The organism is Acidovorax sp. GBBC 1281, from assembly GCF_028473645.1.
Classification (GTDB): Bacteria; Pseudomonadota; Gammaproteobacteria; order Burkholderiales; family Burkholderiaceae_C; genus Paracidovorax.
The window spans coordinates 4,670,504-4,726,552 of the sequence record NZ_CP097269.1 but is presented as its reverse complement, the minus strand read 5'-3'; the positions used below and the strand labels follow the sequence as shown (position 1 = coordinate 4,726,552).

Sequence of the window (56,049 nt, the reverse complement as noted above, 5' to 3'; positions counted from 1 at the left end):
TCATCGCACGTCCTTCGGGCGATTTAGCTCATTCCGCATTTCGCCCTTCAATTTTTGCAGCGTCCCATCTCTTTAATTCAACGGCTCTGGCGAGCATTTCCAATGTAAGTGGAACTTTCATTACCTCTTTTCTTAGCTTCGCCCGAAAACCAGGCAAGGGCAATAACAGCATTTTGAGTGGATTCAAGCCCTCTCCATTAAAGTATCTTTGGAATTCGAATGCCTCGTAATCTACTTCGAATTTATCAAAGAACTTTTCCATGAAATCAACTGCGTCGTCTCCTGTAATTTGCAGATCGTCCTCAATTGTTGTGAGTTGATTTATGGTTTTGCTCGGGAAAATTCCAGATTCGTTTCTGGCGAAATCCTCTATTTCTTCGATAAGATGTCTTTTCATTAAAAAATCCTGTCATCTTCTTTTGCGATTGCATTGTATGCACGCACGGATTCAGTGGAGATTCTGTAGGCGTCATAAGCGAGCATAACAACCCCAATCACTGGAATGGATCGTCCTACAAATGTGCCTATATTCTTAACAAACAACACCTTTAACTGGAGCATACTCTTCCAAGTGATTGTGGGAAGGATTTTGTATTTCAGTTCAAAAGGAAGAGCTTTTCTTGATACGACAGAGGCAATAGATGTTCCTTTGGTAGTGCCACCAAATTTTCCCCGAGTGGGAAGCATAGGGTAGCCTGCAATAATTGCTCCCAACGCCGTAATGTCTTCTACGCCGAAGTGCCGTGCTGCGGTGTCTACAAAGACTAGAAAGAATAGTTCTTGAGTTTCCAGTTGTTCATGAATGCCAAAAGTATAGGTGTTGCTCAATCTAACCTCCGTTGTTATGGACGGTTTTTTCACATCTAAAAATTAGTTCTACTCAGCACCATATCAAATGCTGGTAGAGGAATTTCTCAGAGTTTTCAGTTGATCTATACGATCACTTGATTCATTTCAAAGAAATGAGGATACATTCTCGCGCGCAATCGCGTTGATCATTTCTTCATAAACTTTTATCACTTTTTCGTAAGCACCGGGCTTCTCTTTCAACATGCTTTTTACGTAGTCCATCCTGCTGTCTGAACATTCGACGCCAGAAGCGCAGCGGCTGGCTACGTCAAATTCGGTCGAATTGCAATTCAAGCCCAAGCCACAGGGAAGAAGGTATATGGCAAGGCCCACATCGGTATCAGAGGCAAGTGGATAGAAATGATCGTTGAATTTGTATCCGCGTACTCCTGTATCGGGGTCAACCTGCAGCGCTATCCGCGGACCTATATCTTCGATAACCATGGGGTCTTGGGTTGCCAGCAGTTGGGTTAATGCTGATTTTCGATTTTGCTGCTGCTCTTCCTTATTGTTTGCGGGGCTGTTGATCTTTTCTAGGAAATTTCTTTCCGCGATGAGCAAAGGATCTTTCTTTTGTACGCCCTCTGATTTGACTTCGGCGATTCTGCTGTCAGATAATTCGCTCGTGATGAAGTTTGCGCACTGGGCGCGCAAAATATCAGCCGATTTGGAGATGGAGGTGTAATCTGAATTGGTTTTATCGGCGCTGTATGGCGTTTGTACTTGCTTGAAGTATTTTCCGTCGGCAACAACGCTTTTGCATTGAGATAAGGCGTGGACTGCGTAATAAGTACCACCCAATTCCGGATGTTTCATTGCGTATATTACAAATTCGCGAAGGTCTTTTGAATCGTTATACCGGCTCAAAATCTGAGCAGATAAAGCCACATTTTTCGAGGGAATTTCACTAGGCTTCTGTCGAGATTCGTCAACGGTCGCCGTAATTTCCAACTGCGAACTTGCAGTGTCATGTGCGCCGTTTGCTACGTGAGCGGGCGTGGATTCTGGAACTTCATTGGTGACCTTCAAAGTGACAACCACTGCAATGATTCCTATCACTGAAATTGCAGCAAGCCTTTTCATGTTTTTGCGCATACTTTTTCAACCCTCGTTGCATTTGCGATGGCTCGGCTTATTGGTATTGATAGAGTCGGGGTATGGAGTGTCTATCAGCTTGATTGATGAGTATTTGTAGCCCGGATTAATGGCCCAGGTTTCTCTGCTGCCGTCCGCATAAGAAACGGTAAATCCGTTGTAGGTAACGCCATTCATTGAAATTTTGAAATCCCTGGCGAAATCTCGATAAGAGTCCATCGTTCCAAGGTTTGTCATGTAATTGAACACCTCTTGGGCGGCAAGCCAGCGATTGGTCACGTCCGAGTTCCTTGTCGTGCTTTTAGCGCCTGAACTGACCCGCGCCACACAGACGCTGGTTCCGCTTTCAATGGCAGACATCTGCGCCATGATGTCAATGCTGTCACCCAAAACAACCGTTCCATAAAAACCTGGGCTGCCGAAAAACCCTGTAACGGGATCTGGACTAGCTATCACGGTTACATCCGGTAGAACCGGTTCCTGAGTGAGTCCAACGGGCGCATGCGTCAGCCCTAAAAAAGCAATCAACGGATGGCATAGGTATTTGATTTTCATTTTCCTCCCTCGGTAAATTAGCTGTTAGGAACTTTCCGAAGGGCGGAATTATTTGTATTGATGTGATTCTCGTCAATCGCTTTTGTGTAACAACCTCGTACGTAACATCTCTGGCATGTGGCAGCCCTGACATAGCTTCCATCAGGATTGATATCCACTGCTTCTCGTAGGAGGCCGTGGCGCTCCACGATTTGCACACAAACGCTCGATAGACGGTCAAGGTTGGGGGGCCAGACTGCGCTGCAGATGCTGAAGGCCAAGCCCGTTGCGGGATGCCACTGCATGCACGCCAACCCTCTGGAGCCTTTTCCGACATGAGCCAAGACAACGCCCAACTGCTGGCCGACGAAGCAAAGTACTGCTCGTTCGGCGATACCGTCCACTACGTCAATCCGCCCAAGATCTTCGACAGTTGCGATGGCAGCTACATGTACGACGGCGAAGGCACCCCGTATCTCGACCTGCAGATGTGGTACTCGGCCGTGAACTTCGGCTACAAGAACAAGCGGCTGGAAGAGGTCATGATCCGCCAGCTGCAGACGCTGCCGCAGGTCGCCAGCCAGTACCTGCACCCCACGAAGATCGAGCTGGCGAAGTTCATCGCCCAGGACGCCGAAGCCAAGTGGGGCAATGCGGGCCGCGTGCATTTCAACGTGGGTGGCGCGCAGGCCATCGAGGATTCGCTCAAGGTGGTGCGCAACGCCACCGGCGGCAAAAGCCTGATGTTCGCCTTCGAAGGCGGCTACCACGGCCGCACGCTGGGCGCCTCCAGCATCACCTCCAGCTACCGCTACCGCCGCCGCTTCGGCCACTTCGGCGACCGCGCGCAGTTCCTGCCGTTTCCCTACCCGTTCCGCCGCCCCAAGGGCATGACGGCCGAGGAATACTCCGAATCGCTGGTGCGGGAGTTCGCCCGCAAGTTCGAGAACGAATACCACGCCGTGTGGGACCCCAAGACGCGCCAGTGCGAATACGCGGCCTTCTATGTCGAGCCCATCCAGGGCACGGGCGGCTACGTGGTGCCCCCGGCCAATTTCTTCAAGGGCCTCAAGAAGGTGCTGGACGAGCACGGCGTGCTGCTGGTGGTGGACGAGATCCAGATGGGTTTCTGGCGCACCGGCAAGCTGTGGTCGGTCGAGAACTTCGGCGTGAAGCCCGACGTGCTGGTGTTCGCCAAGGCGCTGACCAACGGGCTGAACGCGCTCTCCGGCCTGTGGGCGCGCGAGGAACTGATCAACCCCACGATCTTCCCGCCGGGCTCGACGCACTCCACCTTCGCATCCAACCCGCTGGGCACGGCGCTCGGCCTGGAGGTGATGAAGATGACGCACGAGATGGACTTCGGCGCCCAGGTGCGCGACAGCGGCGCCTACTTCCTGGAAGGACTCAAGGACCTGCAAAAGCGCCACAAGGAGATCGGCGACGTCGACGGCCTGGGGCTGGCGCTGCGGGCCGAGATCTGCACCGAGGACGGCTTCACGCCCAACCGCGCGCTGCTGGACAAGATGGTGGACATCGGCCTGGAAGGCAATCTCGAATACAAGGGCCAGAAGCGCGGCCTGGTGCTGGACGTGGGCGGCTACTACAAGAACGTCATCACGCTGGCGCCTTCGCTCATGATCACGCGCCCCGAGATCGACGAGGCCCTGGTGCTGCTGGAGCAGCTCCTGACGCGCGCCAAGCGCAGCTGATGCCCTGGCGCAACGCGCTCGAGCCGCAGGCGCTGGCCGGGCACTTCGCCGCGCACCCGCCGCAGGGCTTCACGGTGCTGCAGGGCCTGTCGGCGCCAGCCTTCGCGGCGCCGCTGGACCTGCTCACCACGGCGGACGATGCGCTCAAGGCCCGGGTGCGTGCGCTGCCGCTGTTCGCGCGCTGGTCCCGCTGGCTGCGGGTGGCCACGGGGTTCGTGGGCACCACGGTGACCGAATACGCACCGCTGCCCGCGGATGGCACCGCGCCCGAGGCCCTGGCGCAGGCCGTGCGCGCGGGGCCGGGGCGGCGCTTCGCGCTGTCCATCATCAAGGACCTTCCGCAGCAGTCGCCCCTGCTGTCCGACGCCGACAACGCCTACGCGGCCGCCCTGGCACACGCCTGCGAGCGCCAAGGCTTCGTGCTGGTTGAAGGGCAGGCGCTGGCCTATGTGCCCATCGACTTCGCGAGCATCGCCGACTACCTGGGCCGCCTGTCCGCCAGCCGGCGCCAGAACCTGCGCCGCAAGCTGCGCAGCCGCGCGGGGCTGGCGGTGCGCCACATCGCCACGGGCGAGGCCTTTGCCGACGACGCGGTGGTGGATACCTACTACGCGCTGTACGAGGCCGTGTACGCGCAGAGCGAGGTGCACTTCGACCGGCTCACGCGCGGTTTCTTCGCCGCCGTGCTGCGCGATGCATCCAGCGGCGGCATCGCCTTCGAATACCGCCACGCCGCCACGGGCGAGCTGCTGGGCTGGAACCTGTGCTACGTGCATGGCGGCCGCCTGGTGGACAAGTACATCGGGCTGGCCTATCCGGCCGCGCGCGAGGCCAACCTGTACTTCGTGAGCTGGATGGAAAACCTCGAATACGCGCTGGCGCACGGCCTCACGCACTATGTCGCCGGCTGGACGGACCCGGAGGTCAAGCGCAGCCTGGGCGCGCGTTTTACCTTCACGCGCCACGCGGTGTACGTGCGCCAGCCCGTGCTGCGCGCCCTGGCGCGGCGGTTTGCCGGGCGCTTCGAGAGCGACCGGCAGTGGCGCGACCGCGCGGAGGCCGCATGAGACCGGCCGACTGGCCACCGGTCGTGCTCGACCTCGACGGCGCCGTCGGGGCGCTGCCGGACGAGCGGCGCATCGATCTGGCGCAGGACTGGCACGAGGCGCTGCGGTTCGGCTGCGGCCTGGCCCGCATCCGGGCCTTCGGCGGCCTGCTCGATGCCCGGCTGCCGGCCTTCGACCGCCACGGCCCGGTCTTCATGGGCAGTGGCGATTTCCACCACCTGAGCTGGCCGCTGATCGCCCGCTGCATCGCCGCGCGCGGGCACACCGCCGCGCGGCCCCTGCGCGTGGTGGTGCTGGACAACCACCCGGACAACATGCGCTTTCCCTTCGGCGTGCACTGCGGCTCGTGGGTGCGCCGCGTGGCGATGCTGCCGCAGGTGTCGCACGTGCACGTGGTCGGCATCACCTCGGGCGACATCGGGCTGCGCCACGCGTGGGAGAACTACCTCGCGCCGTTGCGGGCCGGCCGGCTCACCTACTGGAGTGTGGGGGTGGATACGCGCTGGGCGCGCTGGCTGGGCCTGCAGGCGCGGTTTCGCAGCCTGCCCGATGCCGACGCGCTCGCCGCCACGCTGTACCGCGTGCTCTCGGCCCACCGCCAGCCCACCTACCTCAGCATCGACAAGGACGCGTTCTCGCCCTCGGTCGTGCGCACCAACTGGGACCAGGGCGTCCTGGGCGCGCACCACGGCGCCGCCCTGATCTCCGCGCTGCGCGGGCAGCTCGTAGGCAGCGACGTGACGGGCGAAGTGTCCGTGCACCGCTATCGCACGGCGTGGAAGCGGTGGCTCAGTGCGGGCGACGGGCAGGACACAGCCCAGGCCGACGCGGCGCTGCCGCAGTGGCAGGCGCAGCAGGCGGCGTTCAATCGGGTTCTGCTGGGCCAGCTGGCGATGGCGGCGGATTGAACGGCGCGCGGGCTAAGTCCGCACCGCCTGCGCCAGCGTGGCGCAGATCCGCTCGAAGCCCGCGTCGTCTAGCCATGGGCTGTTGCTGATGGACAGCACCTGCGTGGCGAATCGCCGGGCTTGGGGCAGCCCTGCCGCGCGGTCCTCCGCCGAAACGAGGTGGGCGTATCGCCCGTAGTCGGGCAGCACGTGCACGAAAGGCACGCCCACGCCCAGGCCGGCGCCCCACAGGGCCGCCAGGGCGGCCTCGCGGGCTGCGGCGTGGGGCAGCAGCACCAGCAGGGTGGGCCAGGTGCCCTGCGCACCGCCGGCGGCCACGCTGTCCTCCAGCACCTGCAGCCCTGCGATGCCGCGCAGCCGTGCGACCCGCGCTGCGGCGCGCGCCTGCGCCGCGGCCAGCCAGTCGGGCAGCCGCGCGAGTGCCCGCACGCCCACCGCCTGCCGCCAGCGGCCCACGCGGTGCAGCGGAATGCGCGGCGAGAAATCGTCCCCCGCGGCGCCCACGCGGTCGCCCCGGGCGAGCGCCCGCCGCAGTGGCGCGCCGTAGGCCATCGGCAGGGTGGCCGGGCGGTAGAGCGCGGCGTAGGCCAGCAGTTCGGCGCTGCGGCGCAGTTCCCAGAAGATGCGGCGCGGCACGGTGCTGCGGCTGGCGTGCAGGCATGCGGTGCGCAGTTGCGGGTCGGCTGCGATGAGCGCGCCACCCTCGAAAAGGGTCAGTCCCTTGCCCACCGCCAGGCTGAAAAAAGCGAGGTCGCTGCCGGCCCCCACGCTCGCGCCGGCCGCGCGCGCACCCAGGGCCTGCGCCGCGTCCTCGATGACCCAGGCACCCGCGGCCCGCGCCAGACTGCGCACGTTGGCCGTGTCCACCACGCGGCCGGCCAGGTGCGTGGGCAGCACCGCCAGCGTGCGGTGGCCGCACAGCGGATCGAGCTCCGCGAGGTCCAGGTCGAGCGTGCCGGGGCCGAGGTCGCACAGCCGCAGCTTCAGGCCGCAGTGCGCCACCGCCATGGCCACCAGCGGGCAGGTATAGGCCGGCACCACGACTTCGTCGCGGTCGGGCGCGAGCGTGCGCAGTGCCGTGAGGACGACCACCAGCGCGGCGGTGCCGGAGCACTCCACCTGCACGGCGGGCACGCCCAGAAAGCGCGCGAGCGCGCCGCCCAGGTCGGCATCGCCACCGGGCAGCAGGTCGGCCATCCGCAGCGGCAGGCCCGCGGTGGGCGGGGCTTCACGCGCCATCGTTTGCTGGGACGTGCTCGGCCCCGGGCTCGGCATCGGCCTCGCTGCGTGCCAGGCAGGCGATGCCGCCCAGGATGAGCGCCGCGCCCGCCACCTGCGGCCAGCCGATGGGCTCGTTGAACCACACGGCCGAGATCGTCAGCACCGAGACGACTTCCAGGTGCGATGCGGCGAACGCCGGGCCGATCGGGGCATGCTCCAGCAGCGTCATCCAGGTGAAGAACGCGCCCAGGTAGCCGATGAAGGCCCCGTAGATCCACGGGTGCCCGAAGACCCGCACCAGCCAGTCGGCGGACAGCTCCAGCGGCAGCGCGTGCTCGCCCGCGAGCTTGAAGCTGATCTGTGCCAGCGTGTCGAACGCCACCAGCGCGAGGAACCCGATGGCATAGAAGCGCTTCATCCGTGCAAACCCACGACGGCCACGCCGGCCGACACCAGGAGGATGCCGGCCACGCGCATGCGCGACAGCTTCTCGCGGAACAGGAACCGGCCAGCCACCATGACGGCCACGATGTTGATGGAGCCCAGCAGCACGCCGTCCGACAGCGGCACGAGCGAGAGGAAAGCCAGCCACACCAGGAACTCGGCGACGTAGCAGCCCACGCCGATCCACAGCCACGGCCGTCGCGCCATGAACGCCCAGCGGGCCAGGCCGCTGCCGGCGCGCGGGTCGGCCGTGGCCGCCGCCTTGAACGCCAGCTGCCCGCCCGTGTCCACCAGCATGTTCAGCGCCCAGAGCGCTGCCACCAGCGGCGTGATGCCGCTCTCGGCCCCGGCCGGGTTCACGGCGTGCCCCCGCGGGCGACGTGCTCCGCGAACGCGACGGTGCGCGCCACGACGGCACGGCGCTCCCGGTCAATGGTGATCATGTGGTAGCTGTCGTCCAGCAGCACCAGTTCCACCGGCGCATACCGGACGCCCTGCACGATGGCCTGGGCGTTGGCGGCCGAGGCGATGTCGTCGTGGCGCGCATGCAGCACGAGGCAGGGCGAGCGCACGGCGTCCAGGCGCCGGCGCACGTGGGCCGCCAGCGCGCGCATCTCGATCACCGACCACCATGGGTTGCCCGGCAGGCCGGCCGCCGCGCTGTCGCCCGATTGCATCTGCGCCACCACGCGCTCGCGCAGCGCCGCGTCCTTGATGCCGTAGGGCGGCTGCTCCATGAAGACGCGGTGCCGCCCGATGCCGAGCATGCGAAACAGCGGCAGCAGGAACGACAGCCGCGTGTACGCGGGCATGCTCCAGCCGTCGTAGCGGAAGGTGGGCGACAGCGCCACCACGCCGGCCACCTGGGCCGGGCGATCGGCGGCCAGCGCCAGCGCCAGCACGGCGCCCATCGAGAGGCCGCACGCCACGAGCCGGCCGCCGGTCGCCATCGCCAGCCGGTCGGCGCCGCGCTGCACGCTGGCGTGCCAGTCCTGCCAGCGCGTGGCGACCAGGTCGTCCTGCGTGCCGCAGTGGCCGGCCAGCTGCACGGCCAGTACGGTGAAACCGGAGCGGTGCAGGCCCTTGGCCAGCAGGCGCATTTCGTTGGGCGTGCCGGTCAGCCCGTGGATCAGCAGCACGCCGGTGCCGGCATTCGGGCCGTGCCCGCGCAGCAGGTACTCGTGCTGCGTTCCGGCATCGCCGGGGCGGGCCGCAGCGTCGCCCAGGGGGAGGGCGGTTTCGCGGGACATCACGGCGGCGTTCATGCCGCCAGTTCCAGTGCCACGGGCTGCGGCAGCAGGGCCAGCGCCTGCGAGAAATCGGTGAACGCCGCATGGGCGATGCCGTGGTCCACGCAGTGCTGGATCAGCTTGTACTTGGCCAGCACGAAGTCGGCTCGGCCGGACACGCAGAAGTCCGAGGTGCTGTCGCCCACGTACAGCACGCGGCCATGCCGCTCGCGCTGCTCGGCCAGGCGTTCGCATTTGCAGTTGCCGCTGGCGCGCGCGCAGGCAGCGCTGGCCCAGGGCGATTGCAGCTGCCAGCTGCGCGGGCCGGTCTGCACCAGCCGGTTGGCGATCACCGGCAGGTCGCTCAGGCCATGGCGTTCCAGCACGGCATGGATGGCGTAGTCGATGCCGTCGCTCACCACCTGCACCGGCATGCCCCGCTCGCGGGCCGCGCGCACGAAGGCGCCGAAGTGCGGGTCCACCGCGATGGTGGCCAGGTGCGCGTCCAGCTCGGCGCGGTCCATGTCGAGCAGGGCCACCTGGCCCTTCATGCATTCGCGCGAGCCGATCTCGCCGCGCTCCCAGGCGGCCTCCAACTCCTCCCAGCCGTCGCGGCCGAAGCGCTGCAGCAGCGAGTCGGTCACGTCTTCGGTGCTGATGGTGCCGTCGAAGTCGCATTGCACCATCCAGCCCGAGCCGGTCGCGGGCTGGGAGACATGGCGTGCATCGACCAGGGCGATGCGGTGGGTTCTGGCGTCATTCATGGAAGCTCACTCTCACGTTCTGTCCGACCCGCGCGGTGGGCGCCTGATCGAACTCCAACACACATTCGACGATGCGCACGGGGCCGCGCTGGACGTCGTCCTGCAGCCGCCCGGTGCCAAGCACGGGGCTGATGCGCACCACATGCGCCGGCGGCATCGCCGCGGCGGCGGTGTCGCCATCGGTGGTAACGGTGGCGCGCTGGCCCACGTGCACCTGGGCCGCGTAGCTTTCGTTCAGCTCGGCCCGCACCACGAGCGGACGGCGCGGCAGCAGCGTGATGGCCGCTGCGCTGCCCGACGCCGGCGCACGCTGGCCGGCCTGCGTGCCCACGCGGACCACGGTGCCGTCTTCTGGCGCGTGCAGCTCCAGCCGTGCGCGCTGCGCCTGCACCTGGGCCAGGCGGCTGCGCGCCACTTCGGCCTCGGCCTGCGAGACGGCGAGATCGGCTTCGGCATCGCGCACGGCCTGCAGGGCTTCGTCGGTGCGCTGGGGTTCGGCGGCGCCCGCAGTCACTGCCTCGGACAGCCGAGCCGCCGTGCGGCGCAGGGCCGGCAGGCGCTGGGCGCGTGCCTGGTGGCGGGCCTGGGCCAGGTGCAGCTCGGACTGGGCGACCGCGGCTTCGCTGCCCGCGGCATCGCCCGCCAGGCGCAGCAGCAACTGGCCGCGCTGCACGGTCTGCCCTTCCTGCACGGCGACGGCCTGCACCAGCCCTTCCTGCGCGGGCGACAGTTCGAGCAGGCCGCCCGGCACTTCGATCTTGCCGCGCGCGACGGCCACCTGGGCCGGGGGCGGGGGCTCGGCCGCGACGGCCGAGGGCAGGGGCTTTTCGTTGCAGGCGACCAGCAGCACGGCCGTGGCGAGGAGCGCCGGGATCAGGCCGAGCAGCGACGGGGGCGTAAGGGGCAGGCGGGTCATGGGGTGTTCGTGGTCAGTGGCGCGTCGGGCTGGCGCCAGTCGCTGCGGATGGCGCCGTCCTCCATGCCCAGCACCCGGTCGGCATGGCGCACCAGCCGAGGGTCGTGGCTCACGCACAGCACCGTGGTGCCGTGCGCATGCGCGATGCGGTGAAGGATGTCGATGACGCGCTGGCCGCTGTCGGCATCCAGCGCGCTGGTGGGTTCGTCGGCGAACAGCAGTTGCGGTTCCTTGGCGATGGCCCGCGCGATGGCCACGCGCTGCTTTTCTCCACCGGACAGCTGCGCGGGCCGCATGCTGGCGCGGTGCGACAGGTCCACCTCGTCCAGGGCGCGGCGGGCGCGCTTTTCGCTCTCGCGGTCGCTCAGGCCCAGGTAGCCCAGCGGCAGCTGCACCTGTTCCAGCGCCGTCAGGGCGGGAAACAGGTTGAAGCCCTGGAACACGAACCCCGTGTGGTGCAGCCGAAAGCGCTCGAGCGCGCGCACGCTGAGCGCGCCCAGGTTCTCGCCCAGGGCGATGGAATGGCCCGCGTCCGCCCGCTGCAGGCCGGACAGCAGCGACAGCAGCGTGCTCTTGCCGCAACCGGAGGGGCCGGAGATGAGCGTGAGCTCGGCCGGGTAGATGGACAGTGTGAGGCCTTCGATGACCTGCACGCGCACGACGCCCGACACGAACGACTTGTGCACCTGCACCGCCTGGAGGCTGGGCGTGAGGCGGGGGGCTTCGGGAGCGGTGCCGTGGTTCATCGCAGGAGCAGGGCCGGGTCGGCCCGCAGCAGGCCACGGATGGCGAAAAAGCCCGAGAACAGGGCCACGATCCCGACCAGCACCGCGCAGGCGGCGGCTACGCGCGGCGTCATGGCGACCGGCACGCCATAGGCGGCGGCCACCCCCAGCAGCGCGGCGCTGGTGGCTCCGGCGACCAGCAGGCCCAGCCCGCCGATCCAGCAGGCCTGCTCGATCACGAGCCGGCCCAAAGCGCCGCGGCTGGCGCCCAGGGCGTTGAGCACGGCGTATTCGCGCGCCGTGCCGGCCACCACGCCCATGAGCGACTGGCTGGTGACCACGGTGCCGACCAGGCACACGACGATCACCATGAACAGCACGGCCACGCCGGCGCCGGTGTCGAACATCCAGTACAGCTGCGACCGGCGCGAGAACTGACGGGCCGTCCACACCTCAAACGGGCCGAAACCCGGGCCGCCCTGCGACAGCCGGGCCTGGGCGGCCGCGGCGTCCGCAGGGCTGCGGGTCCGGGCCACCACGTAGGTGCTGCCGGAGCCGGCTTCGGCACCGGCGATCTCGCGCGCGGTGTCCAGCGAGGCCAGCACGTTCACGCCACCCAGGCCGCGCAGGCCGTCCACGGCCGCGGCCACGCGCACCGGGTGGCTGTTGATCCACGCGGTCTGGCCGACCCGCACGCCCAGCGTGTCCAGATCGGCCCGGTCCACGATCACCGCGCCCGGCTCGCGCAGCGCATCGCGCTGCCATGGAGCGATGAGGCGGGCGAACAGCATGCCGTCGGGCGCGCTGCGGATGCCCGAGACATAGACCGAGATGCCGCCCGCGCCCGCCTGGGCACTGCGCCAGTCGCCATCGACCCAGAGGTAGGGCTCGACGGCGATCACGGCGGGGTCCATGCGCATCCGGCTTTCCACGTCGCGGCCGATGGCGCGGCCGAAGTTCACGCTCTGCGTGCCCGGGTATCCGGCCCAGAGATCGGCCGTCGAGGCCCGCACATAGACGGCGGCGCTGCCGAAGATGCCGAGCACCAGCGCGGCCTGCACCATCAGCAGCAGTCCGGAGAACCCCACGGCGAACACCGCCGGCACGAAGCGGCGCCATTCGTGCACCAGGGTCTTGCGGGCCAGTGGAATCATGGCGCGGTCCCGGCGATGCGCGTGGCCTCGGGCGCGGCCGCCCCGGCCGTGGGCTCGGCCGGCGGCAGTGGCGCACCGCCCAGGGCTTTGTAGAGGGCCACGAAGGCGAGGGCGCGGGCGTCCTGCGCCGTATCCCATTCCGCGGCGGCCTGCAGTTCGGCGCGCCGCTGCGGCAGGGCGTCGTATTCGCTGGCCAGCCCGAGGCGGATCTGCGCCTGCCCGGCCGCCGTGCGCTGGCGCAGCAGGCCCAGGGCCTGGGCGAGCGCGTCCGCGCGGGCCTGCTGTGCCCCCAGGGCCGCGAGAGCGCCCTCCACCTCGGCCACGCCGTTGTTCACGGCCTTGCGGTAGCCGACGAGCGCGGCGTTCACTGCTTCCTGCCGGGCCTGCACCTGCATCTGCCGGCGGCCCCAGTCGAACAGCGGAATGTCGATGACGGGCCCGAGCGCGGGGGCGTTTTCGCTGCGCGTGCGGAAATGCTGGGTGATGTTGTACGAATAGAGCAGCGAACCCATGAGCGAGATGCGCGGGTACAGCTCGGAGCGCGCCAGCCCCAACGCCGCGGCCGCCTTGTTCACCTCGGCCTCGGCGGCGTGCACGTCGGGGCGGGTGCGCAGCAGACCGGCGGGCAGTTCGGTCAGGGCGAACGGCGCCAGCGCGGGAGGCGCGCTGCCGGGCACCTCGGCGCTCCAGGCCGGATCGGGGGTGGTGCGGCCGAGCAGCACGGCCAGGGCCTGCGCGGCACGGACACTGGCTTCGGTCAGGGGCGCCTGCGCGGCGCGGGCCTGTGCCGCCCGCACGCGGGCCTGCACGATCTCGTCCGCCGGTCCCAGCCGGGTGCGCAGCCGCACCTCGGCCAAGGCGGCGCTGCGCTCGTCCAGGGCGGCCATCTGCGCCAGCCGCTGCGCCTGGCGGCGGGCGGCGCGCAGATCGAGGTAGTTGCGCACCACATCGGCCACGACCGCCACGCGAACGCCCTGGGCATCGGCCCCGGCCGCATCCAGCTCGGCTTCGCCGGCCTGGCGCGTGCTTTCGCCGGCGCCGAAGAGGCCCAGTTCCCACACCATGTCCAGGCTGGCGTGAAAGTAGGTGTCGGTGGCCGAAATGTCCTGCAGCGAACGGGCGCTGGCGCCCAGCGACGGCCGGAACTGCAGGGCCGCGCGGCCCGATTGCAGCCGGGCCTCGCGCAGCCGGCTGGCGGCCTGCGCCAAATCGAGGTTGCTGGCCAGCGCTTCCTGCACGAGGGCGTCCAGCGCAGGGTCGTTGAAGGCTTTCCACCAGGACCGCAGGTCGGCTGCCGGCGCACCGGCGGGCGCCGGCTGGCTCCAGGCCGCTGGCACCGGGGCCACGCCCTGCACCGAGGGGGCGTCGGCCCCACCGAGCGCGGCGCACCCGGCCACCAGGACGGACAGCGCGGCGCACGGCAGGAGGCGAAGGGATCGGTTCACGCGGACAGGACCTGGAGAGGGAAGGGCATTCGGGGAGGGTTTTCAGCGGGCATTGGGCCCGCCAAAATTCGCGCAGCCGTGAATACCGTGTGGAGAAAACGTGGAGACGCGCCGGGGCCCGGTGCGGAGGGCGGCCCATGGATAATCGGCCGGCGGTGTGCCGCCCTCGGACCCTCCCCGGGCCCCGTGGCCGCCGCCCTAGCTCCTGCTGCCATGAACAGTCCTGCCCCCCTGCCTGGTCCGCTTGTCCTCGTGGTCGAGGACGAACCCGGGATCGCCAGCATCCTCACGGCCTACCTGCAGCGCGACGGCCTGCGGGCGCAGCAGGCCGGCAACGGTCTGGACGCCCTGCGGCTGTTTCGCCAGCTGCGGCCCGACATGGTGCTGCTGGACATCCACCTGCCCGGCATGGACGGGCTGGACGTGCTGCGCGCCATCCGCGAAGAGGGTCAGACCCCGGTCATCATGGTCACCGCGCTGGCGGACGATATCGACAAGCTGCTCGGCCTGCGCCTGGGGGCTGACGACTACGTGGTCAAGCCCTTCAGCCCGCCCGAGGTGGTGGCCCGCGTGCGCGCCGTGCTGCGCCGCACGCGGTCGCAGGAAGCGCCCGCCACCACGCCGATCCGCGTGGGCCGGATCGAGATCGACCAGCAGGCCCATGCCGCCCTGGCCTACGGCGAGGACGGGCGCGCCGTGCCGCTGCCGCTCACGTTGACCGAGTTCCGGCTGCTGGCCTGCCTGGCGGCGCAGCCCAAGCGCTGCTTCTCGCGCGGCCACCTGATCGAGCATTGCCTGCCCGAGAGCGACGCGCTCGACCGGGTGATCGACTCCCACCTGTCCAAGCTGCGGCGCAAGCTGCAGCAGGCCGGGCAGGGCGAGCTGATCGAGACGGTGCGCGGCATCGGCTATCGCCTGTGGCCCGGCGAGTCCGCCGAGGGCTGACCCGAGCCGCCGCGCCATGCAAGGCTCCATCCTCGATCGCATCTGGGTCCGTTTCGGACTGTACATCGCCGGGACGCTGCTCGCCACCATGGGCCTGTTGGCGGCCAGCGTGGTCGTGTTCTCCGAAATGCAGTACCGCGATTTCTACCGCAACCTGCCTGCCACCGTGCAGCACGAACTGGACGAGCTCAACGACCACGACCAGGAGGACAGCCCCCAGGCGATGGCGATCTACGGGCAGTACTGGCGCGGCGACCGGCTGTTCGGCGAGAAGTGGTCGCTGGTCGTCGGGCTGGTGGTGTGCCTGCCTTTCGGGTTGGCGGTGGGGTTCTGGGTGTCGCGCCTGGTCACGCAACCCGTGGCCTCGATGGCCGAGGCCGCCACGCGCGTGGCGATGGGCGACTTCACCGTGCGGGCGCAGCCGGGCCGCTACAAGGGCGAGATGGCCGAGATGGTGGGCCACTTCAACCAGATGACCGATGCGCTGGAGGACATGGCGCGCGAGCGCCGCGCCACCGCCGCCTCCATCTCGCACGAGTTGCGCACGCCGCTGACCGTGCTGCGCGCGCGCCTGCACGCGATCTGCGACGGCGTCATCGAGGCCGACGCCGCCGAGTCGCGCGCGCTGCTGGAGCAGGTCGAGTACCTCGGGCGCCTGGTCGGCGATCTGCACACCCTGTCGATGGCCGAGGCCGGCCAGCTATCGCTCAAGATGGCGCCGCAGGACCTGGCGGAACTGGTGCGCGAAGCGCTGGCCGGCCACGCCAGCCGCATCGCCGAACACGGCGTGGCGCTCGATTTGCAGGTGCCGCAGGCCCCGAGCACGGCGCTGGTGAATGCCGACCCCGACCGCCTGCGGCAGGTGCTGTTCAACCTGGTCGAAAACGCGCTGCGCCACGCGGGCGACGGCGGCTGGCTGGGCGTGGCGGTCGAGGTGACGGCTGCCGGCGTGGCGCTGCGCGTGAGCGATGCCGGGGCCGGGCTGCCTACCGAGATGCTGTCGCGGCCGTTTCGACGCTTTCCGCACGCGCCCGGACATGGGGGCGAAGGCTCGGGCCTGGGGCTGTCCATCGTCCATGCCCTGGTGGTCCGCCAGGGTGGCACGGTCGAGGTGGAAAACCGCCCGGAAGGGGGCTCGTGCTTCACCGTGCGGTTTCCGACGGTGGCGCCCCAGGCGTTGGCCTGAAGGGCCGCCTCCCCGCGTGCGCTGCGCCCGGGCGGTGCGGGAATCTGTCCTACGGACCCCGCTGCCAACGGCCCACAGCAGGGGGAGGGGGCCATTTCTAGGATCGGGGCTTGTCGCGAGGACGGGCCTGACGCCCGCTCCTGCGGACTTCCAATGACCGATCCTGACTGGCCCATGAACGCTTTTCTCAAGACCTTTTCCGCTGCGGCCTGCACCGCCTTGCTGCTCACCGCCTGTGGCGGCGGCAACGACGACGATCCCACCCCGAGCGACCAACCCGGCGTGCTGACGGTGAGCAATGCCACGGTCTCGGGCCTGAACGGCGTGTACGGCGACGGCACCATCAACCTGACCGACGTGGACAAGAAGAACCCGGTGGGTTCGTCGCCCGAAGTCTGCACCTTCCGTTTCGATGGCGCCAAGAAGGTCGGCTCCAGCGACCTGGCCTCCGGCGACGTGCGCTACCAGCCCAATGCCGGCAACCTGTACATCGCCTTCCTCACGTTCTCGCAGCGCGAATTCAGCGCCACCGACTGGAGCGACACCACCGTGTCGCGCGATTCCAACCAGGTGCGCCTCCTGAGCAAGACGCTCACGGCCACCGATGGCTCGGGCGACCGCATCACCGTCTCGGGCATCGTGCCCATGCGCGGCAACCGTCCGTCCGGCTGCTGATCCGAAATACCAACCCGCAACCCCCTCGCCCCATTATTTGGGGTTTACCCTGTCCATCCTCCCGGGTGGGCAGGGTTTTTTCATGGGCCGGTGCGATGGGACAATGGCGCCCATGACCGCTGCCCACTCCCCCGACACCCTTACGATCACCCGCCCGGACGACTGGCACCTGCACGTGCGCGACGGCGAAGCGCTGCTCACCGTCGTGCCGCACACGGCCGCCCAGTTCGGGCGCGCCGTCATCATGCCCAACCTGCGCCCGCCCGTGACCACGGCGGCCCTGGCCACGGCGTACAAGGAGCGCATCCAGGCGGCGGTGCCGCCCGGCGTCGCCTTCGAGCCGCTGATGACGCTGTACCTCACCGACAACCTGGCGCCCGAGGAGATCGTGCGCGCCAAGGCGGCGGGCGTGGTCGCCCTCAAGCTCTATCCCGCCGGCGCCACCACCAACAGCGATGCCGGCGTGACCGATCTGCGCAAGACCTACCGCACGCTGGAGGCCATGCAGAAGGCCGGCCTGCTGCTGCTGGTGCACGGCGAGGTGACCAGCAGCGACATCGACCTGTTCGACCGCGAGGCCGTGTTCATCGAGCAGCAGTTCATTCCGCTGCGCCGCGACTTTCCGGAACTGAAGATCGTCTTCGAGCACATCACCACCCGGGATGCGGCGCAGTACGTGCAGCAGGCCGACCGTTTCACCGCGGCCACCATCACCGCGCACCACCTGCTCTACAACCGCAACGCGATCTTCACCGGCGGCATCCGCCCCCATTACTACTGCCTGCCCGTGCTCAAGCGCGAAACGCACCGCGTGGCGCTGGTGGAGGCGGCCACCAGCGGCAGCGATAAATTCTTCCTGGGCACCGACAGCGCGCCGCACCCGGCCCACCTCAAGGAGCATGCGAGCGGTTGCGCCGGCTGCTACACCGCCCATGCGGCGATCGAGATGTATGCCGAGGCGTTCGACCATGCCGGTGCGCTGCACCAGCTCGAAGGCTTCGCCAGCTTCCACGGCCCCGCGTTCTACGGCCTGCCGCGCAACCAGGGCACGATCACCCTGCGCCGCGAATCGTGGACGCCGCCGGGCAGCTTCGCCTTCGGCGAGGCCGAACTCAAGCCGCTGCGCTCGGGCGAGGCGCTGCCGTGGCGGGTGGTGGGGTGAACGCCACCGCGCACCCGGCGTGCCTGCCCGCCTTGGCGGCCGTGCTCCGACAGTCCCTGCGAGGCCACCCATGACCGCTTTCTTCATCGACGCCGACAACCTGTGCGCGCCCGCCTGGGTGGAGGAGGCCTTTCGCACCTTGGAGCAGCACGAGGGCAGCGTGTCCCTGCGCCGCGCGTACGGCAGTGCCGACAAGCTCAAGGGGCTCGGGGAGGTGCTGCGCACCCGCATGATCGGGCCCTACATGAACCTGTCGCTGACCAAGAACACGACGGACGTGGCCCTGGCGGTCGATGTGATGGAGCTGTCCTATGCGCCTTCGCGCCCGTCCACCATCGCGATCGGTTCGGGCGACGCCGACTTCGTGCCGCTGGTGCTGCGGCTGCGCGAGCGCGGGTTCCGGGTGGTGTGCCTTTCCGATCGCGGCAAGATGGCGCCCGAGGCCGTCAATGCCTACGACCAGGTGTTCCTGGTCGGGCCGGAGGGCGATCAGGTGACCGAGGTCCCCGCCACGATGCCGGAGGCCGCGCCACCGGCCCCCCGAAGCCCCGCGGCCAAGAAAGCGCCCGCGCGCAAAACCACCCCGCGCAAGGCCGCTGCGCCCAAGCCGGCGGTGCAGGCCGCACCGGCCAAGAAGGCGCCTGCGAAGAAATCCGCCGCCAAGAAGGCGGCTTCCACCACGGCGGCCAAGGCGGCGGCTAACGCTGGGGCGGATGGCCGTCGGGCGGGCTCGGGCGCCGGCGAGGCCGTGAGCGTCCGCCACATCCTGGACCACGCCCCCGCCCTGAAAGCCGGGCAGTGGCAGCCGCTGGGCGACATCGTGAAACTGCTGCACGACGCGAAGCTGCTGGGCAAGAACACGGCATCGACCAAGCTGTTCAAGAAATTCCCCGACCATTTCGAGCTGAAGCCCCAGACGCAGCCCAACGCGGTCCGTTACCTCCCCGAGGCGCGCTGAACCCGTGGACCCCGGCGCGTTCGGCGTGGCGCCGCCCTGGCTGCAGCCGTTTGAAGACCTGGGCCCCGGGGTCCGGGCGGCATGGCAGGCCGGCACGCCCCTGCCGGACGCCCTGAACCGGATGCCGGGCGCCGCCGTGCGCTTCGTGCCGCACTCGGCCCTGCCGGCGGGCCGGGCCTACGAGGCGTTCATCTTCGACACCGGCACCGTCCCCACCCGCGACAACCTGCACGATTTTTTCAACGGCCTGGTCTGGCTGCGCTATCCGCAGGCCAAGCACCGGCTGAATGCCCTGCAGGCCGAGGCCATCGCCCAGACCGGTGTGGGCGCGGTGCGCGGGCCGCTGCGCGACGCGATCACGCTGTTCGATGAAAACGGCGCCGTGCTGTTCGCCCCCGCGCCGCTTTGGCAGGCGCTGGCGGCGCGCGACTGGCGGCGGTTGTTCGTCGACCTGCGGCCGCTGTGGCGGCAGGCGCAGCTGGTGTTGTTCGGCCATGCCTTGCTGGAAAAACTCGAGGCGCCAAGAAAACCGATCACGGCGCATGTGTATCAAGCGCAGGTTGCTATCGATTCGGTAGCGGATGTGGATGCCTGGCTGGCCGGCGCGCTCGATGCGGCGCACCTGGCCACCAAGCCTTTTCTGCCGCTGCCGGTGCTCGGCGTGCCCGGCTGGTGGCCCGGGAACGAGAACTTTTGCTTCTATGATGACTCCCTCGTATTCCGCAGCGCGCGCCCCGCATAACAAACTACACCAGGGCCATCGCAACGCTGCGAACACGGCTTGAACGCCTGCGCACCATCCCCATTTTCCGGTTTGTGACAGCGCGTTCCTGCCGCTGGTCACACCCCCGTATCCCTCCGTGGAGAACCCTTCGATGAAACGAATCGCGCTTTTCTTGTTGACCAACGTCGCCGTCGTGGTGGTGCTGGGCATCGTCGCCAGCCTGCTGGGCGTCAACCGCTTCCTGACCGCCAATGGCCTGAACCTGGGGGCACTGCTGGGCTTTGCCTTCATCATGGGCTTCGGCGGCGCCATCATCTCGCTGCTGATCAGCAAGCCCGTCGCCAAGTGGAGCGCGGGCGTGCAGATCATCGACGGCACCGGGTCGGCCGATGAGGCCTGGATCGTCGAGACCGTGCGCAAGTTCGCCGACAAGGCCGGCATCGGCATGCCCGAGGTCGGCATCTTCCCCGGCGACCCCAACGCGTTCGCCACCGGCGCCTTCAAGAACAACGCCCTCGTGGCGGTGTCCACCGGGCTGCTGCAGGGCATGACGCGCGAGGAGGTCGAGGCGGTGATCGGCCACGAGGTGGCCCACATCGCCAATGGCGACATGGTGACCATGACGCTGATCCAGGGCGTGATGAACACCTTCGTGGTGTTCCTGTCCCGCGTGATCGGCTATGCGGTGGACAGCTTCCTGCGCAAGAACGACGAGAACAGCTCTGGCCCCGGCATCGGCTACTACGCCACGACCATCGTGCTCGACATCCTGCTGGGCTTCCTGGCGTCGATGATCGTGGCCTGGTTCAGCCGCCAGCGCGAATTCCGTGCCGACGCCGGCGCGGCGCAGCTGATGGGCCGCAAGCAGCCCATGATCAACGCGCTGGCCCGCCTGGGCGGCGCCCACCCGGCCGAACTGCCCAAGAACATGGCCGCCCTGGGCATCGCCGGCGGCATCGGCAAGCTGTTCAGTACCCACCCGCCGATCGAAGAGCGCATTGCCGCGCTACAGACGAACGCCTGAAGGGGCTTTGAATTGATGAGCGGGCGGCCTTCCATGCCGCCTGCCCCGCGAAAGAGCGACCGGAGCGATCCGTCCGCTCTTTTTTTGCGCTTGTATCAAGTTGTCAGAATGGGTGCCGATACTTACCATGGACCCCACCCCATGCGCCTGGCGCACCGCCGGCCGCTCTTTTTCGCCTGCGGCCCTTCTCACCGGTATCTGACATGACCCTGCACAACGCCCGCCTTTCCCTGCGCCTTGCCCTGGCTTTCGGGGTCATCTGCCTGGTCATGTCCCTCGCCGCTGCCGTGGGCATCTGGCGGCTCATGGAACTGCAGGACATCGCCGATGGCCTGGGCGGACCGGCGGCGGAGCGGGCCTTGCTGGCACGCGAACTGCACGCGATCGTGGTGCTGAGTTCCTCGCGCGCCGAAACTCTGCTGGAAATCGACAACCCCGCCTATGCCGCGCGCATCGACACGGACCGCAAGGCCACTTCCGCCCGTTCGACCGAGGTGCGAAAGCGGCTCGAAGAGCTGGCGACGGACAGCGAATCCAAGCGCATCTTCGAGGCCATCGACACCGCGGGCAATGCTTTTCGGGGCGCGCGCGACGATCTGGTCAAGCGGCGCAAAGCCGGCGAAACCCTGCCGCCCGATGCAGTGGGCAAACTGCTGCGCCCTGCGGCCGACCGCTATGCCGCGGCGGTGAACGACATGGCCGATTACCAGCGCAAGCAGGTCGAGGAAGACCGGGCCGCCGCCGCCGCCAGCGAACGCCAGGGCATCGCGCTGCTGGTGGGCGGCTCGGTGCTGGGGCTGCTGCTGGCGCTGGTGTGCGCCGTGGTGCTGTCGCGCTCCATCCTGCGGCCGCTGTCCCATGCGTCCACGGTGGCGGACCGCATCGCCGAAGGCGACCTGACCTCCACCGTGCCGGCCATCGGCGCCGGCAACCGCGACGAGGTGCGGGCCATGCTGGCGCGCCTGGACGGCATGCAGGCGCGCCTGACCGGCCTGGTGATCGGCATGCGGCAGGCCAGCACGTCGGTGGCCGGCGCCAGCGCCGAGATCGCGGCCGGCAATTCGGACCTGTCGGCGCGCACCGAGCAGACGGCCTCCAACCTGGAGGAAATCGCGGCCAGCATGGAAGAGTTGCTGTCCACCGTGCGCCACAGCGCGGATGCGGCCCAGCAGGCCAACCACCTGGCGGTGTCGGCCAGCGACGTGGCACGGCGCGGGCGCGACGCGGTGGAGCGCGTGGTAGGCACCATGGACGGCATCGCCCAGTCCTCGCGCCGCATCGCCGACATCACCAGCGTGATCGACGGCATCGCCTTCCAGACCAACATCCTGGCGCTCAACGCCGCCGTGGAAGCGGCCCGCGCCGGCGAGCAGGGCCGGGGTTTCGCCGTGGTGGCCAGCGAAGTGCGCAGCCTCGCGCAGCGCTCGGCCACGGCCGCCAAGGAGATCGGCGGGCTCATCGGCGACAGCGTGCGCCAGGTGGCGGAAGGTTCGCAACTGGTGCATGCGGCCGGCGGCACCATGGGCGAGATCGTCGACTCGGTGCAGCAGGTGGCGACCATCATCGGCGAGATCGGCACCGCCACGCGCGAACAGAGCACGGGCCTGGGGCAGGTGGGCGAGGCGGTGAACCAGCTCGACCAGATGACGCAGCAGAACGCCGCGCTGGTGGAGGAATCCTCCGCCGCCGCCCAGGGGCTGCGCGTGCAGGCCGAGCAATTGGCCCAGCTGGTGGAGGCCTTCCGGCTGCCAGCGGGTTCGGCGCTCGCGGTGCGCTGACCGCCCGAGCCGCGGTGCGCCGGGCGGGGGCGGCCTCGGCGGCAGGCCCACGCTTTACCGGGGATTTACGCCAGCGCGTCAACAGCGCCCGCTGGCGCAGGCGTTGAGCACGCATCAGTCACTTTCCCGGACCGGTGCCCATGATGTTTTCCTCCCCTGTCGTCACTTCTTCCTCCAGGCCCGCATTCGCCGGCCTGGCGGCGGCCCTGGTGGCCGCCACGGTTCTTTCGGGCTGCGTCGTCGCCCCGCCGCCCCGTCCACGCACCGTGGTGGTGGAGCCACCGCCCGCGCGTGCCGTGATGGTCGATCCCGCCCCCGTGGTGGTCGTCGCGCCCACTGCACCGCCCGCACCCTATGTCGAGACGATCACCGTGGCGCCTTCGCCCGTGCATGTGTGGGTCGGTGGATTCTGGGAGTGGGGCGGCGGCCGCTACGTCTGGCGGCCGGGCCACTGGACCACGCCGCCGCGCCCCGGCGCGGTGTGGGTGCCCCACCACTGGGAGCCGGGCCCGGGCGGCTGGCACATGCGGCCCGGGCACTGGGCGCCCCGCTGAGGCCAGTGCCGCATGTGCGCTGAAGGCGCTGGGCGACGGGCCGGGGATGCGCGTCAGGCGAGCAGCGCGCGCGCCACGGCCTCGCCCACCTTGATGCCGTCCACCCCGGCCGAAAGAATCCCGCCCGCGTAGCTGGCGCCTTCGCCGGCCGGGTACAGGCCGGCGGTGTTCAGGCTCTGGAAGGCCTCGTTGCGCCCGATCTTGAGGGGCGACGATGTGCGCGTCTCCACCCCGGTCAGCACCGCGTCGTGCATGTCGAAGCCCTTGATCTTCTTGCCGAAGGCCGGCAGCGCCTCGCGCAGGGCCTCGGTGGCATAGCCGGGCAGGGCGGCATCGAGGTCCGTCAGCGTGACGCCGGGCTTGTATGAGGGCTCCACGGAGCCCAGCGCCTGCGAAGACCGCCGTGCCAGGAAATCGCCCACCAGCTGCGCGGGCGCGTTGTAGTTGCTGCCGCCCAGCACGTAGGCGTTCGACTCCAGCTGCCGCTGCAGCACGATGCCCGCCAGCGGGTGCGGCGTGGCACCGGCCGCCAGCGCCTGCACGCCATAGGTGCCGCCCAGCGCGGCCTCGAACGCCGCGGCGTCGTGCGGATAGTCGTTGGGATCGATGGCGACGACCATGCCGGCGTTGGCGTTGCGCTCGTTGCGCGAGTACTGGCTCATGCCGTTGGTGACCACGCGGTGCGGCTCGCTGGTGGCGGCCACGACCGTGCCGCCCGGGCACATGCAGAAGCTGTACACCGCGCGGCCGTTGCCCGCGTGGTGCACCAGCTTGTAGTCGGCCGCGCCCAGCAGCGGGTGCCCGGCGTGCCGGCCCCAGCGCGCGCGGTCGATGAGCCCTTGCGGATGCTCGATGCGAAAGCCCACCGAGAAGGGCTTGGCTTCCATGTGCACGCCGCGCTCGTACAGCATGGCGAAGGTGTCGCGCGAGCTGTGGCCCAGGGCCATCACCACGTGGTCGGCGCGCAGCGCATGGGTCTGTCCCGTGGCCTGGTCGAGCACCTGCAGGCCGCGCAGGTGGCGCTGGCCGGCGGCGTCCTGCTCGACCACCACGTCGGTCACGCGCTGCTCGAACCGCACCTCGCCGCCCAGCGCGATGATCTGCTCGCGCAGCGTCTCCACCACCTTGACGAGCTTGAACGTGCCGATGTGCGGATGCGCCACCGAGAGGATCTCGGGCGGCGCGCCCGCCTGCACGAATTCCTCCATGACCTTGCGGCCCAGGTGGCGCGGGTCCTTGATCTGGCTGTAGAGCTTGCCGTCGCTGAACGTGCCGGCACCGCCCTCGCCGAACTGCACGTTCGACTCCGCCTGCAGCTCACGCCGCCGCCACAGGCCCCAGGTGTCCTGCGTGCGCTCGCGCACCGCGCGGCCGCGTTCCAGCACGATGGGCCGGAAACCCATCTGCGCCAGCACCAGTGCCGCGAAGATGCCGCAGGGCCCGAAGCCCACCACCACGGGCCGGTGCGCCAGCCCGGCCGGCGCCCGGCCCACCGGCCGCCAGACCATGTCGGGCGTGGGCTGGATGTGGGGCTGACCGGCGTGGCCCGCCAGCAGCGCGGCCTCCTGCGACGGATCGGCCAGGGTGATGTCGATGATGTACACCGCCAGCAGCTCGGCCTTGCGCGCGTCGAAACTGCGCTTGAAGACGTGGACATGGGCGATGCCTTCGGGCGGCAGCGCCAGGATGCGGCAGGCGGCGGCGCGCAGGGCGGGCTCGGGGGATTCGGCTGCGCTGAGCGGCAGCTTGATTTCGGACAGGCGGATCATGGCTTGCGGGCCCGTGTCGATCGGGCGAAGGGCAATGTCGTGGGGACCGGCATGATAAAGGAGGCCCGCGATGCCGGGCAGACCGGGTGTGGCACGCCCGTCCGATGTGTCGGATGGTCGCTATTTAATTGATAGCAATATGCCCTAGTGTTTATTGTGCTGGAGGCCGTTTTGATGCGAAGTCTCTGCCGCAGCGCCTGGCGGTTCCGCCTGGGGCCGGCGGCGGCCCAGCAACTCCACCCCGCCGAACGCCAGTGCAGCCAGCCCCAGGGGCAGGAAGAAGTACAGCGTGCGGTAGGCCAGCACCGAGGCCAGTGCCTGCGGCGCGGGCAGGTAGGCGGACAGCACCGCCACGCCCACGGCCTCCAGCACGCCCAGCCCGGCGGGGATGCGCGAGATGAGCCCAGCCACCGCGCCCAGCAGCACCGTTGCCAGCGCAGCTGCATACGGTGCGCGCTGCCCGGTCAGCACCCACAGCGCCGCGCCCATCACCATCCAGTTGGCGGCCGACAGCGCCACCTGCAGCATGCCCACGGGCCAGCGCGGCATGGCGATGCGATGCCCGCGCAGGTACACGGGCCGGCCATGGCGCAGTGCGCAGGCGGCGACGTAGAGCAGGCTCGCCGTCGTCAAGGCCGCACCCATCCAGCGCAGGTGCTGGGGGCCGACGTGCCAGTTTTCGGGCAACTGCGGCGACCACAGCCAGAACACCGCGCCCGCCAGGAAGAAATAGCCCAGCCAGTTGGTCAGGATGCTCATCCCGATCACCTGCCCGATGGCCGCCACCGACACGCCCTGCTGCGAGTACAAGCGGTAGCGCACCGTCACCCCGCCGATGATCGATCCCAGGTTCAGCGTGAACGGATAGGCGATGAGCGTGATGCCCACCGTGCGCCCGGCCGACAGCCCGTGCCGCGTGTAATGGCGCCCGAACAGGTCGAAGGTGCTGTACAGCAGGTGGCTGGCCAGCGCCAGCGCGCCGCCCAGCAGCAGCACCGGCACCGGAAAGGCCAGGAACGACGCCCAGACCGCGGGCCAATCCACCGTGCGCGCCTGGCGCACCAGCAGCGAGACGACGAAGAGGACGAAGGCGCCGCTGGCGAGGGTCACGGCCCAGGGCCACCAGCGGTGGGCGGTCAGGCGCTTCCAGCGGCTGGCGGGGCGCGCCGGCAGCGCAGCGCCGTCCCTGGGAGCCCCGGCCTGGGGCCGGGCGGGGTCCTGCCCGGGCGCGGCCGGGTCCAGGGAGGACAGGGCCGGGGAGGGCGCCGCTGCCGCCATGGCTCAGGTGGCCGAAGGCCGGTGGGTGGGGTCGGGGGCAGGACCGTCCTGGGCGCCAACCAGCGAGATTTCGGGCTCGTGGCGCGGCAGCCAGCCCGCCCAGGAGGGGAACCAGCGCATGACGTGGAACAGGAAATAGCTGCGCAGCAGGCGCAGGCCATCCCAGCGCGAGGGTGGCGTGGCCTCGACCTGGCGGCAGCTGTGCTGCATCAGGTGGTCCAGCCGTTCGTGCAGCGTCGCGTTGAAATCCTTGTCGCGGATCACCACGTTCGCCTCGAGGTTGAGCGAGAGGCTCAAGGGGTCGAGGTTGCTGGAGCCCACGGTGGACCATTCGCCGTCCACCAGCGCGACCTTGCCGTGCAGCGGCCGGTCGCAGTATTCGTAGATGCGCACGCCGGCGCGCAGCAGGTGGTCGTAGAGCATGCTGGCCGCCGTGCGCACGATGGGCATGTCGGGCTGGCCCTGCAGGATGAGCCGCACGTCCACCCCGCGCCGCGCCGCGCGGCGCATTTCGCGGATGAAGCGGTAGCCGGGAAAGAAGTAGGCATTGGCGATCACCACGCGCTCGCGCGCGGCGCGCAGGGCCACGCGGTAGTGGCGCTCGATGTCGTTGGTGTGGTTGTGGTTGTCGCGCGTGACGAAGATCGCGTCCGCCGTGCCCGCATGGGGCAGCGGCGGCACGGCGTTCGCCCCCTGGCGGCGGCGCCGTGTCCGGGGCGGCATGACGGCATCGCGCGCGAAACCCAGCATGTGGGCGACGATGGGGCCGCGCACCTCGACCGAGTAGTCTTGCTTGGCCTCGGGGCCGTAGTCGGCCACGTGGTCGGCCGAGTAGTTGATGCCGCCGATGAAGCCGATCTCGCCGTCCACCACCACGATCTTGCGGTGCATGCGCCGCAGCACGTTCAGCCGCTGGCCGAACAGCCGGCGGCCCGGGTCGAAAATGCGAAAGCGCACGCCGGCGTTCACCAGTTCGCCGATGAAGTCTTCCGGCAGATCGGGCGAGCCGAAGCCGTCCACCAGCACATGCACCTCGGCGCCGTTGCGCGCGGCCTGCAGCAGAGCGGCATGCAGCCCCCTGCCGATCTTGTCGTCGAAGAGGATGAAGGTTTCAAGGATCACCTCGCTCCGCGCCTGTGATATAGCCTCGAACACGCGGGGGAAGAACGCCTCGCCGTTCTCCAGCAGCGTGAAATGGTTGCCGGGCACCCAGCGCGAGGGGCGGGGGCGGCGCATCACAGCGAAATCTCCGCGGCCAGGGGGGCGTGGTCCGACAGCTTGTGCCAGGGCTTGCGCGGCAGCACCACCGGCGCGTGCACCGAGGCATTGCGCACGTAGATGCGGTCCAGTGCCAGCAGCGGCATGGAGGCCGGGAAGGTGCGCACCGCCTTGCCCCGCGCATGCATGAACACTTCGTGCAGGCCGGCGCCGGCACGCAGCACGTCGTGCGCACGGCCGCGCCAGTCGTTGAAGTCGCCCGCCACGACCACCGGGTCTTCGGGCGGAAACGTGGCCACCAGCTCGCACACGCGCTTGAGCTGGCGCTGGCGGTGCGCCTCCTGCAGGCCCAGGTGCACGCAGATGGCATGCACCTGCCGGGCGTGGCCCGGGGGCTGCAGCACGCAGTGCAGCATGCCGCGCCGCTCGGGCCCGCTCACGGAGATGTCGTGGTTTTCGTAGTGGACGATGGGGAACTTGGACAGCAACGCGTTGCCGTGGTGGCCGTTGTCGTACACCGCATTGCGGCCATAGGCGTATTGGCCCCAGATGGTGTCGGCCAGGAATTCGTAATGCGGCTCCTGCGGAAAATTGGCCACGCGCCCGGCGTGCCGCTGGTGGGTGCCCAGCACTTCCTGCAGGAAGACCAGGTCGGCCGATACGCCGCGCACGGCTTCGCGCAGCTCGTGCAGCATGAAGCGGCGGTTGAAGGTGGTGAAGCCCTTGTGCACGTTCACGGTCAGCACCTTGAAGGCAACGGGAGAGGCGGTGGATGGTTCCATGGGGCAATCAGTGAGCGCGGGGGAGGGGCGGGAACCGGGCCGAAAAGCCCGGTTTCAGGCGGGCCCCGCATGGGCTTTGATTGTTTCGATGGCGGTCCGGCTGGGCTGTAGGACGGCTGGCCGAACGCTTGTGACCCGATGGCGGCGGGGCCTGAGGGCCGCTTGCAGCCCGGCTCCCGCGGCCGGGACGGGTGCCGCCCCAGCCCGGAAAAGGCCCCACCCATGGGCTGCGGGTGGGCGCACTTCGCACGCTGCCCTGGTCCGGGGCAGCGCGCGTATCAGAAAGCGCCTCAGGAGGGCAGGAATCCCTCGACCGACAGATAGCGCTCGCCCGTGTCGTAGTTGAAGCCCAGCACCTTGGCGCCCGCGGGCAGCTCGGGCAGCTTCTGTGCGATGGCGGCCAGCGTGGCGCCGGAGGAAATGCCCACCAGCAGGCCTTCCTCGCGCGCGGCGCGGCGGGCGTATTCGCGCGCGGGCTCGGCATCGACCTGGATCACGCCGTCGAGCAGGCTGGTGTCGAGGTTCTTGGGCACGAAGCCCGCGCCGATGCCCTGGATCGGGTGCGGCGCCGGCTGGCCGCCGGAGATCACGGGCGAGGCCACGGGCTCCACCGCGAAGATCTTGAGGGCCGGAAACTTCGCCTTCAGCACGCGGCCCACACCCGTCAGGTGGCCGCCCGTGCCCACGCCGGTGATCAGCGCGTCCAGGCCATCGGGGAAGTCCGCCAGCACTTCCCGCGCCGTGGTGCGCACGTGCACGTCGATGTTGGCGGGGTTTTCGAACTGCTGCGGCACCCAGGCGCCGGGGGTCTGCGCGCGCAGCTCCTCGGCGCGGGCGATGGCGCCCTTCATGCCCTTTTCGCGCGGGGTGAGGTCGAACTGCGCAGCGTAGGCCAGCATGAGGCGGCGCCGCTCGACGCTCATGCTGTCGGGCATCACCAGGATGAGCCGGTAGCCCTTCACCGCCGCCACCAGGGCCAGTCCGATGCCCGTGTTGCCCGAGGTGGGCTCGATGATCGTGCCGCCGGGCTGCAGCGCGCCGCTGCGTTCCGCGTCTTCCACCATCGACAGGGCGATGCGGTCCTTGATCGAACCGCCGGGGTTGCTGCGCTCGGACTTGACCCAGACGTTGGCACCCGCGCCGAACAGGCGGTTGATGCGCACATGGGGCGTGTTGCCGATGGTTTGCAGGATGTTCTCGACTTTCATGGCGTCTCCAGGTTGGACAGGTACGGGACAGGCAAAAAAACATTTTGGCCCATGCCTACGACACTCCGCGCATATGGTTATGCCGGCGATGCGGCTTTCTCGATGTCGATGCGCGTGGCACCCGCGCAGGGCGCCATGGCGATGCGCACCGGCAGGCACTGCGCGATGACCTGCGCATTCGTGCTGGCATGCGGGGTGATCGCCTCGGCCGTGTAGCTCGCCCGCTGGCCGCTGCGCCAGACGGCGAGGGCCAGCGGCAGCATCCACTGGTCCGCCAGATGCGGACCGACAGCGCCGCGACTGCGCTCGAACGAGCGCACTTCGCCGGCCAGCTGGCGCGCCACCTGTTCGGCCGGCATGCCGCGCTCACCCAGCGCGCAGAACACCTCGGTCACCTCGGCGTGCTCCAGCACCGCCAGCAGGGCGTTGCCCGGGCCTTCGTTCTGCCGTGCGGGCGGGATGCGCCACGGGTCGTCGCCTTCGCTCCAGTCCAGTTGCTGGCGCAGCGCCGCCAGCTCGCGCACCGCGATGCCGCGGGCCAGCCCCGGCACCAGGGCCTCGGCCCAGGCGCTGCGGCGCGCGCCGCGGTCCAGCAGATCGAACGGCGCCAGCGGGCCTGACGCGGGCGCGATGACTGCATGCACCTCGCCGCCGCCTGCGGGATAAAAGCCCCGGCGCCGCAGCGTGAGCTCCAGCCCCACGCCAAGGCGCCGCACCAGCGGCGCAAAGGCCCGCTGCAGGAAGTCGAACGGGGGCGCCATGGGGTTGTGCGTGCCGCCCGAAAGCTGCACCCGGCTGGGCGCGCCAGCCAGCATCAGCGCGGGCAGCACGGTCTGCAGCACCAGCAGGCAACTGCCGGCCCCGGCGATCGCGAAGGCGTAGTCGCCCGCCTGCACCGGGCCGGGCATGAACTGCAGCGCCTGCGATCCCAGCTCGGCGCCTTCCGCCTGCCCGCCGCAGACCTGCACCGCCGCCTGCACGCAGGCCAGGTGCTGACGCATCAGTCCTGGCTTGGGCCGGCCCGCGCGGATGTGGTCTATGCGCAGCGGCCGGCCGGTCACCAGGGACAGCGCCAGGCCGGTGCGCAGGATCTGCCCGCCGCCCTCGCCGTGGGAGCCGTCGAGGGTCAGCATGGCGCGGGCCAAGTCTTGTGTTTCCGTGTACTGCATGAAATGCTTTGCGCATGCGCGTTGTGCGCCGATGTCTGTCAAAGGACTGATGTTCGCGATTGGTTAGATGCGGCTGGGGTGGCGTGCCGTTGGATGGCCTGCCTCATGCGCCGAGCGCGGCCCCGGGTCCAGCCATCTTCTTGATGGCATAGCTGGTCCAGCGTTGCCAGAAAGCAAGAGTCCGCCACCTGGATGGCCAGGCGGCAGTCATGGACGAAGTGGCCCGTGGAAGGCCTTCTTTGCAGCGCGCCCAGCAGGCTCGCCTGGACTGCCTTGCGTTCTGAAGCGATCAAGGCGGCTTGTTTGAGCCGGTGCGCCACGGCGTCACGAAGGTAGCCGGAGCGAAAAAACCGGGGACTCAGTTCCAGGTACAGCAATGCCACGCGCCTCCAGTAGCCACTGCTCTGCACGATGCTGGCTTGTGCCTGCGCACTCCAAAGCTCCCAAAGCGGGCTTTGGTAACTGCGAAATTCCTCCCAGGCCTTGATTCTTGCGTTTCGTTCGGATGGGGTGGATGACCGATGCACAGACACCTTCTGGCAATTGGCGTACAGGCGGTTCATGTCTCTCTCGGCGGTTCTGATCGTCCGTGCATCAATCACTGCATTCCCCCCTCATTGCGCTATCCCTTCACGCACACCACTTGCTTGAGCGTGTACACCACTTCCACCAGGTCTTCCTGCGCCGCCATCACGGCGTCGATGTCCTTGTAGGCCATCGGGATCTCGTCGATCACATCGGCGTCCTTGCGGCATTCCACCCCTTCCGTGGCGGCAATTTGGTCAGCGATGGTGTAGAGCTTCTTGGCCTTGGTGCGGCTCATCTTGCGGCCCGCGCCGTGGCTGCAGCTCATGAAGCTCTCCGGGTTGCCCTTGCCGCGCACGATGAAGCTCTTGGCGCCCATGCTGCCGGGAATGATGCCCAGCTCGCCGGCCTTGGCGCTCACGGCGCCCTTGCGGGTGACGAACACGTCTTCGCCGAAGTGCGTCTCGCGGCTCACATAGTTGTGGTGGCAGTTCACCGCTTCCACATGGGCCTCGAAGGGCTTGGCGATCACCTTGCGGGCGGCCGCGATCACGCGCTGCATCATCACCTCGCGGTTGGCGCGCGCGAACTTCTGCGCCCAGCCCACGGCGCGCACGTAGTCGCCGAAATACCGGGCGCCTTCCTCGAAATACGCCAGGTCCTGGTCGGGCAGGTTGCGCTGGTGCAGCTCGGCATCCTTCTTGGCCAGCTCGATGAAGTGCGTGCCGATGGCGTTGCCCACTCCGCGCGAGCCTGAATGCAGCATGAACCACACGCCACCGTGTTCGTCCAGGCACACCTCGATGAAGTGGTTGCCGGTACCCAGCGTTCCCAGGTGCTTGTGGTGGTTGGTGCTGGCAAAGCGCGGATAGTCCTCGCAGATCGCGTCGAACTCGCCCTTCAGGGCGGCCCAGGCCGCATCGCTCTCATCGGGTGGCGTTTCCCACGAGCCCTTGTCGCGGCCCATGCGGCGCGGGTTGCTGCCGTGCGGCACGGCCTTTTCGATCGCGGAGCGCAGCGGGCCCAGGTTGTCCGGCAGGTCGTTGGCGTGCAGCGTGGTCTTGCACGCCATCATTCCGCAGCCGATGTCCACGCCAACGGCCGCCGGGATGATGGCCTTGAAGGTGGGAATCACCGATCCCACCGTGGCGCCGATGCCGTAGTGCACATCGGGCATGGCGGCCACGTGCTTGAACACGATGGGCAGGCGCGCCGCGTTCTCCAGTTGCTTCTGGGCCTCGTCCTCCACGGGCACGCCCTGGGTCCACATCTTGATGGGGACACCGTTTTCCACATTGCGTTGCAGGTAGTTCATTGCGTTCTTCTTTCTTGTCGTTTGTCTGTCTGTCTTATTTTCGGGTGCTCATTCACTGACCCAGTCGAACACCGCTTCCACGATCTGTCGCGGGCCCGTGCAGTTGCCACAGGTGCAGTGCGCGGGTTGTGCCATGGCGCTGGTGTCCAGCGCCAGGATCTTCTGTGCAAAGCGCTGGCGGTTGCCGGGCTCAAGCATCCAGGCTTTCATCGCCTCGCAGAATTCCGGTTGGTCTTCGGCAAAGGCGTTCTGGATTTCGTTCTTTCCCCAGAAGTCCCAGTAGCTCGCCTCGGCGTACCGCAGCACGGCGCTTTGGCGCTCGTCGTTCAGCCAGTGCGTCAGCAGCGGTTGCACGTTCACGCCGCTCTTGTGGAACATCAACAGGATGTCGAAGGCGTTCGCGCCATTGAACGGGCTGGGCTCGCGCCCGGCGTGCCCCAAGCCTTCGTGGAAGAAGGCCAGTGCGTAAGCGTCCACGGCGGCTCGCTCCTGGGGCGACAGGGCATCGGCCGGGCAGTTGCCCAGGCGGTCCAGGTACAGCTCGGTCGAGTGGTGCAGCTCCTCGCCCAGGGCCATCAGTTCCAGCATGCGGGGCAGGAAGTAGAGCAACTCCTCGGCTGGCTGCTCGCTGCCCTTGGCGGAGCTGTTGTATTCGTAGAAGTGGCGGGTCGTTATGCGGCGCAGCGGCAGGCGCCGCATCTCGCGTTCCATGGCCTCGTCCATGCAGCAGGCCGTGCACACATCCAGCATCTGTGTCGGAGCGCCATGGCGCTGGAAGGCGGCATAGACGGCATCCACCGCCTCGCGCAGGGCGGGCGGCAGCATGGCGGCCTGCGCCGCGGGGGCGTTCGTTTTCATCGGTTTCTTTCCTGTTTGGTTCGCCATGGGGCTCAGCCCTTCCGACGCATTCAAAAAAAGAGGTGACAAGGGGTGTCGGGTTGCGCCATTGAGCTACCTGCCGAAGCAGACCGGGGATTGAACCCGGAACCTTCAGAGCCCGAGGGCCCCGACGCTCTACCTGTAAACCCGTCTGCATTCACCTCGCAAACACACAAAAAAAGCAGCGACAAGGATCGACGAAACATCGTGCTCTACCACTGAGCTACGGCCTTTCGACCGGCGGGATTCGAACCCGCGACCACGAGAGTAGAAGTCTGTAGTTCCGTCAGCATTCGCTGCAAAAAACAGTGCGACAAGGGTGGCAAGACATGGACCACGCCGCGGTGCGGCGCTGGGATTCGAACCCCGGTCCCTCCAGATGTAGTCCTGCCTGCATTCGCACATTCATTCATCGATGGCCTTCCCGTTCGGTGACAAACAGGCGGTGCGACCGGGATGTAGTCACACCTGCATTCGCCGAACGACAGCCGTCATTCCCACGATCGGATGCCCTGAATTGGCATTCATGGCACCTTCTCGCCGATCGTCAGATCGGGGTGTCCTCGATCACGCCGACCCAATGCGCCGCGCCCATGCCCCCTGCGGCATACACCGCCAGCAGCTTGAACACTTCGTCGCTGAAGCCGCCGATGTTCAGCACATCGGGCTGCTCCTGCGCCTGCGTCGTTGCGCAAGGCTGGATGTCGATGCACACCAGCCGGGCCGTCGGGTTGCGCTGCTTGAACGCCGCCCACTCCTGCATGGTCGCGGTGGCCCGGCCCCGTGCACGGTCGGCCCACGATTCGTTGTCGGACACCAGCACCACCAGCTCGGCCTGCGCCTTCTCGCGGTTCAGCAGGGCCAGCGGTGCGCTGCACGACGTTCCTCCACCACCCACCGCGGCCAGCTTGGCCGCATTGGTCATGACCGAATCGCGGGGATTCAGTGGCAGCGGCACCACCTTCGTTTCGAAGGGCAGCACACGCGCATCCGCATTGCGGCGCAGCACGGCAGCGGCCACCAGAGCGGCCACGTCGATGCACCGCACCGCGGAAGTCGCCGAGCCCCGGTGGCCCGTCACAGGCGAGCCCATCGAGCCCGACACGTCGGGGCAAACCACCACGCGGCCTTCGAACTGCGGCACATTGGCCAGCGCGAGTTCCATCGCATCCTGCAGCGCTTCCTTCACCACCGTCGGCACGTCGGCGCCGCAGGCGGTGTACGCCGCCATCAACTGGTACGGCAGCACGCGGGCCTTGGCCACGGCCTGCGGGTCACGCAGCTTGGCGGCCACGGCATCGGCCAGGCCTGGCAGCGCGAACACGCCATGCCGGGCAAAGGTGTTCAGGTTCTGGCGCACCATCTGCCACGAGCCTCGCTGTGCAATCGTGGCCCAGGCCGATGCGTCCAGCTCCAACGCGGTCAGCATCTGGAACGGCACGTCGGGCACGGGCTGCGTGCGGTCTTGCTTGAAGCGTTCGAAGGCCTGCGTCAGTGGAGGCAGCGCCTCCTGGGCATAAGGGCGACCGATCAGCCAGGCGAACCACGCGGCGCGCCAGGCTTCCGTGGGCTTCGGGTGCACCATCTTCACCACGTCGGCCAGCGAAGGCGTGTTGCCCACGGCGGCGTTCAGCAGTTGCGCCTCGGTGGCGTCGAGCAGCCATTGCTGCACCAGCTTTTTCGGACGCGTGCCGAGCGATTTGCGGCCTACCGCGCCGGAGCGCAGCATCTGCACGAAATTGCGCAGCATCTTGCCGTTGTCGATCACGCGGCCGAACACCTGGGCCAGCAGGGGCACATCGCGAACCGCCAGCGTGGCCGCCAGCAGGGCCGGCATGTCTTTCATGGAGCCGGCACGGCGCGCATACAGGGCCGTCTTCGCCAAGAACACCGGATCGACTTCACGGGCCAGGGCCTGGACGGCGTCGAGCTGGTCCTGCGCCTGGGCATAGAAGGTGCTGTGGAGGCAGCCGGTGGCGGCCAACTGCGCCAGTTGGTGCTTGGGCGAAAGGGCATAAGCGACACCACCGGCCTGGTTGCGCACGGTGGCAGCGGGGAGCAGCGTGCCGCGCAGCGTCTGGAAGAGTTGGTGGTTGGCCATGTGCTTTTGCTCCGTTCGTTGGTTCTTGGTGGGTTTGTCTTTTCGACTTTCCTTTTCCATTGCAACCGGTGTGCCAACTTTGGCTTTGAATGGATGGATAACCTCTTAAGCCAATGATTTGATTCGATATTTTTAATTCTCTTGCCATTTCTGCGGCACTGGTTGGAGCGTAAAATGCTTTGGATTTTTATAAATTTAGCTAGTTTTTTTGTCCAAAAAAATGAAGAAGCAAAACGTGGTGATCGGCTTTCTGGGCACCCAGCTCGACTCGGGCAAGGGGGCAGGGCGTTGGGAGAAGTGGCGCCCGACGCTTTCGCTGGTGCAGCACGACGACGTGGTCATCGCGCGGATGGAGTTGTTTTACACACCGTCCCACCGTGAACTGGCCGAGCGGGTGCGCACCGATATCCAGGCGGCCTCGCCCGAAACCACGGTGGCGCTGGTGCCGCTCGACATTGCCGACCCCTGGGACTTCGGCGAGGTCTATGCCAAGCTCTTCGACTGGACGCAGGGCTACGCTTTCGACACCGAGCGCGAGGAGTACTGGACGCACATCACCACGGGCACGCACGTGGCGCAGATCTGCCTTTTCCTGCTGGTGGAGTCGCGACGCATTCCGGGCGTGCTCGCGCAGACGTCGCCCCCAAAGCGCCAGCAGGCGGGCGATCCCGGCAGCTACGCGCTGATCGATCTGGACCTGTCACGCTACGACGTTATCGCCCAGCGCTTCGGCGCCGAGCAACGCGATGCGGTGGATTTCCTCAAGAGCGGCATCGCCACGCGCAATGCCCGTTTCAACGCGCTGATCGAAGAGGTGGAGCGGGTGGCGGTGCGATCGCGCGCGCCCATCCTCTTCACCGGGCCGACCGGCGCGGGCAAGTCGCATCTGGCGCGGCGCATGTTTGAGTTGAAGAAAGCCCGCCACCAGGTGGAGGGCGAATTCGTGGAGGTGAACTGCGCCACGCTGCAGGGCGACGGCGCCGCGTCCACGCTGTTCGGGCACAAGAAAGGCGCCTTCACCGGTGCGGCGGCCGACCGTGCGGGCCTGCTGCGCACGGCGCACAAAGGCGTGCTGTTTCTCGACGAGATCGGTGAGTTGGGCCTGGACGAGCAGGCCATGCTGCTCAAGGCCGTGGAGGAAAAACGGTTTTATCCCATGGGCAGCGACCGCGAGGTGGCCAGCGATTTCGAACTGATCGCCGGCACCAACCGCGACCTGCGGGCCGAGGTGGCAGCCGCGCGCTTTCGCGAAGACCTGTACGCGCGCATCAACCTGTGGAGTTATCAGTTGCCGGGCCTGGCCCAGCGGCCCGAGGACATCGAGCCCAATGTGGACCACCTGCTGGCGCGATGCGGCGTGGAACTGGGCCGCACGGTGCGCCTGTCGGCCGAGGCGCGGGCGGTGTACCTGCGCTATGCGCAGTCTCCCGAGGCGCTGTGGAGCGGCAACTTCCGCGACCTGTCGGCCAGCGCCACCCGCCTGGCCACGCTGGCCGAGGGCGGGCGCATCGGCCTGCCGCTGGTGGAGGCGGAAATCGCGCGCCTGCAGTGGCTGTGGCAACCCCTCGGTTCGGCAGGCCGCGGCCAGGATGGCGATGCGGTTGATCTGGCCGCACTGCTGGGCGAGCCGCAGGTGCAGGCCATGGACCTCTTCGACCGGTTGCAGTTGGCGGCCGTGTTGCAGGTGTGCCGCGGAGCGCGCACGCTGTCGGATGCAGGGCGGCAGCTGTTCCAGGCGTCGCGCGCGCAGCGCGCGGTGGTCAACGATGCGGACCGGCTGCGCAAATACCTGGCGCGATTCGGCCTGGACTGGGAGCAGGCCCGCAGCGGTGGACGATAATCGCCCCGTGAAGCGCGCCAGACCGCCGCTGGTGCAATCTGGGAAACCAGGCACTGGAGGAACGTCCGGACTGCACAGGACAGCGTAGCAGCTAACGGCTGCCCACCGTGAGGTGAGGATCAGAGCAACAGAGACGAGTCGCAAGCAGGCGGCAAGCCACCGAAGGTGTTTTATGGGTCACCCGCGCAAGCGGGTACGGCTGGTGCAAGCCAGACGGTTTGCGGCGAAAGCCGCAAAGACCATAGCCACCCGAAGCGGGCGGCGCCCGCTTCGGGTGAAACGGGCAATCTCTACGCGCAGCAATACCAAGTAGGCCAGCGTTGATGTGGTTCCGCAGAGCTGGCGGGTAGGTAGCATCGAGCCGTGGTGGCGACACCCGGCCCAGAGTAATGGCGGTCACGCCGCGGGAAACCGCGGTGCACAGAATCCGGCTTATCGGCGCGCTTCACACTTTTTCTTGCCGTGCCGATGGTCGGCCCAGGCGCCGGTCGCGGTGGAGCCGGCGGTGCGACCGCCCTGCGGCAGCAGGCCGGCATGCAGGCATTCCGCTTCACAAGCCGCCTGATCGGTCGGGCTTTCGGCCCCCTATCCCACTCCTTCGACCGGCCTCTCGGAAGGCGGGTTTTCTTCTTTCAAGAAATCCGCAGTACGGCCCCGCGTGGCAGCAGCGACGCGTCGTCGACCGGCTCGGCACATGTGGTGCTGCGGCCTTCAGAACGCTTCAGAAGTCTTCAGCAGGATTGACCCGGCTTTCATGCCGCGCTCCCTCCAATCCCACCAGAATATTCACAGCCACAGGCCAGACATTTCCAGCAGCGGCCGAGTCGGATGCGCCTCGGCGCGGCGGTTTTTCAGCCGCCATGGCCGTGCCATTTGCGCCATGGCCGTACCTCGCACGAAACCGGGGCACAGCGCTGGCGAGCGCTCTTCCGCTGGAGGCGGCTTCTGAGCCATGGAGTGGATTGCCATTCCTCGATTGGCCCGAGGGTGATTTTTCTTTTCTCAAAGGACATAGACATGAGCAGTGATCCATTCACCCAGATCCTCAACGAAATCCTGCAGGGACTCGTCACGCAGTTGAATGGCGAAATCGGTGGGGCCATCCGGGGCGCTGGCTATGACCCGTATCCCAATGTCGCCTCGGGGTCCGCCAGCATCGGAGTGGGCACGGCTTCTTATTCCGTCTCCAATCTGACGGGCATTTCGTCCCTGCAGATCCAGGACATGGTGGTTGGCAACGTCACATCGTCCGGTGCCAATATTTCCGGTACGGTGAATTTCCATGCAGTCCTGAGCAGCTCCCTGAGTGCGCAGGCCGGTGGCAGCTTGAAGGTGCTGTTCTTCGATCCGGGCATCTCCGGCAGCGTCCGGATCGACAGCCCCAGCATCTCCGGCACGGCGCAGTTCCAGGCCGGCACGGCCGGCGGCAAGCTCTGCCTGAACCAGCTGTCGGGCATGAACGCGAACTTCAACTACGGCAACGCTTCAGTCTGGATCGATGGCCTGGGGCCGCTCAACTACCTGCTGCAGCCCGTGGAGAACCTGATTCTGGATGCGGCCAAGGGCGCCATCAGCGAGCTCATCTCTTCGCAGATCAACAGCATCGTCAGCCGGGAGCTGAACCAGGCGCTGCCCCAGTGCGTGCCCTTTCCATGAGGGTGAGGATCGAGCCGCTGGCCCGCACGACGCAGCGCATCGGCCCGATGTTTCCTGCCTGGCAAGAGGTCGAGGCGAGCACGGGGCAGGCGCTGAACCTGCCGCTGGAGCCGCAGCAGCGCACTAACTGGTGCTGGGCCTCGGTGACCTGTGCGATCGCCGCGCACTACGGCGATACCTCCTGGCGGCAGGACACGCTGGCCTGGCGCATTCTCGCGCCGGACGAAGTGCTTCCCAACTGCCTGCCGCCACCCGCGCTTCTCCTGGAGCCCCGCTACGACCAGCAGGCCGCGATGGAGCGCACCCTGCGCTACGTGAACTGCCTGGCCGGATGGAGCAGCGGGCGGCCGCCGTTTCGCCGCCTGATGCGCGAGCTCGACGATGGCCGGCCCGTCGCGGTCGCGATCCGCTGGCATGCGGGGCCGCAGCACTACGTGCTGGTGGACGGCTACTGCCGCACCCAGCGCACGGTTTCGGTCGCCGATCCCCAATGCGGCCGCGCCACGGTCGATTTCGATGATTTTCCGTTGCACTACCGCCATGGCGGCGAGTGGATGGAAACCTACTGGACACACAACCCCCGCTCGGCCAACCCGACACGCAAAGGAGAGGTGGAATATGAGTAGCTACGACGTCGCGCTGGTGCTGGATGCCGGCACCCTCAACCAGGGCATGACCCAGTTGTATGCCAATGCCCAGGCCAAGCAGAAGCTGTTCCAGGGCGTTCAGGACGTGGGCCAGATGGGCATCACCTCCGTCAACTGGAGCATCGATGCCGTGCCCCAGTTCGTGCTGGCGCCACCGACCCTCACGCAGTGGAACGACAAGAACACGTTCGTGCCGTCGGGCCAGACGAAGCCGAAAGATCCGACCGACCAGATGTTCCAGGTGCAGCTGGCGTCGGTGTCCACCACGTTCAACATGCAGAGCGGGCCGCCTTCTCCGCTGACGTTCTCGTTCACCCTGTTTGCGCAGGTGACCGTGTCCAACAACCAGGTCCAGTTGGGATCGGTGGCGGTGCTGCCGATCAATCCGACCGGCGCCACGGAGTTCATGCTCCAGGTGATCTGCGGGATCGTCTACACCAAGGTCCAGGCCCTGCTGCAGGGCTACCAGATTCCACCCAGCATCACGGTGGAAGGGCAGAGCTTCACCCCACCGGTCATGACCGTCACCGGCGCGCACCTGGTGCTGGCAAGCAACCTGGTGGCCAACGGCACGCCGGATATCAGCGGCGTGCAGTGGCCGCAGCAGGCGCTGGGCGTGCTCGTCGGCCGCAAGCTGCTGACCGCGCTGGTGGCCCAGTACAGCGGTGCGATTGTGCAGAAGATGGACGCCGCGCAGGTCAACGCCAGCGACAGCAACTGGACGGGGAGCTACTCGCTCGACGGCGGGATCAGCAACGCCTCCATCGCGGTGGCATCCACGCTGCCCAACATCAACATCACTGCCACCTTCGCCGCCACCGCCTCGGTGGGCGTTTCATGGTGGCTGGTGCCAGCCGCCTGCGCCCTGGAAGCCGCCTCGAACCTGCTGCCCTGATTGGAGCCACACCATGGTTGACTTTGCCAAAGCCGATTTCGCCACCAGCCCCACGCCCCTGACGTTCACCGTCGCCCCCGTGGTGTCGGGGTCGAACACCGTCCAGCTGCAATTGCAGCCGTTGCCCAGCTTCACGATCACCTACGCCGAAGACGGCAGCGGTTGGGAGAAGTTCAACGCAGGGCTGCTCAAGCACGTGGCGACCACCATCATCGGCGTTGCCACGCCCTTCATCACATCCACCATCCAGAGCAAAGCGCAGGCCTATCTGAACGACAAAGCCTCGTTCCCGGTGCCGCCCATCCCCATCACGTTCGAAGGCATCAGCCTGAGCCTGACGGCGTCGAATCTGAACATTTCCGCCGCGGATGCGGACCACCTGCTGATCACGGCCACCGTCAATGTTTCCTGACCTGTCGTCCCCGTCCACCGGACCTGGTCACATCGCACGAGGAGAATTTTCATGAGCGCTGGAATGCAAGCTTTTCAAGACGGCTGGAAGAATCAGCCCGCCGCCACCCTGAACACCGCCTTGCCCCGCAGCATCGGGCTTGGCGACATCCCGATGCTGCCGCTGTCGCGCGCGCTCAACATGCCCGCGCAGGCCGGTTTTGCGCGCGGCTCCCTGGGCATCGACCTGTCGGGCATGCAGCTGGCGCTGGCCGGCGACGGTCCGCTCGCGGTCGAATGCAGCAGCGATGCGCAAGGCCGCTGCGTGCTCGCCGTGCGCCTGCAGGGCATTGAGCTACAGGGCACGCACGCCCTGAAAGGCACGCAGATCTGGGAGACCGGACTGGACGGTGCCGGCACGGCCATGCCCATCGGCGTCCGGCGCCGCGGCGGCAGCGCGGACGACAACGCGCACCCCACCTGGATCCAGACCGCGAACGACCAGCGCGGGTTGCTGCAGAACGTGCCTGGCGGCAATGGACAGACGCTGCTGACCACCTACTCCAATCACCGGGCGGCCTTCAACGATGTCTTCAATGAGCAGAATTTCCAGGCCTACGCGTTCCAGCAAGGCTGGGGCAACTCCGCCATCTCCGAAATGGCCGACGACACCAACACGGCGCTGACCAAGGGCGGCGTGGTCAACGATCCCAAAAAGCAATACAACAACTCGGGTACGGGAATCACCACCAACTACAACGGACATGCCCAGAACCAGAAGCTGGCCTTGCTCACCACCCTGACCGCCATGGCGCAGGGCGCCGACCCCAACAATCCCAAGGATCCCACCAATCCCTACAACCAGGCGGCCGCTGCGACCCTGGGCTTTGGCTCGAGCATCGTGCAGAACATCAAGGTGACCAACCCCAATGTGACCAAGATCGAAGACTTGCCCCCATTGCAGAAGGACGGCGTCTACGAATTGGTGCAGAACGGCACGCCGGCGGCAACGCCTTCGGTGGATGAAGTGCACAACTTTCTGAACGGCAGCCCGATCGGCGGCCGCGATGCGCAAGGCAACAGCTGGACGTGGTCGCTGAGCGAGGACGAGCGCGCGTTCGTGCGCAAGCTCCAGGCAGACATTGCCGAGCATGCCGCTCGGGTGGCCGCGCAAAAGCCGGTGGCCCTGGTGACGGGGGCGCTGCACGCCCGCCTGGCATGCCATGTGTACCTGCAGTTCGGTGCGCAGGGCGACCAGGGCGCACCGGCGCTGATCGACGGGCGTATCGAGCTGGACGGCTTCGACCTGCACTTCGACGATGGCGCGTGGAACGGCGCCCTGGGCGACGGCCCGGCGCAGGCCGCGCGCGATGCCTTGTCCGAGGCGCGCTTCATCAAAAGCCTGGTGCACGACCGCATTGCCGATGCACTGGAGCGCGCGCTGGTCCAGCCGCTGGCCAAGGCCCTGCTGGATTCGCAGCCGTGAGGATTGGCGCCGCTGCGCCGGACCCGGTCCACGCCATCCTGCAGGGGCTGATGGCGGCGGACATGCAGGGCTTCGAGGGGGAGCTGGCCCAGGCGCTGCAACCGCAGCAGGGCTATCTGACCGATGCGGAGATGTCGCTCTACCAGGGGGGCAAGAAGCTGCGCCCGCTGATGCTGCTGCTGACCGCGCGGCTGTTCCAACCCGGCGGCGAACTGCCGAACAAGGTGCTGCGCGCCTCCGCGTCGCTGGAGATGCTGCACGTGGCGAGCCTGATCCACGACGACATCATCGACCACGCCTCGCTGCGGCGGGGCCATGCCAGCGTGAACGCCGCGCGCGGCACCGAGATGGCGATCATGATCGGCGACATGCAGTTCCTGCAGGCCGTGCGCTGCTTCGTCGATGCGATCGAGGACGCGAACGACATGCAACTCGTGAAATGGGTGCTGGACTCGGCGTTCGACATCTGCCGTGGCGAGATCGACGAGATGACCACGCAGCCGTACTGGCATCCGGACTCGCTGATGAGCCGCTACCTCACCACGGTGGACCGCAAGACCGCCGTGCTGTTCGGCCTGGCCTGCGAATCCGGCGCCGCGCTCATGCGCGCCCGCACCTCGGAACTGCGCCGCCTCGGCTCCTTCGGGCGCTACATGGGCCGCGCGTTCCAGATGATGGACGACATCTTCGACCTTGCGCATTCCGATGCGGAAGCCGGCAAGTGCCGGGGCATCGACCTGCACCAGCGGCGCATCACCCTGCCCATCATCCATGCGATGAAGCTGTTCGGTGACGCCCACCCCATGGTGCTCTATCTGCGCGACACGCAGACCCCGCCGCCGGAGCAGATCAACGCCTGGGTCGATGAGATCCGCCGCTCCGACGCCTTCGCGCTGGCCTACGCCCAGGCGCGGGACACCGCGCTGCAGGCCGTGCAGTACCTGCAGAACCTGCCCGCCGGCCCGCACCTGCGGGCATTGCACGACATCACCCTGCATGTCGTGAATCGACCTTACTGACCGCCAACATTTTCGAGAGGACGCCGCCATGGGCTTGCAGCTATTCCATTTCGTGTACGACACGCTGATGCAGAAGGCCAACGACAACACGCCTGACAACAGCCTGTTCCTGCCGGTCGCGCTGTCCGGCATGAAGGGCTCGGACAACAAGCCCTATCTGCCGCTGAAAGGCACCCAATGGAACCTGGACAACATCGGCGGCGCGCAAGACATCTCGGCCGACATGGCCACATCCTGGTTCCAGGCCCTGTTTCCGCTGATCGGCCAGTTGAGCCTGCAGACCAATCCCACGCCTCCCGTCACCCAGCAGATGGTCGATGACGCCAAGGCCGCCGTGACCTACATCATGTCGCAGCACCTGAACGTGATTCCGTATCCCGGCGTAGGGCCGGATCTGGACGTGAGCAGCATCGAGATCCAGGGGCTGGCGAACATCCAGGTCAGCGGAGAGCCGCCGGCAGTCACCACCAGCAACGCCGGCTATACCGCGGACATCACGCTGAACCTCAATGCCTACGCTTCCACGAGGCAGGACTGGAACCAGCCGCTGGCGTTGGCGGGCCCTGAAAAGGGAACGGACAGCACGACCAACCCCCCCACGGCCTTCGACGGGCTGGGGTTCACGTTGAAGCAGTGCCTGTGCTTCGTCGACAAGCAGATGAACATCGTCGCCCCGCCGCCGACACTGGGACTCACGCTGTCGTCCGACCATGCGAACGGCTTCGACTGCCTGGCCACGGGCATCGCGCTGCTGACTTTGTCCAACGCGAAGGTGGTGTCGGGAACCACCGTCACCGTGGACGGCACCGGCAGCAGCGCGGCGCTGCAGATCGGCCTGAACACTGTCCAGCTCGTTGCGGTGCAAGGCAGCACGCCCACGTTCACACTGCAGAACCTGCAGTACCAGAGCATCTCGCCGGTGCCCTTTCCCGCCTACATCAACACCAGCATCTTCTATGCGCCGTGGAGCCAGTTCTTCAAGCAGGTGCTGTCCACCGGGGATGCGGCCCAGCTGTTGAGCACCCAGGTCAACAACGCGCTGATGGACCCGGGCAACCGCGGCCAGGTCGAGCAACTGCTCAACCAGCAATTGAAGAGTGCCTTCGACGACATCTTCGGCAGCACCCAGGTGGCAGGCAGCACCGTGGACACCGATGCCAACGCAGTGGACAAATACCTGTTCGACCGGGCGCGCGGGGCGCTCAACGACCCGAGCAGCTACGTCTATCTGCCGACCCTGGTGCTGGGATCGACATCGCCGGTGATGGAGCCCTACACCGCCGTCAACCTGAGCATTCCCGGCCCTTTCACGACGTCGATCATGGGGCAGAACATCGCCCTGTCTGGCATCGTGCTGCAGAGCCTGGCGATCCAGGGGCTGTCGAACCTGATCGCGCCACCGAACAACATCGTCTTCGGCACCAACCAGCAGGCCAGCGCCACGCTGCTGCTGGGCACCATGAACCCCGGGCCCACGGTGCAGGTGAAGGGCAGTCCCCGCACGGTGCCCTCGCCGCCGGCCACCGCCAGCACGCCCTTCACCCTGAACGTGCAGGTGAACCAGAACGCGCCGATCCCGCTGAGCGGCACCCTGAACCTCAGCCTGCAGAACAACAGCAACACGCTGGGCATTCAGACCACGCTGAACGCGTCGGGCGACACGCCGGATGATCTGGTGCTGACCTACAGCCAGATCCTGCTGGTGGCCGGCGACCAGGATGTGCTGCTCACCATCTCGCTGCCGGACGACGAGGCGGCCTATGCCATGTTCATCAATGCGTTCCTGAGCCAGTCGCAGCTGATCGAGCAGGTGGTGTCCGCCCTGAACGGCTGCATCAAGGACAACCTGCAGCAGATCAGCGACGCGGCGACCCAGTTCGCCCGCTCGGCCTTGAAGAACCTGGGGCAGTGACGCCATGAGCAACGACATCTACACCACCCTCCAGGGCGTTCTGAAGACTGACGCGGCCAGCAAGGTCCTGCAACTGGCCCAAAGCCAGTTTCCGGGACCGATCCAGACGGCGCTCGGCTATTACCTGAACGGCATCACGCTGCAGCTCGGCCCGTCCGCCAGCCTGGCGGTCGATCCTTCCAGCAAGCAATTGCAGCTGCAGGCGCAGCTCGACGGCGCCGATCTCGATCTGCAGGCGACCCCGAGCGGCGCCACGCTGACGCTCACCAGCAAGCAGTACACCGATGCGCAGGTGGTGCTGACGTTCAGCCGGGGCGACAGCGGCGTGGAAATGGCACTGAGCGCCACCATGGGCGCAAGCCTGCAATGGCCGCTGCAAAGCCTGTGGCCTGCGGAGTTGGACTGGACGCCGGCCAACCAGATCGCCTTTTCCCAGGGGCAGTTGACGCTGAGTTACGCCACGGGCCCGTCCATCCAGTTCAACGGGCAAGGCGGCCTGCTGTATTCCGGGCAGCCTTTCCTGAACGCGGCGCTCAGCGTGCAGCGCACCGACCAGGGCGCGGGCGTCATGTTCGGCGCGGTGGTCCAGCAGTGGTCGCCGGGGTCGCTGTGGACGCCCCTGTCGGCACTGACCTTTAACGACAGCGGGGTGGTGGTATCCACCATCGCGGGCCAGTCCGGCAGCCTGGCCTCGCTGGGCCTGCTGAGCGCGGACGACGTGCCCGCGATTGCAGCCGATTTCGACATCGCCCCTGGATTCGTGCTGTTTTCGTCGCTGCAACTGACCGACTCCCTGAAGGCGATTGCCAACTTCATGGGCGACGTGTCGCAGCTCGACCTGTTCGCCACCTATGCCAAGGACAGCGGTGACAAGACGCTTAAGGCGGTGCTGAAGAACACGTTCAGTGCCCAGGGCAACGGGGTGTTCGAGTTCGACGGCTTCAAGCTCGAATGGGAAGACCCGGGCCAGGGCAGCAGCAGCGCGAGCGCCAGTGCGTCCGGTATCTTCCGGCCCGATGCCGGCACCGAGATCACGCTGGGCCTGACGGGCAGCATCGTTCCGTCGCAAGGGGATCTGAGCATCACCCTCAAATTGCAGAACTGGAATCAGCCCTTCGGCCTGCAGACCGTGGACATCGTCGAGCTGCAGGGCACGGTGACGGTGGGCGCCGAGGCCGCCGGCGTGACGCTGAGCGCGGGCGGCGACCTCAAGCTGCAGAACCCCAACGCGCCGCAGTACGAGTTCGACGTGGGCTTCGAAGTGGAGGTGGTGGATTTCGAGGTGCCCAACGGCATCGCGGTCTGGACGCAGGCCGACCAGCAGCCGATGCAGCTGTCCAATGTGTTCAACGCCGCCTTCGCGCTCGACTTCTCCCCGCAAACGCTGGACAACGACCACGAGCCCGAGATCGCCGACGTGGTGCGCTTTCTCGACGAGATCATCAGCATCAAGCAGTTTACCTTCTGGTTCGTGGAGGGCGCGCAGCTGCAGAAGATCGGCGACCGCGGTCCGTTCCCGGCCGGCTTCGGGCTGCAGGCCGAGTTCAGCCTGCTGGACCAGGACGATGTGCAGGTGACAGCCACGCTGGCCGAATCGGCCGATGCCAAGGCCGGCTTTTCCGGCTACATCCTGGTGCAAAAAGCGATTGCCTGGGGCAGTGTGTTTGCGCTGTCCGGCTGGGACCCCACCACCAGCAAGCCGAATGGCCAGGGCCCGATGCTGGCGATCGCCGCCACGCCGGATGGCATCGTGGTGCCGCAGATCAATGGCGGCAACCCGGTGCGCTTCTATTCGTCGCTGTACCTGAAGTTCCTGGACGTGGTGGAAGACCACCTCTACGCACTCGCCACCACCGACAACCAGTTCCAGCTGGACTATGCGGTGCAGAACGGCCAGCCGACGGGGGGCTGCGGCGCGTGGGTCGGCGACCGCATCACGTTCATGCTCAACCCGCAGGCCAAGCAGCTCAGCGCTTCGTTCGGCTTCAACTTCGGCTGGCACGACATCGAGTGGGACGGCATCACCCTCTGGGGCGTGACGCTGGTGCCCAAAATCCAGCTGCCCGATTTCAGCGTGGCGGCCGGCCTGGGCTTCTCGGCCTCCATGCAGGCGCTGGTGGTGACCGGGTATTTCGACTTCAGCCTGTTCGGGCTCGACCTGCACCTGGGCGACCAGGCCAGCCCCTACACCCTGCTGAACGTGAACGTGGCCGGCGTCATCGCTCAGCTCAAGGACGTGGCGGGCCACCTGCTCACCGCGTTGAAGCAGGAGGCCTCGGCCCTGATCCAGGCGGTGCTGTCCGGCCTGAGCAGCTTCGTGGCCTGGGTCAAGGACCAGTGGCGCAACTTTGTCAACGGCCTGCAGCTGGTCGGCCAGATCCTGCAGGACCAGTTCAAGCAACTGGGCAAGGACCTCGCCTCGGTGCTGCAAAGCCTCGGCGCCCTGGCGGCCGAAGTACAGCAGGCTATGGTCGCGCTGGGCTATGAACTGGAGAAGGTGGCGGACTGGCTGGGCGACCTGTTCGGTTGCCCGATCAGCCACGGGTCCAATGCGCTGCCTTGATGGTGGCCGAGGCCGTTGCCCGGATCAGCGGGCGCAGTGCGGTGCCCGGCCTTCGCGCAGCTCGGTCGCGCGCTGCACGGTGCCCGGGTGGCTGCTCAGCAGCGACAGCAGGCCCTCGCCGCCGGGCTCGACGCCCGGTGAGCGTTGTTTTGGCGGATCGCTCTGGCCCGTGCTTTCCTGGGGCTTGCCCGCGGGGGCGCCGGGGTGCTTCTTCTCTTCGTCGTGCGCAATGGCCAGCAGCAGGTCGGCCATGGGCGCGGTGGGCAGGCGGGCCTGGCCCATGAGCGCGATGGCGTAGCAATCGGCCTCGCGCTCGTGGTCACGGCTGTAGGCCAGGCCGGTGAGCAGTGCGCCGCCGGTGGACAGCAGGCCCGACACATCCCCCAAGGCCAGTCCCAGGCCGATGTTGAGCACGCCTTGCTCGACCACGGTGCGCGTGGTGTGGCGGTGCACGACATGGCCGATTTCGTGCGCGAGCACGCCGACCAGCGCGTCGTCGCTCAGGCCGTTCTTCGCGGCCGCCTGGGCCAGCCCGTCGGTCATCACCACGCGCCCACCGGGCAAGGCGAAGGCGTTGGCGCCCATGCCCTGGCGGAACTCCAGCTGCAGGCGTGGCGTGTAGCCGCCGTAGCGCGGCGGCAGGGTGCGCGCCTGCGCCGCCAGCGCATCGAAGCGCTCACGCAACTGGGTCTGGCGCGCCGCGGGCAGGGTGCTGGCTTTGAGCGTGCCGTGGTCCATCTGCTGCATGGCGCGGTCCGCCAATGCGGCCTCCCAGGCGATCGGCACGTGGCGCGTGAGCTGCGTGGCGGCCCAGGGCGTGCCGTAGCGGTAGAACAGTACCAGCGCGAGCACCGAGGCCAGCACGGTGGCGGCCAGCACGGTCCATCGGGTCTGCATGCGCTGCGCGATGCCGGGGCGGTGGCCGGCCGCGTGCATGGCGGCCTGCCAGGCGCTGACCGCTTCGATCTCCAGGCTGCCGTGGTCGCGCAGGTCCACCACGATGCGCGGTGGGGGGCGGTTCGCGCTCCAGGCCTCGGGCCAATCGACCTCGCGAAAGCCGAACACGCGGGGCGGGGCGCCGGGGGCGAGGGGGTGCAGCGTGAGCGTGGGCCCGCGCGCGCCGGCCGACAGGCCCACGAGCGCTGGCTGGCCTTTGCTGCTCAGCCCGTCGTACCAGCACGCGGGCACCAGGGCTGGCGCTCCCGGGTCGGGGGACGAAGCGGCCGGGGGCGTGGAAGGGTCGGCCATGCGGTCGCGGTGCGGCAACGGCGAAGCGTCAGCCGATCAGGTCGAGGCCGGCCGCGTCGGCCAGCGCATCGCCCACGCCGCCCTGCTGCTGGCGCACGAGCTGCCCGGCCACCTGGTCCACGCCGCCCTTGATGTGCAGGGTGACCGATTCGAGCTTCATGCGGTATTCGCTCACGCGGGCGAACGGGCGGTAGAACCCGAGCGTGACCACGGTGAGCAGGATGTTCTTGAGCCGCAGCCCCACGTAGCGGCCCGCGCGCAGGTCGCACTTGAAGCGGGCCATGTGGCTCACCCCGATGTTGTTCCACATGAGCTGGAACATGCGCGCCTCACGGAAGGCGCGCGCGGGGGCCGATGCGAGCAGGAACACCACGAAGAACAGGATGAGCCCCAGCACGATGAACACGAACAGCCACAGCCCCATGCGCTGCGTGGAGTTGGCCAGCAGCGCCCACGATCCCTTCAGCGCCGCGGCGATGACGGCGCCCAGCACGGCCGACGACAGGAGGAACACCAGCACGGTGGCGACCCAGACCTTGACGAAATCCACGTACTCCGGCTTCCAGCGGCCGGGCTCGGCGCCGATCTGCGAGCGCAGCACGAGCAGGCTGCGGTAGTTGTATTCGAGGCGGATGAAGCACAGCACGATGAGCACCAGGCCCACGGCCAGCAGGCCCCACATGGGCCCCGTCACCTTCGGCAGCTTGCGCCCGCCGGCCGGCAACTGCGCCTCGGGCGCCAGGGCCTGCAGACCGAAGAACACCGCCAGGCCCACCAGGGCGATGGCGAACACCGGCCAGCTGGCCTGGTAGACCTCGCGCCAGTTGGCGTTGAACTGCAGGCGCAGCCCCTTCCAGCGCGTGTTGGCGAGGCGAAAGCGCATGGCGCTGCCCCAGATCAGCGGGGCGAGGAGGGCGCCGCCGACCAGGAACAGGCCCACGGTGGCGTCCTGCCCCGTGCGCACGGCGATCTGGTAGGCGACGGTAAGGCCCAGCAGCACGACGAATCCGAAGACCATGCGGCGCTGCTGCGCGGTGAATTCGAGGGGGCTGCCGGCCACCAGGGTGTGGCCGTAGAAGTACTGCGCGGTGCGCCGGCGGGCCCAGGGCGTGTACAGGCCGAGCGTGAGAATGCCCAGCAGCACGTTCACGATCCACACCCGGAAGTATTCGCCGCCGCTGCCGGTGAAGACCAGGGCATGCGGTTCGATGCCGTGCGATGTGAAGGTGGAAGACACCCTGTCTGCGGGTGGTGGGGTCATGTCCATGGGCTGCTCTCCTCGGTGCCGCGGAGTGTAGCGCAGCCCCTGGGGCATCGGTGGCCTGTCCATCGGCCTGTAGAGCAATACCAAATTGCGGTGGCAGCTACTGATTTTGTAGCGTTTGCGGAGGCGCCGCGCGCGGCGGGGCGCCCGCCGGCATCAGAACTTTTCCCACGGCTGCAGGTAGCGCCACTGGCCCTCGGGCACCTTGGCCAGCGGCACGCGGCCGAGGCGGATGCGCTTGATGGCCACGACCGACAGGCCCACGGCCTCGCACATGGCCGGGATCTGCCCGGGGCGGATGCCCTTGAGCGCAAAGCGCAGGCGCGTCTCGTTCTGCCAGCTCACCTTGATGGGCGGCAGCGGCCGGCCGTTGAAGCTCAGGCCGTGGCAGAGCTTTTTCAGTCCGCTGTCGGACAGCGTGCCCTGCACCTCGACGATGCATTCCTGCTCCAGCGATTCGATGTCCTCGGCGAGCTTGCGGGCGATGCGCGCATCCTGCGTATAGACGACCAGGCCGCTCGCGGGCGTGGGCAGCGGGGTGAAGCATTCGAGCGCGCGGAAGTGCCGCTGCAGCACTCGCGTGCCGCTGGCGTCGTCGGCCGCATGCGAGGCCGCGCCGAGCAGGGTGAGCGCCGAGGGCTCGCCCTGGCTGCGGCTGCCGTGGCTTCCATGGCGGCCTGGGCCTGCCGGCGCCGCGCCGACCGGGCCCTGCGGTGCGCCCGGGCCGCCCAGTCCCGCTTCGTAGCCCACGGGCTTGTGCAGCAGCAGGGTCACCGGGGTCAGCTCCTTCAGGTTGGCGTCCTGGTCCATGGCCACCGCCTGGTGCGGCGAGACGCGGGCACGGGGCGCCTCGACCACGCGGCCGTCCACGCGGACCCAGCCGCCCTCGATGTATTGCTCGGCCGTGCTGCGCGAGCAGCCCAGTTGTTCGGCCACGCGCTTGGCAAGGCGGATGTGTTCGCGGGTGGGATCAGACATGGCCGGGCTCCAGGGAAAGGTTCAGTGCGCGGATGCGCTCGACATGGGCCAGCAGCGAGCGCCGGGCCACCGGCCACATTCGCTCGGGCACATCGCCGTAGGCGTGGCGCACCCAGTCGTCCGGGCTGCCGTCGGGAAAGGCCTGCATCGCGGCCAGAACCTTGGCCTCGCGCGCCAGGCGGTGGGCCTTGAGGCCGGCGATGGCGCCGCGCGCATCGCCCAGCACGTAGCCGTGCGCGGGCAGGATGAACTGCACGCCATGCCGCTCGCACAGCGCATCGAGCCGGTCGAGCGAATCGAGGTAGTCGGCCATGTTGCCGTCCGGCGGGTCCACCACCGTGGTGCTGCCGTTCAGGATGTGGTCGCCGCTGAAAAGCAGGCCGTCCTCGACCAGCAGCAGGCACAGGTGGTTGGCCGCGTGGCCGGGGGTGTGCACCACCTCCAGCGTGTGCGTGACTTCGCCCTCGGGCGACGGGCCGGTCAGCACGAGCCGCTCGCCCTGCGCCACTGCGCGCTCGGGCACGAAGTGGCTGGCCGCGCGCGCGGTGGGCGCCGAAGGCAGGCCCAGGATGGGCGGTGCGGCGCGGCCATGGGCGGCCACCCGGGCCTGCAGCGGCAGCGCGCCGGGGGAATGGTCGGGGTGCGAATGCGTGCAAACGATCATGCGGATGTCGCCGCCGGCCGCGCGCCACAGGCGCTCCAGGTGCTCGGCATCCTGCGGGCCGGGGTCGATGGCGATGAACCCCGTGGCCGGGTCGCCCACCAGGTAGCTGTTGGTGCCCGGGCCGGTCATCACGCCGGGGTTGGGCGCGGTCAGGCGCTGCACGTTGCGCAGCAGCGGCACCGGGTGGTCGCTCTGCCAGTCGAGCGGATGCACGATCTGGCCGTCGGGGCACACCAGCGCCAGTTCGCCGAAGGGCGGCTCGTGCTCCATGTAGCGCGATTCCCGGCCCGCCAGCAGGCCGGCGCGCGGGCAGCTGGTCCACAGCGGCGCCTCGTGCGCCACGGCGGCCAGCACGGCGTCCACGCCGTCGAACCGGGCCAGCCGCTCCAGCGTGCGGATGGTGGGGTAGATCATGAAGAAGCGCCCTGCGGCATGGCGCTCCAGCGCGTCGGCCGGGCGCACCCACACCGGCTCAAACTGCTCGGCCTCGTCGGCCACGGGTTCCTGGCCCTCGGGCATGCGCGCCACGAGAAAGGGCACGTCGAAGCGGCGCGGCAGGTCGCGGTCGGCCGTCCAGTGGGCGAGCAGGAACACGGCATCGGCCGCCAGCCGCAGCCCGCGCGCCTGGCACTGCGCTACGAACGGCTCGTGGCGGTCGAGCGCGGCGATGTCCGCGGCACCGGCGAAGCGGCCGTCGGCACGGCGCGCCAGCAGCACACCCAGTTCCTCGAAGCTCTCGCGGATGGCGGCGATGGCCTGCGTCACGCGCTGGTCGTTCTGCGTGGCGCGCCGGTCCGCGGCGGCGTGCGATGCGGGCGCGGCGTCCAGCGCGTCGATGCCGCCGCCCGGGAACACGTAGGCGTCGGGCGCGAAGCTGGCGTTCGGCGAGCGGCGCGTCATCAGCACTTCGAGCCCGGTGCCGCCGCCGGCTGCCGGCGCGTCGCGCAGCAGCAGCACGGTGGCCGCGGCGCGCGTGGCGACCGGTTCGCGGTGGGGATGGAGTCGTTGGGAGGTGCGGGGCATCGGGCGATTATCGGCAGTGGGCGCCGGGGCGCCGCCCGCCCGCGCCCCGGCGGAGAATCAGGCAGCCGATTGCTATAAAAATAATAGCATTATGCCCTAGAAAATCATGCGCTGGAGGCCGATTTTGCTTCGACCTGCCGGTGGCCGGCCGCGGCCTTGTATTCCTGCACCCAGCGCGCCAGCACGGCCGGGTCCATCACGTCCTCGATGCGCGCGAAGCCCTCGGGGGCGCGTTCTTCCACCATGTCGAGGATGGCGTCCAGGCCCTCCTGCCGGTTCAAGGCCACGATGCGGGCGGTGGCGGGGCGGCGCGCGGCCTCGTAATGTTCCAGCGCGGCGACGGGGTCGGGCTGCGCGTGCAGCGCATCGGCCAGCGCGCGGGCGTCCAGGATGGCCTGCGTGGCGCCGTTGGAGCCGATGGGGTACATGGGGTGCGCGGCATCGCCCAGCAAGGTGACGCGGCCGTGGCGCCAGCGGGGCAGGGGGTCGCGGTCCACCATGGGCCACTCCAGGATCTGCGTGGCCGCGCGGATCACGCCGGGCACGTCCAGCCAGTCGAAGTGCCACGCGCCGAAGGTGGGCAGCAGGTCGTCCACCGCGCCGGGCCGGCTCCAGTCGGCGCGGTCGGGCGCCCGGAGCCCGCCGCCGAAGCCGTCCTCGCGCAGGCGGCGGTCGGCCACCCAGTTGATGAGCTGCGTGCCGTCCGCCGCGGGCGGCGCGATCGGGTAGACCACGAACTTCGCCCGGCGGTGGCCGGCCTGCACCATGGTGCGCCCGTCCAGGAACGGCCGCGCCACGGTGGTGCCGCGCCACATCATCATGCCGTTCCAGCACGGCGCGCCTTCATCGGGATAAAACTGGCGCCGCAGCGCCGAATGGATGCCGTCCGCGCCGATCAGCAGGTCGCAGGGCAGCGCCTCGGTGCGGCCATCGGCATGGGCGATGTGGGCGGTGGCGCCGGCGTCGTCCTGCCGGTGATGCGCGCGCCGCTGCGCAGCTGTGCCGCGCCGCCTCGTCCCACAGGAACATCTGCAGCTGCCCGCGGTGCACGCTCAGTTGCGGATGGCTGTAGCCCGCGGCCACGCCGCGCCGGTCTTCGTAGATCGGCTGGCCGTGGCGGTTGGCGAAGACCAGCGCGGCGGTCTCCACTCCCATCGTACGCAGCGCGGGCAGCAGCCCCAGGCCATCGAGCACCGCCACGGCGTGCGGCAGCAGGTTGATGCCGACGCCGAGCGGCTTCAGGTGCGCGGAGGCTTCGCACACGGTGATGCGGTGGCCTTGGGCCGCCAGGGCCAGCGCGGCCGTGAGGCCGCCGATGCCGCCGCCGGCGACGACGATTTGGAGCGGTGCAGAGGGCATGGTGTGTCTCCGGGTTGTCCTGCTTGACGCCGTGCGATGGCGCCGCCTATTGTTGCGCAATGCAACAAAAATCGGCACGCGCGAAAACCCTGCCCTCCCATGCGCCGGCCAAGCCTGCGGCGCCGGCGCGCGCCCCGGATGCGCCCGAGGGCGAACTGCGCCCCCTGCCGGGCCTGGACTACGGCGTGCTCGACCAGCTCATGGGCTATGCGCTGCGGCGCGCGCAGAACGCGCTGTACCTGCACTTTCAGCGGGCCGTCGCCGCGCAGGCCGAAGTGAGCCCGCAGCGCTTCGCCGCGCTCGTGCTGGTGGCGGACAACCCGGGCCTGCGCCAGGGCGTGCTGGCCGATGCGATGGGGCTGCATCGCAGCGGCGGCATGCGCCTGGTGGACTGGCTGCACGCCCAGGGCTGGGTGCGGCGCGCCCCCGATCCGCGGGATGGCCGCGGCTGGACCCTGCATCCCACGCCCGCGGGCCGCGCCGCGCTGCAGCGGCTGAGCGAGGCGGTGCTGGCGCACGATGCGGCGCTGGTGCAGGCGGTGGGCGAGGGCGGCGGGCAACTGCATCCGCTGCTGGAGCGCCTGGCAACGGCGGCGGCAGCCGCGTCGTCCGCGCCCCTCCCTTGATCCCCGCTCCCCTGATGGCCCCGTGGTTCCGGCCGGCACGGTCGTCTGGCATGCTTTCCGGCCTTGCCCCAACAGAACCTGCACAAGGAGACAACGCATGACGAAGATGAACCGACGCCAGGCCGGCCTGGCGCTGGCAGGGCTGGCCGCCGCTGGCCTGGGAGCGCCCGCACGGGCGCAGCAGGGCGTGCCCCGCATCCTGGTGGGGTTTCCCGCCGGGGGATCGATCGACGTGGTGGCCCGCCGCCTGGCCGAGCAGTGGCGTGGCCGCACCGGCACCACCACGGTGGTCGAGCAGAAGGTGGGCGCGGGCGGGCGCATTGCCCTGGCCACGCTCAAGGACGCGCCGCCCGATGGGCTCACCCTGGTGCTCAGCCCCTCGTCCATGCTGACCATCTACCCGCACGTCTACAAGCGCCTGCAGTACCGGCCGGCCACGGACTTCATCGCCGTGACGCCGGTGGCCCTGTCCACCTGCGGCTTCATGGTCGGGCCGAAGGTGCCCGAGTCGGTCAAGACCCTGCGCCAGTTCGCCGACTGGACGAAGGCGCGGACTGAGCCCGAGGGCTACGCCTCGCCCGCGGCCGGCGCCATGCCGCACTTTCTGGGCAACCAGTTCGCCCGCGCGGCCGGCATCCAGCTCACGCACGTGCCTTACCGCGGCGCAGCCCCGGGCTTGCAGGACCTGATGGGTGGGCAGGTCGCCTCCGGCTGCTTCACGTGGGCGACTGCCTGCCGCACCTGCCCACCGGCCGGGTGCGCGTGCTGGGCGTGACCGACACGCGGCGCTCGCGCTTCCTGCCCGATGTCGCCACGTTCGAGGAGCAGGGCTTCGCCGGCATCCACGGCGTGGAAAGCTATGGGCTGTACCTGCCCGCCAAGACGCCCGCAGCGCAGGTCGACCGGCTGCTGGCGCTGGCACAGCAGGCCATCCGCGATCCGGCCGTGGTGGAGTCGCTGGCCAAGCTGGGCTTCGAGCCCGTCAGCAGCACCCCCGAAGAGTTCGCGCGACAACTGGCGCAGGAGCGCGAGCGCTGGGCGCCCGTGGTGGCCGCATCGGGCTTTTCGTCCGAGGAATAGCCGCCGCCGGGCACGGGGCGGGCCGGGTCAGTCCCAGGCCGGTGCCAGGCCTTGCGGATCGACCAGCCGGCCGCCGCGTTCCAGTG

At 68.1% G+C, this 56,049-nt stretch carries 53 protein-coding genes and 1 other RNA gene; 25 read left to right on the top strand and 29 right to left on the bottom strand.

What is annotated here, in order from left to right; translation table 11 throughout:
• Positions 1-28: 28 nt before the first annotated feature.
• From M5C96_RS22110 to M5C96_RS22095, 4 genes are all read right to left on the bottom strand, one after another.
• Complete coding sequence (locus M5C96_RS22110; protein WP_272565296.1) at positions 29-397, bottom strand: DUF1493 family protein; 369 nt, start codon at positions 395-397, stop codon at positions 29-31.
• Positions 397-828 (bottom strand): STM2901 family protein, encoded by a 432-nt coding sequence (locus tag M5C96_RS22105; protein WP_272565294.1) that lies wholly within the window; start codon positions 826-828, stop codon positions 397-399. The genes M5C96_RS22110 and M5C96_RS22105 overlap by 1 nt, the downstream gene beginning before the upstream one ends.
• 126 nt (positions 829-954) lie before the next feature.
• Positions 955-1,944, bottom strand: coding sequence for a hypothetical protein (locus M5C96_RS22100; protein ID WP_272565293.1), 990 nt, complete (start codon positions 1,942-1,944; stop codon positions 955-957).
• A gap of 6 nt (positions 1,945-1,950) precedes the next feature.
• A complete protein-coding gene (locus M5C96_RS22095) occupies positions 1,951-2,499 on the bottom strand; it encodes a hypothetical protein (RefSeq protein ID WP_272565292.1) in 549 nt (182 codons plus the stop codon).
• Positions 2,500-2,813: 314 nt separating this feature from the next.
• Here M5C96_RS22095 and M5C96_RS22090 point away from each other — a divergent pair, with 314 nt between their 5' ends.
• From M5C96_RS22090 to M5C96_RS22080, 3 genes are read left to right on the top strand one after another with little or no spacing between them, the layout of a single operon-like run.
• Positions 2,814-4,190, top strand: coding sequence for an aspartate aminotransferase family protein (locus M5C96_RS22090; protein ID WP_272565291.1), 1,377 nt, complete (start codon positions 2,814-2,816; stop codon positions 4,188-4,190).
• Positions 4,190-5,257 (top strand): GNAT family N-acetyltransferase, encoded by a 1,068-nt coding sequence (locus M5C96_RS22085; protein WP_272565290.1) that lies wholly within the window; start codon positions 4,190-4,192, stop codon positions 5,255-5,257. Before M5C96_RS22090 ends, M5C96_RS22085 begins: the two co-directional genes overlap by 1 nt.
• Complete coding sequence (locus tag M5C96_RS22080) at positions 5,254-6,165, top strand: arginase family protein (protein WP_272565289.1); 912 nt, start codon at positions 5,254-5,256, stop codon at positions 6,163-6,165. The genes M5C96_RS22085 and M5C96_RS22080 overlap by 4 nt, the downstream gene beginning before the upstream one ends.
• Before the next feature lie 12 nt (positions 6,166-6,177).
• Here the strand turns inward: M5C96_RS22080 and M5C96_RS22075 are convergent, their stop codons facing one another.
• The 9 genes from M5C96_RS22075 to M5C96_RS22035 all read right to left on the bottom strand — a co-directional run bounded on the left by M5C96_RS22075 (position 6,178) and on the right by M5C96_RS22035 (position 14,063).
• Entirely contained in the window at positions 6,178-7,404 is a 1,227-nt protein-coding gene (locus tag M5C96_RS22075) for a DegT/DnrJ/EryC1/StrS family aminotransferase (protein ID WP_272565287.1), read from the bottom strand.
• Entirely contained in the window at positions 7,394-7,804 is a 411-nt protein-coding gene (locus tag M5C96_RS22070) for a DMT family transporter (protein WP_272565285.1), read from the bottom strand. Before M5C96_RS22070 ends, M5C96_RS22075 begins: the two co-directional genes overlap by 11 nt.
• Positions 7,801-8,127: an EamA family transporter gene (locus M5C96_RS22065; protein ID WP_272553130.1), complete on the bottom strand. Its 327-nt coding sequence runs from the start codon at positions 8,125-8,127 to the stop codon at positions 7,801-7,803. The genes M5C96_RS22070 and M5C96_RS22065 overlap by 4 nt, the downstream gene beginning before the upstream one ends.
• 59 nt (positions 8,128-8,186) lie before the next feature.
• Entirely contained in the window at positions 8,187-9,080 is an 894-nt protein-coding gene (locus M5C96_RS22060; RefSeq protein WP_272569812.1) for an alpha/beta hydrolase, read from the bottom strand.
• 11 nt (positions 9,081-9,091) lie between these two features.
• Entirely contained in the window at positions 9,092-9,745 is a 654-nt protein-coding gene (locus M5C96_RS22055) for an MtnX-like HAD-IB family phosphatase (protein WP_272569811.1), read from the bottom strand.
• 70 nt (positions 9,746-9,815) lie between these two features.
• Positions 9,816-10,739 carry an HlyD family secretion protein gene (locus tag M5C96_RS22050; protein WP_272565283.1) on the bottom strand — a complete coding sequence of 308 codons (924 nt, stop codon included), beginning with the start codon at positions 10,737-10,739 and terminating at the stop codon, positions 9,816-9,818.
• Positions 10,736-11,485: an ABC transporter ATP-binding protein gene (locus tag M5C96_RS22045; RefSeq protein WP_272565281.1), complete on the bottom strand. Its 750-nt coding sequence runs from the start codon at positions 11,483-11,485 to the stop codon at positions 10,736-10,738. Before M5C96_RS22045 ends, M5C96_RS22050 begins: the two co-directional genes overlap by 4 nt.
• On the bottom strand, positions 11,482-12,618 hold the full coding sequence (locus tag M5C96_RS22040; protein WP_272565280.1) for an ABC transporter permease: 1,137 nt from the start codon (positions 12,616-12,618) through the stop codon (positions 11,482-11,484). The genes M5C96_RS22045 and M5C96_RS22040 overlap by 4 nt, the downstream gene beginning before the upstream one ends.
• Positions 12,615-14,063, bottom strand: a complete 1,449-nt coding sequence (locus M5C96_RS22035; RefSeq protein ID WP_272565279.1) for an efflux transporter outer membrane subunit — start codon at positions 14,061-14,063, stop codon at positions 12,615-12,617. Before M5C96_RS22035 ends, M5C96_RS22040 begins: the two co-directional genes overlap by 4 nt.
• Before the next feature lie 213 nt (positions 14,064-14,276).
• Between M5C96_RS22035 and M5C96_RS22030 the strand changes: the two genes are divergently transcribed.
• The 9 genes from M5C96_RS22030 (at position 14,277) to M5C96_RS21990 (ending at position 23,069) form a co-directional block, all read left to right on the top strand.
• Complete coding sequence (locus tag M5C96_RS22030) at positions 14,277-15,008, top strand: response regulator (RefSeq protein ID WP_272565278.1); 732 nt, start codon at positions 14,277-14,279, stop codon at positions 15,006-15,008.
• Positions 15,009-15,024: 16 nt separating this feature from the next.
• Positions 15,025-16,194, top strand: a complete 1,170-nt coding sequence (locus M5C96_RS22025) for a sensor histidine kinase (RefSeq protein WP_272565277.1) — start codon at positions 15,025-15,027, stop codon at positions 16,192-16,194.
• Between the two features lie 174 nt (positions 16,195-16,368).
• Entirely contained in the window at positions 16,369-16,869 is a 501-nt protein-coding gene (locus M5C96_RS22020) for a hypothetical protein (RefSeq protein ID WP_272565276.1), read from the top strand.
• A gap of 112 nt (positions 16,870-16,981) precedes the next feature.
• Entirely contained in the window at positions 16,982-18,031 is a 1,050-nt protein-coding gene (gene pyrC / locus M5C96_RS22015; protein WP_272565275.1) for a dihydroorotase, read from the top strand.
• Between the two features lie 70 nt (positions 18,032-18,101).
• Entirely contained in the window at positions 18,102-18,989 is an 888-nt protein-coding gene (locus M5C96_RS22010) for an NYN domain-containing protein (RefSeq protein WP_272565274.1), read from the top strand.
• 4 nt (positions 18,990-18,993) lie between these two features.
• Positions 18,994-19,731, top strand: coding sequence for a DUF3025 domain-containing protein (locus M5C96_RS22005; protein WP_442867333.1), 738 nt, complete (start codon positions 18,994-18,996; stop codon positions 19,729-19,731).
• A gap of 133 nt (positions 19,732-19,864) precedes the next feature.
• On the top strand, positions 19,865-20,737 hold the full coding sequence (gene htpX, locus M5C96_RS22000) for a protease HtpX (protein ID WP_272565273.1): 873 nt from the start codon (positions 19,865-19,867) through the stop codon (positions 20,735-20,737).
• Between the two features lie 203 nt (positions 20,738-20,940).
• The gene (locus tag M5C96_RS21995; RefSeq protein WP_272565272.1) at positions 20,941-22,515 is read left to right on the top strand and encodes a methyl-accepting chemotaxis protein; all 1,575 of its coding nucleotides are present in this window, start codon (positions 20,941-20,943) and stop codon (positions 22,513-22,515) included.
• Positions 22,516-22,655: 140 nt separating this feature from the next.
• Complete coding sequence (locus M5C96_RS21990) at positions 22,656-23,069, top strand: hypothetical protein (RefSeq protein WP_272565271.1); 414 nt, start codon at positions 22,656-22,658, stop codon at positions 23,067-23,069.
• Positions 23,070-23,122: 53 nt separating this feature from the next.
• Here M5C96_RS21990 and M5C96_RS21985 read toward each other — a convergent pair whose 3' ends face one another.
• The 10 genes from M5C96_RS21985 to M5C96_RS21940 all read right to left on the bottom strand — a co-directional run bounded on the left by M5C96_RS21985 (position 23,123) and on the right by M5C96_RS21940 (position 35,313).
• Positions 23,123-24,838, bottom strand: a complete 1,716-nt coding sequence (locus M5C96_RS21985) for an NAD(P)/FAD-dependent oxidoreductase (RefSeq protein ID WP_272565270.1) — start codon at positions 24,836-24,838, stop codon at positions 23,123-23,125.
• Between the two features lie 144 nt (positions 24,839-24,982).
• Entirely contained in the window at positions 24,983-26,116 is a 1,134-nt protein-coding gene (locus M5C96_RS21980; protein ID WP_272565269.1) for a lysylphosphatidylglycerol synthase transmembrane domain-containing protein, read from the bottom strand.
• 3 nt (positions 26,117-26,119) lie between these two features.
• Entirely contained in the window at positions 26,120-27,352 is a 1,233-nt protein-coding gene (gene clsB / locus M5C96_RS21975; RefSeq protein WP_272565268.1) for a cardiolipin synthase ClsB, read from the bottom strand.
• The gene (locus tag M5C96_RS21970) at positions 27,352-28,116 is read right to left on the bottom strand and encodes an endonuclease/exonuclease/phosphatase family protein (protein WP_272565266.1); all 765 of its coding nucleotides are present in this window, start codon (positions 28,114-28,116) and stop codon (positions 27,352-27,354) included. The genes clsB and M5C96_RS21970 overlap by 1 nt, the downstream gene beginning before the upstream one ends.
• Positions 28,117-28,406: 290 nt before the next feature.
• Positions 28,407-29,324: a cysteine synthase A gene (gene cysK, locus M5C96_RS21965; RefSeq protein ID WP_272565265.1), complete on the bottom strand. Its 918-nt coding sequence runs from the start codon at positions 29,322-29,324 to the stop codon at positions 28,407-28,409.
• A 77-nt stretch (positions 29,325-29,401) separates the two neighbouring features.
• Positions 29,402-30,457: an RNA 3'-terminal phosphate cyclase gene (rtcA, locus tag M5C96_RS21960; RefSeq protein WP_272565264.1), complete on the bottom strand. Its 1,056-nt coding sequence runs from the start codon at positions 30,455-30,457 to the stop codon at positions 29,402-29,404.
• Positions 30,458-30,531: 74 nt separating this feature from the next.
• Complete coding sequence (locus tag M5C96_RS21955) at positions 30,532-31,056, bottom strand: hypothetical protein (protein ID WP_272565263.1); 525 nt, start codon at positions 31,054-31,056, stop codon at positions 30,532-30,534.
• Between the two features lie 59 nt (positions 31,057-31,115).
• Positions 31,116-32,333 (bottom strand): RtcB family protein, encoded by a 1,218-nt coding sequence (locus tag M5C96_RS21950; protein ID WP_272565262.1) that lies wholly within the window; start codon positions 32,331-32,333, stop codon positions 31,116-31,118.
• A 48-nt stretch (positions 32,334-32,381) separates the two neighbouring features.
• A complete protein-coding gene (locus M5C96_RS21945) occupies positions 32,382-33,191 on the bottom strand; it encodes a hypothetical protein (protein ID WP_272565261.1) in 810 nt (269 codons plus the stop codon).
• Positions 33,192-33,759: 568 nt separating this feature from the next.
• On the bottom strand, positions 33,760-35,313 hold the full coding sequence (locus M5C96_RS21940; RefSeq protein WP_272565260.1) for a vWA domain-containing protein: 1,554 nt from the start codon (positions 35,311-35,313) through the stop codon (positions 33,760-33,762).
• 220 nt (positions 35,314-35,533) lie between these two features.
• Here M5C96_RS21940 and rtcR point away from each other — a divergent pair, with 220 nt between their 5' ends.
• The 10 genes from rtcR to M5C96_RS21890 all read left to right on the top strand — a co-directional run bounded on the left by rtcR (position 35,534) and on the right by M5C96_RS21890 (position 47,721).
• On the top strand, positions 35,534-37,153 hold the full coding sequence (gene rtcR / locus M5C96_RS21935) for an RNA repair transcriptional activator RtcR (RefSeq protein ID WP_272565258.1): 1,620 nt from the start codon (positions 35,534-35,536) through the stop codon (positions 37,151-37,153).
• A 9-nt stretch (positions 37,154-37,162) separates the two neighbouring features.
• Positions 37,163-37,604: RNase P RNA component class A (rnpB, locus tag M5C96_RS21930), an RNA gene on the top strand.
• 566 nt (positions 37,605-38,170) lie between these two features.
• Positions 38,171-38,809, top strand: coding sequence for a hypothetical protein (locus M5C96_RS21925; protein WP_272565257.1), 639 nt, complete (start codon positions 38,171-38,173; stop codon positions 38,807-38,809).
• Positions 38,806-39,435 carry a C39 family peptidase gene (locus M5C96_RS21920; RefSeq protein ID WP_272565256.1) on the top strand — a complete coding sequence of 210 codons (630 nt, stop codon included), beginning with the start codon at positions 38,806-38,808 and terminating at the stop codon, positions 39,433-39,435. Before M5C96_RS21925 ends, M5C96_RS21920 begins: the two co-directional genes overlap by 4 nt.
• Positions 39,428-40,351, top strand: a complete 924-nt coding sequence (locus M5C96_RS21915; RefSeq protein WP_272565254.1) for a hypothetical protein — start codon at positions 39,428-39,430, stop codon at positions 40,349-40,351. The genes M5C96_RS21920 and M5C96_RS21915 overlap by 8 nt, the downstream gene beginning before the upstream one ends.
• Before the next feature lie 13 nt (positions 40,352-40,364).
• Positions 40,365-40,763 carry a hypothetical protein gene (locus tag M5C96_RS21910; protein ID WP_272565253.1) on the top strand — a complete coding sequence of 133 codons (399 nt, stop codon included), beginning with the start codon at positions 40,365-40,367 and terminating at the stop codon, positions 40,761-40,763.
• Between the two features lie 51 nt (positions 40,764-40,814).
• Positions 40,815-42,227 carry a hypothetical protein gene (locus M5C96_RS21905; protein WP_272565252.1) on the top strand — a complete coding sequence of 471 codons (1,413 nt, stop codon included), beginning with the start codon at positions 40,815-40,817 and terminating at the stop codon, positions 42,225-42,227.
• Positions 42,224-43,246 (top strand): polyprenyl synthetase family protein, encoded by a 1,023-nt coding sequence (locus M5C96_RS21900; protein WP_272565251.1) that lies wholly within the window; start codon positions 42,224-42,226, stop codon positions 43,244-43,246. The genes M5C96_RS21905 and M5C96_RS21900 overlap by 4 nt, the downstream gene beginning before the upstream one ends.
• A gap of 28 nt (positions 43,247-43,274) precedes the next feature.
• Positions 43,275-45,158: a hypothetical protein gene (locus tag M5C96_RS21895; RefSeq protein ID WP_272565249.1), complete on the top strand. Its 1,884-nt coding sequence runs from the start codon at positions 43,275-43,277 to the stop codon at positions 45,156-45,158.
• Between the two features lie 4 nt (positions 45,159-45,162).
• The gene (locus M5C96_RS21890; RefSeq protein ID WP_272565247.1) at positions 45,163-47,721 is read left to right on the top strand and encodes a hypothetical protein; all 2,559 of its coding nucleotides are present in this window, start codon (positions 45,163-45,165) and stop codon (positions 47,719-47,721) included.
• A 24-nt stretch (positions 47,722-47,745) separates the two neighbouring features.
• Here the strand turns inward: M5C96_RS21890 and M5C96_RS21885 are convergent, their stop codons facing one another.
• From M5C96_RS21885 to M5C96_RS21860, 6 genes are all read right to left on the bottom strand, one after another.
• Positions 47,746-48,969 carry a M48 family metallopeptidase gene (locus M5C96_RS21885; protein ID WP_272565246.1) on the bottom strand — a complete coding sequence of 408 codons (1,224 nt, stop codon included), beginning with the start codon at positions 48,967-48,969 and terminating at the stop codon, positions 47,746-47,748.
• A 28-nt stretch (positions 48,970-48,997) separates the two neighbouring features.
• Complete coding sequence (locus M5C96_RS21880; protein WP_442867406.1) at positions 48,998-50,230, bottom strand: YjgN family protein; 1,233 nt, start codon at positions 50,228-50,230, stop codon at positions 48,998-49,000.
• Positions 50,231-50,389: 159 nt separating this feature from the next.
• Positions 50,390-51,211 (bottom strand): RNA pseudouridine synthase, encoded by an 822-nt coding sequence (locus M5C96_RS21875; protein ID WP_272565243.1) that lies wholly within the window; start codon positions 51,209-51,211, stop codon positions 50,390-50,392.
• Complete coding sequence (locus M5C96_RS21870) at positions 51,204-52,898, bottom strand: MBL fold metallo-hydrolase (protein ID WP_272565241.1); 1,695 nt, start codon at positions 52,896-52,898, stop codon at positions 51,204-51,206. Before M5C96_RS21870 ends, M5C96_RS21875 begins: the two co-directional genes overlap by 8 nt.
• A gap of 104 nt (positions 52,899-53,002) precedes the next feature.
• Positions 53,003-53,842, bottom strand: a complete 840-nt coding sequence (locus M5C96_RS21865; RefSeq protein ID WP_272569809.1) for an FAD-dependent monooxygenase — start codon at positions 53,840-53,842, stop codon at positions 53,003-53,005.
• Positions 53,742-54,257, bottom strand: a complete 516-nt coding sequence (locus tag M5C96_RS21860) for a tryptophan 7-halogenase (RefSeq protein WP_272565240.1) — start codon at positions 54,255-54,257, stop codon at positions 53,742-53,744. Before M5C96_RS21860 ends, M5C96_RS21865 begins: the two co-directional genes overlap by 101 nt.
• Before the next feature lie 59 nt (positions 54,258-54,316).
• Here M5C96_RS21860 and M5C96_RS21855 point away from each other — a divergent pair, with 59 nt between their 5' ends.
• The 3 genes from M5C96_RS21855 to M5C96_RS21845 all read left to right on the top strand — a co-directional run bounded on the left by M5C96_RS21855 (position 54,317) and on the right by M5C96_RS21845 (position 55,963).
• Complete coding sequence (locus M5C96_RS21855) at positions 54,317-54,883, top strand: MarR family winged helix-turn-helix transcriptional regulator (protein ID WP_272565239.1); 567 nt, start codon at positions 54,317-54,319, stop codon at positions 54,881-54,883.
• Between the two features lie 97 nt (positions 54,884-54,980).
• The gene (locus M5C96_RS21850) at positions 54,981-55,658 is read left to right on the top strand and encodes a tripartite tricarboxylate transporter substrate-binding protein (protein WP_272565238.1); all 678 of its coding nucleotides are present in this window, start codon (positions 54,981-54,983) and stop codon (positions 55,656-55,658) included.
• A complete protein-coding gene (locus tag M5C96_RS21845) occupies positions 55,604-55,963 on the top strand; it encodes a tripartite tricarboxylate transporter substrate-binding protein (protein WP_272565237.1) in 360 nt (119 codons plus the stop codon). The genes M5C96_RS21850 and M5C96_RS21845 overlap by 55 nt, the downstream gene beginning before the upstream one ends.
• The last annotated feature ends 86 nt before the right edge of the window (positions 55,964-56,049 follow it).

Excerpts from the sequence above, each read along its gene's own strand:
- M5C96_RS21885 (WP_272565246.1), bottom strand. The coding sequence starts at position 48,969 with ATGGCCGACCCTTCCACGCCCCCGGCCGCTTCGTCCCCCGACCCGGGA.
- M5C96_RS22045 (WP_272565281.1), bottom strand. The coding sequence starts at position 11,485 with ATGAACCACGGCACCGCTCCCGAAGCCCCCCGCCTCACGCCCAGCCTC.
- M5C96_RS21875 (WP_272565243.1), bottom strand. The coding sequence starts at position 51,211 with ATGTCTGATCCCACCCGCGAACACATCCGCCTTGCCAAGCGCGTGGCC.
- M5C96_RS21995 (WP_272565272.1), top strand. The coding sequence starts at position 20,941 with ATGACCCTGCACAACGCCCGCCTTTCCCTGCGCCTTGCCCTGGCTTTC.
- M5C96_RS22050 (WP_272565283.1), bottom strand. The coding sequence starts at position 10,739 with ATGACCCGCCTGCCCCTTACGCCCCCGTCGCTGCTCGGCCTGATCCCG.
- clsB (WP_272565268.1), bottom strand. The coding sequence starts at position 27,352 with ATGCGCCGCCCCCGCCCCTCGCGCTGGGTGCCCGGCAACCATTTCACG.
- M5C96_RS21980 (WP_272565269.1), bottom strand. The coding sequence starts at position 26,116 with ATGGCGGCAGCGGCGCCCTCCCCGGCCCTGTCCTCCCTGGACCCGGCC.
- M5C96_RS22060 (WP_272569812.1), bottom strand. The coding sequence starts at position 9,080 with ATGTCCCGCGAAACCGCCCTCCCCCTGGGCGACGCTGCGGCCCGCCCC.
- rtcR (WP_272565258.1), top strand. The coding sequence starts at position 35,534 with ATGAAGAAGCAAAACGTGGTGATCGGCTTTCTGGGCACCCAGCTCGAC.
- M5C96_RS22025 (WP_272565277.1), top strand. The coding sequence starts at position 15,025 with ATGCAAGGCTCCATCCTCGATCGCATCTGGGTCCGTTTCGGACTGTAC.
- M5C96_RS21955 (WP_272565263.1), bottom strand. The coding sequence starts at position 31,056 with ATGAACCGCCTGTACGCCAATTGCCAGAAGGTGTCTGTGCATCGGTCA.
- htpX (WP_272565273.1), top strand. The coding sequence starts at position 19,865 with ATGAAACGAATCGCGCTTTTCTTGTTGACCAACGTCGCCGTCGTGGTG.
- M5C96_RS22040 (WP_272565280.1), bottom strand. The coding sequence starts at position 12,618 with ATGATTCCACTGGCCCGCAAGACCCTGGTGCACGAATGGCGCCGCTTC.
- M5C96_RS21945 (WP_272565261.1), bottom strand. The coding sequence starts at position 33,191 with ATGAAAACGAACGCCCCCGCGGCGCAGGCCGCCATGCTGCCGCCCGCC.
- M5C96_RS21940 (WP_272565260.1), bottom strand. The coding sequence starts at position 35,313 with ATGGCCAACCACCAACTCTTCCAGACGCTGCGCGGCACGCTGCTCCCC.
- pyrC (WP_272565275.1), top strand. The coding sequence starts at position 16,982 with ATGACCGCTGCCCACTCCCCCGACACCCTTACGATCACCCGCCCGGAC.
- M5C96_RS21895 (WP_272565249.1), top strand. The coding sequence starts at position 43,275 with ATGGGCTTGCAGCTATTCCATTTCGTGTACGACACGCTGATGCAGAAG.
- M5C96_RS21870 (WP_272565241.1), bottom strand. The coding sequence starts at position 52,898 with ATGCCCCGCACCTCCCAACGACTCCATCCCCACCGCGAACCGGTCGCC.
- M5C96_RS22010 (WP_272565274.1), top strand. The coding sequence starts at position 18,102 with ATGACCGCTTTCTTCATCGACGCCGACAACCTGTGCGCGCCCGCCTGG.
- M5C96_RS21920 (WP_272565256.1), top strand. The coding sequence starts at position 38,806 with ATGAGGGTGAGGATCGAGCCGCTGGCCCGCACGACGCAGCGCATCGGC.
- M5C96_RS22030 (WP_272565278.1), top strand. The coding sequence starts at position 14,277 with ATGAACAGTCCTGCCCCCCTGCCTGGTCCGCTTGTCCTCGTGGTCGAG.
- cysK (WP_272565265.1), bottom strand. The coding sequence starts at position 29,324 with ATGAAAGTCGAGAACATCCTGCAAACCATCGGCAACACGCCCCATGTG.
- rtcA (WP_272565264.1), bottom strand. The coding sequence starts at position 30,457 with ATGCTGACCCTCGACGGCTCCCACGGCGAGGGCGGCGGGCAGATCCTG.
- M5C96_RS21860 (WP_272565240.1), bottom strand. The coding sequence starts at position 54,257 with ATGCCCTCTGCACCGCTCCAAATCGTCGTCGCCGGCGGCGGCATCGGC.
- M5C96_RS21915 (WP_272565254.1), top strand. The coding sequence starts at position 39,428 with ATGAGTAGCTACGACGTCGCGCTGGTGCTGGATGCCGGCACCCTCAAC.
- M5C96_RS21905 (WP_272565252.1), top strand. The coding sequence starts at position 40,815 with ATGAGCGCTGGAATGCAAGCTTTTCAAGACGGCTGGAAGAATCAGCCC.
- M5C96_RS21855 (WP_272565239.1), top strand. The coding sequence starts at position 54,317 with ATGCAACAAAAATCGGCACGCGCGAAAACCCTGCCCTCCCATGCGCCG.
- M5C96_RS22075 (WP_272565287.1), bottom strand. The coding sequence starts at position 7,404 with ATGGCGCGTGAAGCCCCGCCCACCGCGGGCCTGCCGCTGCGGATGGCC.
- M5C96_RS22080 (WP_272565289.1), top strand. The coding sequence starts at position 5,254 with ATGAGACCGGCCGACTGGCCACCGGTCGTGCTCGACCTCGACGGCGCC.
- M5C96_RS22095 (WP_272565292.1), bottom strand. The coding sequence starts at position 2,499 with ATGAAAATCAAATACCTATGCCATCCGTTGATTGCTTTTTTAGGGCTG.
- M5C96_RS21925 (WP_272565257.1), top strand. The coding sequence starts at position 38,171 with ATGAGCAGTGATCCATTCACCCAGATCCTCAACGAAATCCTGCAGGGA.
- M5C96_RS22055 (WP_272569811.1), bottom strand. The coding sequence starts at position 9,745 with ATGGTGCAATGCGACTTCGACGGCACCATCAGCACCGAAGACGTGACC.
- M5C96_RS22110 (WP_272565296.1), bottom strand. The coding sequence starts at position 397 with ATGAAAAGACATCTTATCGAAGAAATAGAGGATTTCGCCAGAAACGAA.
- M5C96_RS21880 (WP_442867406.1), bottom strand. The coding sequence starts at position 50,230 with ATGACCCCACCACCCGCAGACAGGGTGTCTTCCACCTTCACATCGCAC.
- M5C96_RS21985 (WP_272565270.1), bottom strand. The coding sequence starts at position 24,838 with ATGATCCGCCTGTCCGAAATCAAGCTGCCGCTCAGCGCAGCCGAATCC.
- M5C96_RS21890 (WP_272565247.1), top strand. The coding sequence starts at position 45,163 with ATGAGCAACGACATCTACACCACCCTCCAGGGCGTTCTGAAGACTGAC.
- M5C96_RS21990 (WP_272565271.1), top strand. The coding sequence starts at position 22,656 with ATGATGTTTTCCTCCCCTGTCGTCACTTCTTCCTCCAGGCCCGCATTC.
- M5C96_RS22100 (WP_272565293.1), bottom strand. The coding sequence starts at position 1,944 with ATGCGCAAAAACATGAAAAGGCTTGCTGCAATTTCAGTGATAGGAATC.
- M5C96_RS22070 (WP_272565285.1), bottom strand. The coding sequence starts at position 7,804 with ATGAAGCGCTTCTATGCCATCGGGTTCCTCGCGCTGGTGGCGTTCGAC.
- M5C96_RS21970 (WP_272565266.1), bottom strand. The coding sequence starts at position 28,116 with ATGGAACCATCCACCGCCTCTCCCGTTGCCTTCAAGGTGCTGACCGTG.
- M5C96_RS22020 (WP_272565276.1), top strand. The coding sequence starts at position 16,369 with ATGAACGCTTTTCTCAAGACCTTTTCCGCTGCGGCCTGCACCGCCTTG.
- M5C96_RS22065 (WP_272553130.1), bottom strand. The coding sequence starts at position 8,127 with ATGCTGGTGGACACGGGCGGGCAGCTGGCGTTCAAGGCGGCGGCCACG.
- M5C96_RS22090 (WP_272565291.1), top strand. The coding sequence starts at position 2,814 with ATGAGCCAAGACAACGCCCAACTGCTGGCCGACGAAGCAAAGTACTGC.
- M5C96_RS21910 (WP_272565253.1), top strand. The coding sequence starts at position 40,365 with ATGGTTGACTTTGCCAAAGCCGATTTCGCCACCAGCCCCACGCCCCTG.
- M5C96_RS21950 (WP_272565262.1), bottom strand. The coding sequence starts at position 32,333 with ATGAACTACCTGCAACGCAATGTGGAAAACGGTGTCCCCATCAAGATG.
- M5C96_RS22085 (WP_272565290.1), top strand. The coding sequence starts at position 4,190 with ATGCCCTGGCGCAACGCGCTCGAGCCGCAGGCGCTGGCCGGGCACTTC.
- M5C96_RS21850 (WP_272565238.1), top strand. The coding sequence starts at position 54,981 with ATGACGAAGATGAACCGACGCCAGGCCGGCCTGGCGCTGGCAGGGCTG.